The following is a 57,350-nucleotide window of genomic DNA, read 5'->3' on the forward strand; positions in this document are numbered from 1 at the left end:
AGGGACAGATGAAAGGACGTCATATCGAGATTCCGTCGCCGGACGGCGGCGCGTTTCGCGCCTACCTGAGCACGCCGGCCGGCGGCACGGGGCCGGGCATCGTGCTGTGTCACGAGATCTTCGGCGCGAACGCGACGATGCGGGAGGCCGCCGACTACTACGCGGAGGAAGGCTATACGGTGCTCGTGCCCGACCTGTTCTGGCGCCAGGCGCCGGGGATCGAACTCGGTCATGCGGCGGCCGATGTCGAGCGCGCGATGGCCCTTTATCGCGAATACGACGAGAACAAGGGCGTCGAGGACATCGGCGCCGCGCTGGACGTGCTCAAGCAACTGCCGGAATGCACGGGCGCAGCCGGCGTGCTCGGCTACTGCCTCGGCGGCAAGCTCGCCTATCTCGCCGCGTGCCGGCTGCCGGGCGTGGCCGCGGCGGTCAGCTACTACGGCGTGGGGATCGAGCAGGCGCTCGACGAGGCGTCGCACCTGCAAGGTCGCCTCGTGCTGCAGATCGCGGGGGAGGACCGCTTCTGCCCGCCCGATGCGCAGCAGCGCATTGCCGCAGCGCTGTCCGGTCGCGACGGCGTCGAAGTGTATGTGTATCCGGGCGTCGATCACGCGTTCGCGCGTGTCGGCGGCGATCATTTCGACAAGGCTGCCGCGGTCATGGCCCACCAGCGTGCGATCGCCGCGTTCCGTGCCGCGCTCGGCCCGCACTACGACCTGTCCACACTGTGGGAGGCGCATCTCGAACACGAATTCGCCACGCGCAACGTCGATGCGACGATGGCCACGATGGTCGCCGAGCCGTACGTCAACCATGTTCCGACGCTGACGGGCGGCGTCGGCTACGACGAGCTCAAGCGCTTCTACACGCATCACTTCGTGCATGCGAATCCGCCGGACACGACGATCACCCCGATCTCGCGCACGATCGGCGCAAGCCAGATCGTCGACGAGCTGCTGTTCTGCTTCACGCACACCACCGAGATCGACTGGATGCTGCCGGGCGTCGCGCCGACCGGCAAGCGCGTCGAGATTCCCCTCGTCGCGATCGTCAAGTTTCGCGGCGACAAGCTCTATCACGAGCACATCTACTGGGATCAGGCGAGCGTGCTTGTGCAGATCGGCCTGCTCGACGCAGCCGGCCTGCCGGTCGCGGGCGTCGAAACGGCCCGCAAGCTGCTCGACGAAACCGTGCCGTCGAACGGCCTGATGCGCCGCTGGCAGGACAGCGAGCCGTCGCCAGGTGTGCATTGACGCGCCCCTTCCCTCACCCAACGATTCACGGAGACACCCCATGACTGCCCTTGCTGGCAAAGTCGCGATCGTCACCGGCGGCGCCACGCTGATCGGCGCCGCGGTCGCGCAGGACCTGAGCCGCGCCGGTGCGTGCGTCGCAATCCTCGATCTCGATGCGGACAACGGCGCGCGCGTCGCCGATTCGCTCGGCGAACGGGCGATGTTCGTCGCGCTCGACATCACCGACGATCGCGCGATCGAGCGCGCGATCTCGGCCATCGTCGAGCGGTTCGGCGCGATCGACGTGCTCGTCAACCTCGCGTGCAGCTACGTCGACAACGGCATCCAGGCGACCCGCAACGACTGGCTCGCCGCGATGGACGTCAACGTCGTGTCCGCGGCGATGCTCGCGAAGGCCGTGCATCCGCACATGGCCAGGCGCGGCGGCGGCGCGATCGTCAACTTCAGCTCGATCTCGGCCCAGTGCGCGCAAACCGGCCGCTGGCTCTATCCGACGTCCAAGGCGGCGATTCGCCAGCTCACGCGCAGCATGGCGATGGATCTCGCGCCCGAGCGCATTCGCGTCAACTCGGTGTCGCCGGGGTGGACGTGGTCGCGCGTGATGGACGAGATGACGCACGGCGACCGCGCCAAGACCGATCGCGTCGCCGCGCCGTTCCACCTGCTCGGCCGCGTCGGCGATCCGTCCGAGGTCGCGCAGGTCGTGACGTTCCTGTGCAGCGATGCGGCGAGCTTCGTGACGGGCGCCGACTACGCGGTGGATGGCGGCTATTCCGCGATGGGCCCCGAACAGGCGGTGCCGGCCATTCCGCGTCTCGCGGAGTGACCGCTGCCCGCCGCCGTTTTCCGCAACCCTTCTTCCGGCCGGCATCCGGCCAACCAAGGACAACCCCATGAGACGCATCGCCATCGTCGGCGCCGGCCAGTCCGGCCTTCAACTCGCCTTCGCCCTGCTCGACCAGGGCTACCACGTCACGCTCGCGACCAATCGCGACGCCGACGAGATCCGCACCGGCAAGGTCATGTCGAGCCAGTGCATGTTCCATACGTCATTGCAGATCGAGCGCGACCTCGGCCTGAACACCTGGGAGGAAGCGTGCCCGTCCGTCGAAGGGATCGGCATCGCGGTGCCGCATCCGGACGGCAACGGCCGCAAGGTGATCGACTGGTCGTCGCGGCTGACCCGCTACGCGCAGTCGGTCGACCAGCGCGTGAAAATGGCCGACTGGCTCGACGGCGTGCGGCGCCGTGGCGCGGACGTGCGCATCGGCGACATCGGCGTGCCCGAACTCGAGGAGCTGGCGCGCAGCCACGACCTCGTGCTGCTCGCGGCCGGCAAGGGCGAGATCGTCAACCTGCTCGGCCGCGATGACGCGCGCAGCGCGTTCGACCGCCCGCAACGCGCGCTGGCCCTCACCTACGTAAAGGGGATGACGCCGAGCCAGCCGTATTCGCGCGTGCGCTTCAACCTGCTGCCCGGCATCGGCGAGTATTTCGTGTTCCCCGCGCTGACCACGACGGGTCCGTGCGAAATCATGGTGTTCGAAGGTATTCCGGGCGGCCCGCTCGACTGCTGGGCCGACGTGAAGACGCCCGAGCAGCATCTGGACCGGAGCCTGTCGTTCCTGCAGCACTACGTGCCGTGGGAATTCGAGCGCTGTCGCGACGTCGAGCTCACCGATCCGAACGGCACGCTGGCCGGACGCTTCGCGCCGACGGTGCGCAAGCCGTTCTTCCGGCTGCCGTCGGGCCGCACGGTGTTCGGGATGGCCGATGCGGTGGTCGTCAACGATCCGATCACCGGCCAGGGCTCGAACAACGCCGCGAAATGCGCGAACGCGTACTTCGACGCGATCGTCGCGCGCGATGCCGCGCCGTTCGGCGAAGACTGGATGCAGCAGACGTTCGAAGGCTACTGGGCCTATGCGCAGCATGTCGTGCGCTGGACCAACTCGCTGCTCACCCCGCCGCCGCCGCACATCCTCGAACTGCTCGGCGCAGCCGGCCAGTTGCCGTCGCTCGCCGCGGCGATCGTCGACGGCTTCGACGATCCGCGCCGGTTCTCGCCGTGGTGGTTCGAGCCGTCGGCCTGCGCGGCGATGATCCGCGAACACAGCGCGCGTGCGGAGTGACCGGCATGGAAACGACCGTACCCGATCGCCCGGCCCTCGACCCGATGCAGCTGCGCGCCGCGTTCGGGCAATTCCCGACCGGCGTCACCGTGATCACCACGTGCGCGGCCGACGGACGCAAGGTCGGCCTCACCGCCAATTCGTTCTCGTCGCTGTCGCTCGATCCGCCGCTCGTGCTGTGGAGCCTTCGCAAGGTCGCGCCGAGCCGGCCGGATTTCATCGCGGCTACCCACTTCGCGATCAACATCCTCGCGCACGACCAGATCGACCTGTCGCGCCGCTTCGCGACGCCCAGCGCCGACAAGTTCGACGGCGTGCTTCACGCAGATTCGGAAACCGGCGGCGTGCCCTGCCTCGACGGCGCAAGCGCGCGCTTCGTATGCCGCAACGTCGGCCATTACGAAGGCGGCGATCACCTGCTCTTCATCGGGCAGATCGAACAGTTCGACGCGTTCGGCAAGGCGCCGCTCGTGTTCCATGCCGGCCAGTATCGTGCGATCGCCGATCATCCCGATCTTTTGCGCACCATTTGATTAGTTATACAAATAAATATCCAGGAGGTGGTGAACATGACATTCGGCTCTCGCCTGCGCGTCGTCGCAGGTCTCACGATCGCCGGCTTGGCCGCAAGCGCACCGGCCAATGCAGCCGACCTGCCGGCGGTCAACCTCGGCATGACCAGCTTCCTCGACGGCATGCCGCCGGCCGGCTCCGGCTGGTACGGCACGCAATATCTGCAGTATTACACGGCCGGCCGCGTCAACGATAACGCGGGCAGCAAGGTCGGGTTACCTAAGCAGGACATCGACCTGTTCGCGGGGCTGAGCCAGCTCGTCTATCAGTCGCCGCTGACGTTCGCGGGCATGCATCCCGGCCTCGACGTGATCCTGCCGTGGATCGCGTCCGCACGGACCGACGACGGCATCGGCAACGTCGCGTTGAATGCGCGTGCGGGCTTCGGCGACCTGCTGATCGGCCCGTTCATCCAGTTCGACCCGGTGATGGGTGCGCAAGGCCCGCGCTTCGCACAGCGCGTGGAATTCCAGTTCATCGCGCCGACCGGCGCGTACGATCCGTCGCGTGCGATCAACCCCGGCAGTCATTTCTGGTCGTTCGATCCGTACTGGGCGGCGACGTTGTGGCTCACGCCGAAATGGACCGTGTCGTGGCGGCTGCACTATCTGTGGAACACGACCAACCATCAGCCGGCCACGTCGCTCGGCCCGGACGTGACGTCGACGCATGCCGGCCAGGCGATCCACGCGAACTTCGCGACCGAGTATGAGGTGCGCCCCGGCCTGCGGCTGGGGATCAACGGCTACTGGCTGCGCCAGACCACCGACCTGAAGGAAAACGGGCAGGACGTGCCCGGCACGCGGGAGGCCGTGTTCGCGATCGGTCCGGGCGCAATGGTCAGCTTCTCGCCGCGGGATCACCTGATGTTCAACGCATATTTCGAGACCTATGCGCGAAACCGGCCGCAGGGCACGCGGATGGTACTGCGGTATGTGCATCACTTTCAGTGAGGATGCCGATCGATTGCCGGCCATCGCCCGTATCGCATCCGTCACGCACGCCGTTTTCGATCAAGCGGTGCGATCCGCCTCGTCGATCCGCAGCAGCCGGCCGGCGTTCGCGATCACGATGAACGTGCCGACGTTATGCAGGATCGCCGCCCACACCGCGCCGAGCACGCCGGTCGCGGCCAGCGCGATCACCGCGAGCGTCCACGCGAGGCCGATCGCCGCATTGGCCGTCGCCGTGCGCCGGCACTGCCGGCCCAGGCGGATGCAGGTCGGAATCCGCCGCAGGTCGTCGCCCAGCAGCACGACGTCGGCCGACGCGATCGCGATGTCGACGCCGCGCTCGCCCATCGCAATGCTGGTCGAGCCGGCCTTGATCGCCAGCACGTCGTTCAGCCCGTCGCCGACGACGAGCGGATGCAGGCCCGCGCCGATCTCGCGCATCACGTAGTCGAGCTTGTCGTGCGGCAGCGCCTGCGCGACCACCGTCTCGATGCCCGTCTCGGCCGCAACCTTGCTGGCAACGCGTTCGAGGTCGCCCGTCAGCAGCGTCTGCCGCGCCAGGCCCAGCGTCCGCAGCTCGGCGAGCGCCTCGCGCGCGTCGGGCCGCAGCGTGTCGGCGAAGCCGAACCACGCGAGCAGCCGTCCCCCGAGCGCGAGGCCGACGAGCGGCCCGTCGAAACCGTCCGGCGCCGCCGGCAACCCGTCGACGTGGTCGGCCAGCAGCGCGGGCCGGCCCAGCACCGCCGTGCCGTCCGGTGTATCGGCGACCACACCGAGCCCGCGCAACTCCCGCGTGCGTTCGAACGGCGCAACGGCGGCGCCGCTGAGGCCAGACGCGGCCGCATCGCGAACGAGCGCGCGGCTCGCCGGGTGCGCGCTGCTTTCGCCGAGCCGCGCGGCCAGCGCACGCGCCTGCGCGCCGTCGACGCCGGGCTGCAGCCACACCTGCCGCACCTGCAATTCCCCGCGGGTAAGCGTGCCCGTCTTGTCGATCACGAGCGAATCGACCTCGGCGATCTTGTCGAGAAACGCGGCATTGCGAAACAGGATGCCGTGCCGCGCGCCGACCGCGATTCCCGCGATGGCCGTGGACGGCGCGGCGAGCACCAGCGCGCACGGACACGCGGCCACGATGACCGCGAGCATCGCCGACGCGTTCGCGGACGTGAACCAGACGATCGCCGCAATCAGCAGGACGAGCGCGAGATACGCCCCCATGTGCCGCTCGAGCACCTGCGTGACGGGCGGTTTCGCCTGCTCCGCGTGCTGCATCAGCGCGATGATCTTGCCGAGCGTCGAATCCTTGCCGGTATGGGTGACCTCGATGCGCAGCACGCCGTCGAGATTCAGCGCGCCGCCATAAACCACGCTGCCCGCTTCGACGTCGAGCGGGACGGATTCGCCGGTGATCGGCCCGTTGTCGACGCTCGACGCGCCCGCCGCCACGATGCCGTCGACCGGAATGCGCGCGCCGGCCACCACTTCGATGCGGTCGCCCGCACGCAACGCGTCATACTCGACTTCAACGACACTGCCGTCGGTGCCGATGCGCCGCACGCGGCCGGCCGTCAGCCGGCCGAGCGCGCGGATCGCTTCCTGCGAACCGAGCACGCTGCGCTCTTCGAGCGCATGGCCGAACGTCATCACGATCGGCAGCAGCGCGGCCGTCGTCATGTCGCCGGTCGCCCACGCGGCCAGCATCGCGAGCGCGATCAGGCGATCGGTCACGCCGTGCAGGCTCGGCGCGCGCAGGCTGTGCCACGCACTCGCGAACACCGGCCCCGCGACGATCAGCGACGCAAGCGCGGCGAGCAGTTGGGCGAGCGTGTCGCCGCCGGCCGACAGCAGGCGCCACGCGATCGACAGCACGAGCAGGCCGCCCGCGAGCAGCGCCAGCGCGATCTGCCGCGTGATCGTGCGGCGCTCGTCGGAGGACAGCGCGTAGGCCGTCGTGCCGGCGGGCACAGCGTCCGGCGGCGTGGCCGGTTCGGCGAGCGAATTCATCGGGCGTTTCCGGGCAGGATCAGATTCGAGGTGTCGTGCGGATCGATCGTCGTCACGCGCCCGGCTTTCGACAGCACGCGCTGCACGCGATCGCGATACAGCCGTGCCAGCAGCCCCGGATCGCCGTTCTCGCGCAGTGTCGCGTCGAGCTGCCGGATCTCCAGCGTGTCGGTCTGCGCGGTGGCGACGCGTTCGGCCGCATGTGCCTGCGCATCCTGGACGATCCGGTCGGCATCCTGCTGCGCGTCCTGGCGCCGCTGTTCGGTGGCGGTGCGTGCTTCGGCGATGGTCCGCTCGGCGACCTGCAGCGACGTCAGCACCGCGTTGAACGCGTCGGCGGCCGCCCCGGGAAACGCGGGCTGCACGTCGACGCGCGCGACTTCGACGCCAAGCCCCGCGTGCGCCGTGTCGAGTGCGCGCAGGTGCCGTGCGATCGTGTCGGCGAGATCGCCGCGCAAGCGTTCGCGACGCGCGGCCATCTGCCGGTCGGCGGCCAGCTGCTCGGGCCGCGCGACCAGGATCGCGTCGAGATCGCGGGTCGCCGCGACCTCGACGGCCGACGCGGACACGATCCGCTCGAGCGCCGCGTCGAGACGGTCCCGCTGCAGCACGTACGCGTACGGATCGCTGACCCGGTAATAGAGGACCGCGCTCAACGCTACCGCGCCGCCGTCACCCGTCAGCACGTAGCCTGAACCGGCAAGCGCGTCGGGCAGCCGCGCGACGCCCTGCGCGGACGGCGCGAGCGAGCGCGGATCGCGGTCGAGCGAGCGGATCCGCTGCTCGAGCACACGCGCGGCACCCGGCACGAGCAGGACCGACTCGAACGGCTGCGGCCAGGCGATCACGAGCCCCGCGTCCTGGGTACGCACGAGCGCGCCGAAGCGCATCACGACCGCGCGGCTGTCCGCCGGAATCCGCCGGATGTTCGAGCCGGCCCACGCGCATGCGGCGAGCACCGCGAGCGCGGCGACGAACCAGAACGACAGGCGCACCGCCTGCGCGCCCGGCCCGAGCGGCGGTGCGGACGAATCGCTCATCGCGCGGCCTTGTGCGCCTTGGGCGCCGGCGCGGCCTGCCCTGGCGTGTCGGCCGGGCCCTGCACGAGCACGCGGAACGGCGCGGCGTCCGTGCGCAGGATCAGGTTCGTATTGGTGCCGACCACCGCGTTCAGCGTGTCGAGCGAACGCAGCATCGTGTACAGGTGCGGGTTGCCCGCGTAGCTCTTGCCGTAGATGTCGGCCGCGTCCTTGCGCGATTGCGCTTCGATGCCGGCCGCTTTCACGTTCGCATCGGCCAGCGCGATGCGGGCGTCGCGCTCGGCGTCCGAGCGGATCTGCGCGGCCTCGCGATTGCCGTCCGCGGTACGCTGCGCCGCGACGGTCTCGCGTTCGGCGCTCATCCGGTCGACTGTCGCGGCGAGCGTGACGGCCGGCAGCGTGAGCCGTTCGAGCCCGACCTGGGCGACGCGCACGCCGTACGCCGCATAGAGCTGCGCGTCGATCTGCCGGCGCAGCGCCTCTTCGAATTCGCCGATCTTCACCTGCGCCGGATCGGTGTTCACGAGCGACGCGAGATCGTACCCGGCGGACGTCGTCTGCAGTGCGGACCCGACGAGCGAGCGAATCTGCCGCGCCGCTTCGTCCGGCTCGTTGCCGACCGCCCGCATGAAACGCCCGATGTCGCGCGCATCGGCCGGTACGCGCCACGCGACGTACGCTTCGACGATGATGCGCAGCCCGTCGCGGGTACCGACGTCCTGCAGGCCGCTCGACGTGGTGTGCAGGCGCAGGTCGACGGGCGTTACCGCATCGATCGGCGCAGGCAGGCGCCACGCGAGCCCGGGTTCGAGCAGCACGCGCACGGGCCGCCCGAAGCGCGTGATCACCGAGGCCTCGCCGGCACGCACCTGCACGAAGCTCGCGACAGCGAGCGCGACGAGCACGCACAGCAGCGCGACCGCGACGCGCAGGCGGAATGCGCCAGGCGGCTGCGGCGCGCCGCCGTGCGCGTGGTGATCGTGGCCATGGCCGTGGTGCGCATGGTCATGCGTGTGCGAATGAAACAGACTCACGATATCGCCCCGGGTGCGGCGTCGCCCGCGTGCGGTGCGGCGGCACGGCCTGCCGCCGTGTTGCGCCGCCCGTGCGGAAATCGCCGCGACATGTCAATGGATGCCGGCCAGATCGCCGGCAGGTGTATTGCGAAGATCGACGGTCGCCCGCGTGCCGTCTGCAAGCCGGTCGTCGATGATCGTCATGCGTGCGTTGCGCAAGCCGCGCTGCAGCCGGTCGAGGTAATACTCGAACGGAAACGCGGGGCCACCGAGCCGGTACGCGACCAGGTCGGCGTCGAAATCGATCTGCTGCACGCGCGCCGCCGACACCGTATCGCCGGCTTGTGCTTCGGCGTGCGCGACCCGTTCGAGCGCCTGCTGCTGCGCGTTGCCGAGCAGGCCGGCCGCGAAGCCGCGCGCCTGCGCGACGCTGCCCTGCGCGCGGATCTGCGCGGCCTGGACGTCGTGGAAGGCGGCAGCCGCACCGGTCGGCGGATGCACGCTCTCGATCACGACCGCGATCACGTCGACGCCGCTTTGCAGCTGGTCGAGCTGCTGCTGGATCGCGCGCTTCAACTGATCGGCCATCGCGGCCTGATTCGTTTCGAGCAGCGATTCGAGCGTATGCGACGCGAGGTAGTGCACGAGTTCGCGATTCGCGCTCGTGCGTACCGTGCTTTCCGGGTCGATCGTGCGATAGAGCGCGGCGCGCGCGTCGGCATCGGTCGGGCCGAGACGGTAGTCGACCCGCACGTCGGCGTTGACGATCTGGAAGTTCTGGCGGTCGCCGTTCGCGCCGGCGATCACCTGGGTGGTTTCCCACGGATGCGGCACATCCCACAGACGGTCGAGGCGTTCGGGTGTCGGGCCATCGGCGGGCACGGCCGGCGTATCGGCGCTGCCGTCGTTCGCGCTGCCCGCGATCGCGACCTGGTGCACCGCGCCGTTGTCGACGATGCGTGCGCGCCCGAACGGCCAGGGCAGGCCGACGTGCAGGCCCGGCTGCCAGACCGCGACCGGCGCGCCGAACCGTTCATAGACCGCGCGCTGCTCGGGGTTCAGCACGACGACGGCGGTGAGCAGCCACGCGCTGGCAACGGTAGCGGCAAGCGCGGCAGGCAGCAGCCGCACGAAGCTGCGCCAGCCCCAGCTCTGCCGCAGGTCGATGCCGTAACGATGGCGCAGTTCGGCGCCGAGCGACGCGAACGGCGACGGGCGACGGCTCAGCAGCCCGGCGATCGCGCTGGTCGGCACGACCGCGCCGCGCGGCAGCGCAAACCACGACAGCACGCCGCGCAGGGCGAGCTCGGCGGCAACGGCCGCGTTGAGCAGCGAGACCGCATGCACGAGCCAGTCCGCCGTGCGATGCCGGAACGCGAACCATGCGGCAGCCAGCGCACCCGCGAGCGCGGTGACGAGCGCGACGCGCAGCACCCGCATGAGCGACGCGGAAACCGCCGAGCCGCTTGCGGCCGCCGCATGATGGCGTTCGGCGACGAGGGTAAGAAAGGCGAGGACGATGCATGCCGCGCCGGCCGCGAGCGTGGGTTCGGGCGCAGCCATCGCGCGAACCAGCATGACGGGCGACGGCGGCTGCCACGCGAGCGCGGCCAGCGCGACGGAGAGCGCACCGCCGGCGGTAACGGCCCATGGCCGCCAGTCGATCGCGGCGGCGATCGCCGGCCACGGGTTGTCGTCATGCTCCGGTTCCTGCTTGCGGCTGAACGCATTGCGCAGCCAGTCGCCGATCAGCGTGGCGGCCGATCCTTCCGGGGGATGGCGGCGCACGCGTCCGGCGAGCAGCACACCGATCGCGACGACGAGCACGTTGCACCATGCGCTGGCAAGCGGCGCGCACCAGCGCAGGTCGGCGGGCAGGATGTCGACGACGCCCAGCGTGCCGAGCGCGGCGACCAGCAACGCGGCGGCCCCTGCGACCGGCGCGAGTGCGTCGCGGCCGGGCACGCTGCCCGGAATGTCGTCGTTGCCTTCCGCCTGTTGCCCCATCGGGGGTTCCTTACGTACGCGTTACAAGGTGCGCAGGAGTCCGTGCGGAATTCTGCGAGCGGCAATGTAGCGCGCCGGATGATGAAACTCAAGGTATCGATGCGATTCGCTCGATGGAAGAAACAGTCGTCGGGATCGAACCTTTCCGCTGCCTTGCGGGCCACGCACGCCGTCGACCTCGCGCGCCGCGCATCACCCCGGATCTACATCAGACGCCGGTACGTAGCCGACGCGATCTCCAGCACGCGGCCGGAATTCGGCAAGAACGCGATACGGACACGCTCGCCGTCGCGCAAGTTGTCAAAGGCGTCCTTGTCTATGTCAAAGCGTCGACGCGGGATTTCGCGATCGTGGTCGGCAATGAGCAGGTAGTAGTTCTGCACGCCGCCGACAGTCTGCACGTCGAGCCTGGCAACCGTGGTGTCGAGCACGAACTTCCGGTTGGCTTTCAGATCGAGCGAGACCTTGTGCTCGTACCACTTGCCGATCAGATACATGCCCAGGCTGGCCGTCACGATCGTCCCTGCAACCCACAGGAACGCCAGCAGCGGAATTTCCCTCCGCTCCGTGAGGAAGAAGAGGCCGACAAGCACGGCGGTAAACACGAGCGCCACCACGACGATCAGCCGGCCGCTGCCTTTCATTCCGCGCAAACGGGCGCGCTCGTCGGGCTCCAGCGGAGCGGTCGTCAAAGTCGGCATGGTTCTCCTGTCGCGTCTCGACCGGGAATGGCGCGTGCAACGCCGCGATTGCCGACCATGCTATAGCGCGGCGCCCATCCTGTCATCGCCGCGATTGCGTCCAGGATGACTGCGGGAAAACCGGCGGCGATCTCGGATCGGGGGATCCGATGTTCCGAAACCGTGCAGCCGCCTAGCTCGCCCCCAGATCCCGACCGTCGCGGTCGACTCGCAGGCACCGGCGAAAGTCGTCGAAGCCCTCACCGAAGAACCGGAAGAAAAGTGCGGTTGGACGGCCGTTCCTGTCCAGCAACTTGAAATGGCGTCCGACGCTGCGGCCGACGTACATCAGCGTACCGGCCGAGTATCTCGTGCCCGCGAATCCTCCAGCGATCAGGCGATGCTCGCGTGCAGCGGGCGTCGTATCGGCCAGGTTGCAATAGCCGGCCAGCCCTGCGTTGACCAGCAATACCTGCTCGCGTTCGTCACCGGGAATAAATTCGCGCTCACCGTAGCCCGCCGTGTACAGCCCCGTCTCGTCACCGGCTGCGATTTTCCTGATGTCCTCCAGAGAGCGATCGTACAGATTGAGCTCCCGCTCGCCGAACGGATAACAGTAGCTCACGAAATTATTCCTGAAACTTTTGTACCGGGACGCATGTTCCGGCCGGTCAAGCCATTGCCTGAACGCGTTTGCATCGTGAGTCTCCGGACCGGTTTCGCGGTATGCACGATAGGCACTCAGCGCCTCCTCGAACGGATGCCCCGTCGGCACCCAGTTTCCCCTCCGGACGAACACGGTTGGCTCACCCTTGGGGCGTCCGACATCGCCGTCACGGTCGCCGTCGGTCACGCTGCAGATGTCGTAACCGATCACGAAAAGTGCGGCTTCGAACGCGTGACAGCGCGCCGCGATCGGGCTCGCGTCGTTGCCATGAGGCTCGTCCGCAAACAATGTCGTCCGTTCGAGCACTGCGCGAATGATCCAGCCCGCGCGCACCTGCCAGCGCGCCCAGCATTCCGCCGGCACCCGGCGTGTATAAAACTGCGGTGCGGCCGAGAAACCCAAATCGCCCGGATCGCGGATCTGGTCGCCGCGCGCCTGCCCCGACGGAAAGCCGAGTGGATCGTGATGGACGCCTGATTGACCAGCGTCATGGCGAAACCGCTCGTAGAGCATCGCCAATGCCGCGCCAACCCGGCTGTCGTAGATCGGTGACCCGGTCGTATCCAGCAGCGCATGCACCTTGGTCAGCCCGGCGTCGAAACGCTCGATATTGCGCGCATGCAAATCGTTCGTCGTCTGCGAGCCATCCAGCACGAACAACGGCGCAAGCGACTGCAGGTACGCGCAGAATGCCCGGTTCCGAACCTTCGATTCAATAAACGGGATCGCGCCGAATACGCCCCCCCATCGCAATACTTCACGCGCTACCGCACCCGCACGGTCGTCGTCGCCACTGGCTACGGCTGCACGCAACAGGATGCTCAGTTGCCGAAGCGAGGCCCGCGTCGTCCGCCAATCGTGCGACTCGATCCTTCGCCCCGTGTCCGGATCGATCCACGCACTGTTCCAGCAGTAATTGGCAAGAACGTTTTCAATGCCGTCGACGCGCCTGTCCAGACCGTCCGGAACGAACTTGCTGCGGGCAAACCGCAGTTGCACGGGCAGCGTCGGCAGATGCTCGGCGAGCCACCTCACGAAGTCCGCTACCGGACGTTGCGCAACGAAGTCATGACGATCCATAGATTTCCATTTTTCTGATTGGCGCAACATCCGCGCCTTCACCACCCGTGACAGGCCTATCGAGACGGCCGCGAGATCTGTCGCTTGCGCGTCACGAGTGACGCGATTTGTTCATCGAACAACAGGCGGCAGATACCTTCGACCGTATGACGCGCATGAGCCTGCTCGGACTGCGGTAACGCGTCCACCACGTCGAACAGCTTCGCACGCTGCGCCTTCGCGGCAGCGATCGCCAGCGTCAGCGCGTGGACGGTCTGCTGACGATCCTCGAAATGCGACTGCTGTGCACCGCGCCGCGCCGCCTGCGCAAGCTGAGTCGCGCGCTCGAGCTCCAGCGCACGAACCAGCTCGACGAGATCGACGGCGACCGAGGAAAGATCGGCGATCACGGCCGCGGCACCGACGATGCCCCCGGGTCCGCGACGACCACCTCGACCATCTTCGTCAGCATCTCCAGCGCCTGCTGACGCGACTGCGGGTCAGATTCCGGAATGCCGGCCAGCACTTCGCGGATCAGCTTGACCGCCGTGTCGCCGCGAGTGACGATCGTGTCGCGCATGACCGACAGGCGCTCGACTTCGGCGCGGAACGCTTCGCGCACCTGACGGGTGCGGGCCTCGATCTGATCGACCTGTGCCTGCGAGTTCGCGCGGATTTTCGCGATCTCGGAGAGATTGGTCGCGATGGTCAGCATGTTTGTTGCCACCTGCGTGCCGCCGGCGATCAGCACGTCGACCTGCTGCTCGGTGAAGCCTCCGCGGCCGGTCGCCGGCGTGCCGGAACGTTCGGCAGGCACCGTTGCCGGCCGGCGGGCCGGCAGATCCATCGAATCATCGCTCATCATCTATTCCTTTCGTGTTCAGGGATTGACCGTCTGTGTCAATCGGGTACGCAAACTGGCCAGCTGCTGGCGCGTGCCCTGCACATCAGCCAGGCGGGCTTCGCGCTCGGGCGCTGCAACCGGATTGTTTTCAAATTCGCCGTACAGTTCGTCGACGATCGCCTCGTTGGACGCGCGCAGCGACGGCAGGTGTTGATCGCGCAGCACCCGATCGATATCGGCTCGCCAATTGCCGACGGCCTCGCGGCTCTGCTCGATCAGCTTGCGCTGCCAGACCTGCGCCTCGTAGACGAACGAGCCAATCTCGACGATCACCGTCACCGCGACGCTCAGACGCTCCATCAAGCGCTTGGTGAAAATACGGCCGATCTGGTCATAGACTTCGCGCCCGAACCGCTGGCCGAACAGCTCGCCGAGGCGCTTGAGCGCCATCTTCGCGAGGTTGCCCGCGCCCGCGGCAGCGCCGCCGACACCGCCGATCCCCTTCAGCATCGCGTTCACGGCGTTGCCGGCCAAGCGCTGCGCGATCGTGCGCGATACGTTCAGCGTGAAGCGCCGCACCGGATCGTCAGGCCGCAACGACACGGTCTTGTCGAGCTCGCCGATCGCGGTATTCGCGATTTCCTCGAGCCGCCGGTTCAGCGCAACCATCTCGACTTCCATGTGCGCCTCGAGCTGGCGACCGATCCGGCGCACCTCGAACGGCAGGCAATGGCTCGCAACCCATTCCGCGCAATCCGGGTAGCCAAGCCATTTGTCCGCACCCAGGATCTCGGCTTCGATCTGCTGCAGGGACGCGGTAACGAGGGTATCCAGCAAACGCGGCAGCGCAGTGTCGAGGCTCGCCATGGTCCGTTCGATTTCGCTCAGCGACTCGGCCCTTGCCGCGCGCGTGATGTCGAGCGCGCGCACGATCGCCTCGGCTTCGTCGGCATCGGCCGACAGCCCGGCTTCCTCGCGCTCGAGCACCGCGTCGGCATCGTCGAGCACGGCGAGCACGTTCTCCTGCAGCCGTTCATGCACGGTCTCGAGCACGGCGGAATCGAACGCGTGCCGGCGCACTTCGTCCCACAACCCGTCGGCCGCAAGTGGTGCCTGCGCGATCGGCACGCCGTTCGCCGACGCGACGAGCTGCAGCGTCAGCGGTCGCCGGAGTCCGTCTTCCGCCAGCCGCCTGATCTCGGCCACGCGCTTGTCGTCGGGGCCGCAGCCTTCCGGCACGCGGTTGATCGCCAGCACCAGCGGAATCGTGGTGTCGTGCGCAGTCGCAGCCGCGATTGCCTCGAGCAGATCCTGGTCGGACTGGCCGAAGCCGGTGCGGTAGCCCACGACGAAGACGATCACGTCGCTGTTCGGCAGGAAGTTCATCAGCACTTCTTCGTGCTCGCTCAGCACCGCGTTGTAACCCGGCGTATCGAACACGTGCAGGCCGACGTTTCCGGCTGCCTTGGGTCTCGTCCGGACCTGCAGACGCAACACATCGCCTTCGGGAGCCTCGCTCAGCGCACGGAACCGCTCGTACTCGATCGTTTCCTGAGTCGCGTCGCGATAAATCGCGAAAAAGCGCGATGCGGCCTCGTCGCGGCACGCGACATGGGTGACCACACCGGTCGTCGGACGCGCACTCGAGGGCAACAGATCCTGCCCGAGCAGCGCGTTGATCAGCGACGATTTACCGGTGCTGGTCTCGCCAACCACGGTCACATACGCCTGCGGCAACGTCAGACGGTTCAGCAGCAGCCGCGCGACGCTCGCCCGCGGGTCGTCGCCACAGTGTTCGAGCAGGTCGACGAGCTGGCCGGCCCCGTCGATCCAGTGGTGGGAGCGAGTCGTCATGCGCGTGCCTCCGTCAGCTTGCCGCGCAACGCATCGATCGCGTCGAGATCGGCGGTCAGACCGTCAGCCGCGCGCGATTTCTCGTCGGCCGACAGGTTCATCATCGACAGCGAACTCTGCCGTTCCTGCTCGAATGCGGCCGACTTCGCCGCGCGCCAGTGTTCGAGTACCGCATCGAGGTGGTCGACGAATTCGTCGGCGATCCGGTTGAGCGCGGCCGCCGTCTCCGACACGTACCGGTCGATGGCGGCAAACACTTCAGGCTCCACAGCGCGCGCCCGAAGCTCGGTTACCCCTTCCTTGGCCTTGCCGCCGAGCCATTGGCCCGCCATCGCACCCAGCAGGCCGCCGACGGCACCACCAATCAGCGCGCCGATCGGCCCGCCGCCCAGACTGCCGACCAGTGCGCCCGCTTCCACGGCCGCCCACACGCCGCCCGCGGCGGCACCGGCCCGGGCTGCCAGATTCTCGAAACGCGTGCCTTCCGCCTTGTCGACCGTGAAGGTGATATCCGGCATGTCGGCGGACCACGCGTCAAGCCCGTCGAGATCCATGCGCAAGCGCTCCTGCATCGCGAGCGCGTCTTCCTGCACCTGATTGAAGATGTCGTCGGTCGCGTCCGACTGCTCGTCCTTCAGCGCGCGCGACAGGCGCGGACCGTCGACAATGCCCGCACGCATCTTGGTACGCATGCGATTGCGCAGTTCCGCCCCCTTCTCGTCCGCCCATGCCCGCAACTGCTGGCGCACTGCCCGACGAAACGCGTCCGCATCGTCTCGCATGCGCACACCGCGCTCGTCGAGCGCCTGCAGGCGCTCCATATGCAGCCGCGCGTCGTCGGCCATGCGGGCCGCGTGCGCACTGCGATCGAGCTTCGTTTCGGCCAGCCGGCCGCCGACGACAGCGGCCATCCGGTCGAGATCCGCCCCGAGCGCCGTCGCGACGACATCGGCTACGCGCACCGCCCATTCGGCGCCGAAGCGACCAAGTTCGGCGCCCAGAGCGGCCAGCCCCGACGACTCGACGAGTCCGTCGTTCCGGCTCAGCGCACCGCGCAGCGCATCGAATCCGTTCACGACATGAATCGCGGGCGGCTCGTCAAACGGAATTCCGGCCTGCTCGGCAATCTGCCGCAACACTTTCGCGTTGTGCTCGCGGCCGGCCTGCGCCTCGTCGTTGGACTCGTCGTTCCAGCGGTTCTGCACGAAAATCGCCGTGCGCAGCGACGCCCACTGCAACCGGACAAAAACGGCTTCGGAACGGGTCAGAGGCGGAACCGTGCGCAGCATGAAGATCACGCCGACCGCTTCCGCGAGGTACCGCTGCGTGGTTTCCCGGTTGGCCTGCGTCAGGCTGCCGACGCCCGGCAGGTCGACCAGCACCAGCCCATGCCGGAACAGCTCGCGGTTCGACGTGAGCACGACGCGCGTCACCTGCTTGGCGTTACCGGGATTGTGCTCGTTGTGCACGACCGCGCGCAGCGCATCCTCGGTGCAAGGCAGCGTCTCGACGCGGCCATCTGCGAAGTGGACCTGCGCGTGCGGGCTCTGTTCGGCCGCCCAGGCAATTTCAACCGGCACGCAGGTGGTTTCGTCCGCATCGATCGGCAACACGGGCTCGTCGAATGCCAGTGCATTCAGCAACGTGCTCTTGCCGCTCCCCTGGATCCCGGCGATCGGCAGCACGAAGCGCTCGGCCGACAGCTGACCGCGGTACGCGCGCAAACGCTCGACGAGGCCCGGTGCGGCCGTGTTCGACTCCTGCGGATCGTAGCGTTCGCCGAGCGTCTGCCATTGCGGCGCGGCCAGCAAGTCGAGCATCACGGTGCGATTCGTCATCGTGCGTCCCCCGCGGCGCCGAACAGACGCTTCCACCAAGGCTTCGACAGGTGATCGACGCGCAGCAATACGGTTTGCAGCACATCCCGCTGGGCGGCCTGAGCCGTTTGCACGTCGAGCAACAGCGCGTGCGTACCGAGCAACGCATCGATGGCCGCACCCAGCTTCTGCGCGTGGTCGATCAGGGTGGCAAGCTGACGTTCATGACCGTCGGCGATCGCACGCAACGCGTCCGCTTTGGCGTTCGTCGTCTGCGCCTGCTGCTGCAGGTCGGCGATAGTCCGCATCTGCGCGGCCGCCGCCTTGTTCGCCTCGTCGCTGCGCGCGGCGAGGACGTCGACCGCACGCACCTGCTGATCGAGCACCGCCGTCAGCGCGCCGACACGGCTGTCGAGGGTCTGCGCGGAGCCGGTCAATCCGGCAAGCGTGTCGGTGACCGATGCGATTCGGGCCTGGAGTGCGACGAGTTGCGCGTCGATCTGACCGATCGACTTGATCGGGGCAGCCAGCGCGCCTCGTGTCGCATCGCGGATTTCAGTCTGCAGATCGTCCGTGAGCCGGCCGGCCCACGGGGGAGTCTGCGCGAGGTGCCCGCTGAGTTCGTCGAGTACCCGCCGAGTCTCGTCGTCGACGGTGATACGCGTGTGATTGATCATGGTTTTCCTTGGAACGGATATCAGGCCGCGACCGCTTTCCACGAGCGGATGATCGCGACGGCATCTTTTCGGTTGTATTCGGGAAGCCCGCCAATGAACTGCTGTTCCTCCGCAAAGGTTGCGAACGGCGTGTCCGGTACAAGCAGGCGATTCGCAAGCATCGAGTAGACGTCTTTCTCGTCGTTGACCAGCGCCCCTGCAAGCCGATAGCCTCGCTCCTCGCACAGCGTCTTCAGTTCGCGCAATGCTTCGGCAATCGAATCGGACTGCTCGAGCTCGCGGATCGATTGCACGACGGCGACAATCGGATGCTTGAGCGCCCCGTAGCGAATGCCGGAGCGATCCAGCGCGCTCTTCGTCGCGCCGATCTGCTGAATGTCCAGCATCAGGAAGATCACGCATGGCGACGTCAGGAAATCGTGCACCTTGTCGAGTGCGTCGGCGTCCGGCACGGCCACTGCGATCTGGTCAAAGCGGCCCCCGTCGAGGTACTGCGACGCGAAGCCCTCCACCCTGCCCGCATCGACCGTCAGCGCGTCGAACCAGAAGCGGTTCACGAAGTCGCCGAGGCTGTCCGCGTCGTAGCCGAGCATCAGCACGCGCCTGGCGTCGCGCGAACGCCTGGCCGTCGCGCCGGTCAGCACCTGATCCCGCACATCGGGGAAGCGCCGCCGCGAGATCAGTTTCGCGAGGCGCGCCATCGACACCGCGGCCGCCGGTACGTCGATGTCGTGCCATTCAGGCTCGACGACGGGCACGGTCATCGGCGCGACGTCGGCATCCGCACGCGGAGCACGGGGCGATCGGCACGGTTCGACCAGCAAAGCCTCGAGTTGCTGCGCGATGGCCTTGCGTTGCACGATCGCGCTGGCCGCCGACATCTTCGCGCGCACGCCGCGCTCCTGCGCCGCGATCTCGTCCTTGAATTGCTTGCAGATCTGCTTGATGCGCTTGACGGCCGCTTCGACGAACCCGTCGACGAAGTCGAGCTCCTTGCCGACCGCTTGCGCGACGGCCTTTCGGAACGCATCGATATTGCGTATTTCCGTCCAGTTCTCGGTTCGTTCGTTGTAGCCCCAGTTCTGATCGAAGAAATCGACCTTGCGCTTCAACCAGCCCCAGCTGCTCGATTGTTCGGTCTTCACCGTTCGCGAGCGTTCGGCGGTTTCGAACTGGAGCGTGCTCGCGGGCCGCGCCAGCTTCACGGCAAGGTCGATATCCTCCGTGCGCAGATTCAGTGTCTTGCAATCTTCCGCGATTCGCCTATTCAGGCGCTTGTTCAGTTCGCTGAGCGCTTTCACCGACTGCTTCTGCCATTTCTCGACGCTCGCCTTCAATGCATAGGCGGCGTCGATGCCGGTCGCGGTCAGCGTCGCGGCTTCGCTCCGTAGCGCATCGGCTTCGGCGGTGCGATCGGTCGACTCGCGCTCGGCCTCCTCGCACAACCACGCATAACGCGCGGCAAGCTCCTGGCCGAGCACGGACAGCCGCTCGGCCTCCTGGCGCTGGCGCTGGAGCACGGCAGCCTGATCGCCCGGCTTCAGCTCGCGTTCAATCAGCTTGCTCAGCAAGTCATCCAGTTGCCGGCGACGTCCCTCGGCAATCGCGGGCGCCAGCGCATCAAGCTGCCGCTGAATCAGCCCGACGCATTCGGGCACCCCGGAACGATCGTCCCATTGCTCGAGCGCCATCCTGGCCGAGACCTGGCAGATCGGCACGGACGGCAGGCCCGCCTTGCCCAGCACGCCTGCGACGCGCCGGCGATGCTCGGCGAGCACCTCGGTACGACTCTTCTGTTCGTCGCCTTTCGGTCCCAGCTTCGCGACCACGCTGTCGATCATGTTCTGCACGACGACGATCGGCTTGCCGAGTTCGTCCGCCATGCACACGTAATCGCGCATCTTCTCGTCGGAGTTGGCCTTGCAGGTGGTCACGAATACGACAACATCCACAGTCGGCAGCAGCACCTCCAGTGTCAGCCGCTCATGATCGTCGTGGCCGGCCGCATCGAGTCCCGGCGTGTCGATCAACGCAACGCCGCGCCGGAATCGGAAATCCGGCGAGCGCAGCCTGATCTCCGCGACGCCTTCGCGGTTGCCCGGATTGGTCTTTTCGTCAGCGTAGGATTTGAGCCGCTTTGCAATTGTGCTGCCGGTCAACAGCTTCGGCTTCACGCCAGGCGCGTCGAAATGGATCGTGCATTCGAGCTGTTCGCCCCATTCGCAAACGACCAGACTGTTGGAGCTCGGGCGTACCGCACGCGGCAACAGCTCCGCACCGAGCAGCGCATTGACGAGCGTCGACTTTCCGGAACTGGTGACGCCCATCAGACCGATTCGGAACACGTCGTTCCGCCAGATTCGCTCGCGGTCATTCAACCATCGATGTTCGTCGTCGAAGTAGTTGCCGACCGAGTCGTCGCTCGAGATGATGGTGCGGATCTGATCGATCAGCTTGCCGAGTTCAGCGTGTCCCGTCCGCGCGCGTTGCATGAAAATCCAGTGACGTGATGAAGTGAGCTTGCCGGCATCGTTCGCCCCCGGCCCGGCCTGCGCGCCGGGAGTAGACGGCCGCAACGGATCTAACGGCATTTGCGTGCCGATCTTTAGAGCGCGAACCGACGCCGGAACCTGCAGGCAACGAAAGATAAAGCGGGCTTTGGACAATTCATGTCCGAAGCCCGCGGTGCGATGGATGCGGTGTGCGTGGCGCGTGATGGGGGCGCGCCGCCCGGCGCGGGCAACCGCACACGGATACCCGCGCCAGGCAGCCGCGTGCCCCCGGCAAGCTGCGTCAGCCGCGGCGCTCGTGTCCGGTGTCGCGCGGCGCGAACCGGTCATCGTTCTGCGCCGTGCGCTGCATGACGCTGGACGGTTCGGCAGGGGATTCCGGCGGCGGTGTGAAATCCGGCGCAGCGCCGTTGATCTCTTCGATCCATGAGGCCAGTTCCGGGTGACGATCTGCCTGATTCGAGGAGACGACGATACCGTGCAACTGCGCGCGCAAATCGTCCCAGCGCTCATGCAGCACGCGCCAGTTCACTTCGTCGTAGGTGCCCTTGAATACGACCGGGCAAAACTCGATTCGCGGAACGTCGTGCGGTCGCGCGACGTGTCTCCCGGCTTCGATCAGCGATTCCCAAAGGCTGCCGAGGCGGTCGACGCGCCCGATCTGCTGCTCGACAACCGCGGGATTCCATTCCGGATGCAACAGCACCACGGTTCGGCATGCTCGGTGCAGGTTGAGCCCCTCGCGCCCGACCATCGACTGCGCGACGAGCACGCGCGGATAGACGTGTGCCCGATTGAAGGCAAGTTGCTGCATCCGGCGCGTCTCCGGCTTCGTGTCGCCGTGCATCAGACGGGCGAAGCCGCCCTCAGGACGGTTGAACTCTTCGTTCAGACGGTCTTCGATCGTCTTCCATGCCGCATCGAAATCGACGCCATCGAAATCCGCGTCGCCAGCGGCATCCATGTCGACCTGCTCGACGTCGCGATCGCTGGTCGCTTCGACCAACTCGACGAAGGCCGCCGCATAGGCCGACGGATCGCGCCGCTCAAGATCGTTGCCCCGCAGCGCGTGCATCGCGCGTGCGACGAGGGCGCGCGAATTCGCGTCGGCACTGCCGGCGCGTCGCATCCCGGCGGCCCGCTCGAATGCATCGAACAGATTCCTCGCCCAGGGATTCGACGTGTCGCCGGCCCAGCCCTGCTCGATCAGACTGAGCAAGTCGCCGCGATATTTTTCGCGCTCGCTCTCGAGCGCCCTGTAGTTCTGCTCGAGCGCGTGTTCGAGCGCACTGCGTTCAAGCAAGCCGGCGCGCTTCAATTGACGATGTGCCGCCTGCGCCGCGGGCCACTCGCGATCATGCAGCTTGCTCTGTGGCCACGGCTTGCCTGTGTCGAGGCATGTCAGCATCTCTCGCGCGTTGAGGAGATCAACGAGCGCCCGCAGCGGGCGCGTGAACCGGCCGAACACGAGCACCTTTTCGCCGCGCTGCGTGACGACCTCGATCGCGGCGACGGCAGCGAGGATCGCGGGATGGTCGTAAAGCGGGCCTTGCCCATCGCCAAACGGGCGTGTCGCGACGTCGATCCAAAATTGCGCGCGCTGTCGCGCCTTGTCGTCGGCGCCGGACAACTGATCCGCCCTTGCCGATTCGGCCGACGCCGTCTGATCGTGCTCCTCCTGCTTGCGATCGGCCTCGGCATCGTGCGTCGCACGATCCATCAGCGTCGCGATGCCGTGGCCGCTCCCCATCGTCAGCCGCAGACGCGTTGCCAGACGCGACCAGCCGGCGTCCGCCTGCCTGCCGACGAACGACAGGGACTCGGCCGCACATACCGCCTGTTTCCACCCGTCGTCGAGCTGGGCGGTATCGACGACGATCTCGCGTTCGCGCCGATACGCGTGACCCGGCTCGCCCGCCATTTGTGCGAACGCCTGCACGTAGCGGTCATTGCGCTTGTCGCGCCTCAGCACCCAGCGCGCGAGCGCATCGCGAAACGCCGATGCTGCCGCCTTGTATGCGTCGCGTGCCTCATCGTTGCCGATACATTGACGAACCCGCCTGACCGCCTGCGAATAGCGCTCGATCACGTTGCCCACCGCTTCGGTATCGGCGCCGATGCGTGCCAGCGTCTGCTTCCATTGACCGGAATCGAGTTCCACCGGCGTTGCTGTCAGCGCAATGCGTCGTGCGGACGGTGACTCGAGCACCACGTTGTCGAGCAGCTTCGACAAGCCACTGTCGTCGCCGCGGCTCTTGTGGGCCTCGTCGACGATGATCAGATCGAACGCGCCAAGGCCCGCTCCGACCGCACGCTGGAGGGCCGGGCGTAGCGTACCGCCGCTGCGGTACGCTGCCGCATCGTTCAGGCCCATACGGCGCCCGTCGGCCGGCATCATTTCGCCGACCAGCCCGGTCAGACGCTCCGCCATCGGTCCGTCCGGATCCATCGACGCCGCCTCGACGATGCCGGCCACCGCGCGGCGCAGGTATTCCGGTTCGCGATCGCCGCGCCGTGACGGCTGGCTACCGCGCCGGGGCTCACGCCAGCGTGCGCAGAGCGCTGGCAGCAGCCGCCAGCGCCATGCGTGCCGGTTCTCGCCGAGCGACCAGTTGGCGAATGCATGCGAGATCAGTACCGCGCGCTCGTCGAACCAGGGCTCACGCAGCGCGGGATCGTCGTTTTGCCACGCGCACAGGTATTGCCAGAGGCTGCGCAGCAGCAGCGGCGACTGCACCTTCCCGTCTCGCAATTCCGAACGCCATTGATAGCCGAGACCGGGCGGCACGAGGATCGCGACACGCCCGCCGCAATCAATCACAGCCCGCGCGACGGCAACCGCGATCCGTGTCTTGCCCATGCCGACTTCGTCCGCAATGATCAGGCCATTCTCGGGCAACCGGCGGGCAATCGCGCGCAGGCTCGCGCATTGTCCGTCGTTCAGTCGCCAGCCAGCCGCCCGCGCCGGCTCGTCGGTCGTAGCCTGTGCAGCTTCCGCGAGGCCCATCAGACGCGCACCGACCGCCTCCCACCCCTGGAATACGTTCTTCATCTCGTGCTCCCCAATGGCGGCTGCGTATCGACCGCCCAAGCCTGTTCAATTGTCGTCAGTGCCGTTTCATATCGCGCACCGGCAGCGCTGTCGCCGGTTTCCGCGAACACCGGTCGGAAGGGTGCCGCCCGCAACGGTGACAAGGGATTCAGCTTGAGTTCGGCAAAGGCCGCTACCCCGGTGCTGTCCGCGGCACGAACGAGCGTCTGCTCCAGCCTGCTGCACCACGCGGGCCAGTCTGCCGCGTCGATCGCCGTTTGCCGCTGCGCGATGTTCTCCACGAGTTCCATCATCTGGCGGATGGGATAAGTGCGCCCGTCGGCGGTCGCGACGCCTGGTGCAACGGTGAGTGCCGGATCGAAGCCTTCGCCGAAGCGATCCGGCACATCGTCGTCGGGCGCCATCGGAAAGCTGGCAAGCTGCCACCAGATTTCGTCGACGTCCAGCGACGTGAGGGGCGTCGCAGCAACCCGCCCGAACTCGTCGAGAACGGGTACGGTGGCGCTGCCCGAGCCAGCCGCATCGACCCAGCGAACCTCGACTTGCCGCGGGCGATCGCCCGGCCACACGAATGCATCGGCGCGCCTGACGCACGGTGCGCCAGCCGGATCGAGCACGCCCATATGCGACAACCCTTCCATCGGTTCGGACGGGCGCAATCTGGCCGGCTCGGACATATCGGCGTTGCACCAGGTCAACCATGCAACCGGCGCCGCCACACATTCGTCGGGACGCTCGGGCATGTCGTCACCCGGCGTGAGCGCCTGATCGGTCTCGATGGATACGCCGCGGTGCACCGGCAGCACGTTGCCGACGACCTGCTCCGGAGGCACGCCGCGCCGCGCCTCCCATTGCAATTGGTCTGCGGCAAACACGACCCCGGCTTCCAGGTTGCCGCCGCGCGTATTGGCGGACGACAGGAAACCCGGCTTCGTCAGGTTTCCCGAACCCAGATAGAGCCACGCGCTCGTGCAGGCATTGGAGTTGCCGCGCTCGTTCGCGGCAAACAGAAACTTTGCATGCAGCAACCGCCGCTCGCTCGCCGCCTTGCCGAACACGGCTTCCGGCGCGTGTGCACTTCGCACGGTCACGCCATGCTCCGCCAGTGCGGTGACCGAGCTTGCGACCGCCTGGCACGCATCGGGATTGACGAACACGTCGATCTGACAGTTCGCGGTGATTCGGCCGGCCCGCTGCAGCTCGGCGATGATCTTCAGAAGCGCGGGTGGCGCGCCGCCTGCCTTGTCCGACACCGACTCGAAGAAACCGGAGCCCATCGCGAGCCGATTGCACGCCGCCCCACCCGTCGCACGCTCCGCCAGCGCAGGCAGCTGCGTCAGCAACGGCTTGTCCCAGTTGTCGATGAAGCGAGGGCGTGCGCGACCGGCGGCCTGCTCGCACTGCGCAATCCACTGGCGCAATTGTCCGTCCGCGTGCGCCGATTCCCCCGGCAACGCACCGCCAATGGCCGAGAAGATGCGCGCATCGAAATGCGGCATGAGCCGCTCGATCATTCTCCACGCCGCACGCACGTCGGCACACGCCGTCTTCGTGTCGTCGTCACCCGAGGCCAGCGAGTCGCTGGCGACGTCGATGCTCCACACGAGATCCAGGCTGTCCTCGAGCGTCTGGCGCGTCCAGTTGCCGGTGGATACGATCAGGCGCACGCGCCAACGTGATGCATCCTCCTGATGACGAAAGCCGAGCAACGCCACTTTCGCGTGCAGCAGACGGAACGGAAGCGCCACGCCGCTTCGCATTGGCAGATGAATCAACCCCGGCACGTCGACCACCGTGACCAGCGGATTGCCCGGATCGAGCATCATGGCGAGCGCGACCCGTCCGCCTGCCGCTCGCCGCGCATGGGTCTGGCCTGTAAAGCGTTCCTGCGCATCGTCGAGAAACGCGGCATCGGCCGAATAGCCGCACAGCCACCCGAAGTGACCGAGATAAGCATCCGGCGCGTCGAAGAGTTGTGCCAGCGACGGCCGCTTGACGGCCTGTGCGTTCCCGCTCATGCGCCTGCCTCCGGGTTGCGGGGTTCGAGCCAGTGATCGAGCTGGCCGTGCAGATCGGCGTTCAGCAGGAACAGGTTCTGGATGCGATACGAGATGCCCGCGGGCCAGACGATCCCCGCGCGCACCGTCGGGGCCGCTTCGTCGGGCTCGACCAGCTCCGCCGCGGCGGTCGCGCCGGCCCGAAAGGCCGGGCCAGGGACGACCTGCCCATGCTTGAAGCGCAATACCCGCTCATCTCGCATCACCAGTGTCTCCAGGCGCTTCGTATGATCGGGATCGATACATTCGCGGCAAAACTGATTCGCGCCGATATCGCCATGTCCTTCGTCAAGAAACGCTTGCGCGGCCAGGGCCAGCGTATCGAGCCGCTCCGCAACGGCATCGGGAATGCGGGTGCCAAGCACGAAGCAAGGCCGGCTTCCGTTGGCCGCAATCGCGCTTTCCAGCGTGTCGAGCACGGCCAGCGCTTCGTCTCGGGCACGAAACAGCCGTGCCCCCGCACGCAAGTCGTTCCAGTGCGCGTCATCGATCGCGCCGGGCCGCCGGTCCCAACCGAGCGTGCGGTCCTCGTCGCCCCCCTCGCGCACCGTGTTCACCCACGCGAGCGCAGCCCGACGCCTCGCCTGCCGGGCATCCGTGTCGCCACCACCAACGCGTAACTGCTGCGCGACCAGCGCCAGCGCATCCGGCGTCATCGACTCAAGCGGCGACAACGCATCGGCCAGCTCATCCTTGTCCGTCAGACGCTCGCCGCGGCTCATCCAATGCACCAGATAATCCAGCACGCCCTGCGAGTAGTAGCACGGCTCGTAACGGCTGGCCTGTGCGTCGATCAGCGCATCGCCGGTCGACGTGCAGCGGAACGCATTGAACCGGCTCGCGCCGGTCTCGACGAGACCGAGCGACGGCAGCGCCTGAACGGTCGACATGCGCATCGGCTGGCTGACATAGAATCCCGGCTTGCGTACCCGCGCGAAAGTCAGGTTCTGCTGGCCGTTAAGCTTGCGAAACCCGCGCAGGCGCGCATCCTGCGCATGTCCGTTGCGGCGGAACCCGGACCAGCACGCAATCGCCTCGATCGCGTTTCCCGCTTCGATATTGGTTACCTTCAGCCGGCTCGCACGCGCTTGCTCCGCCGCGCGCACCCCGAGCGTGGCCATGAACAACTGCTTGGCGAACCACAGTCCACCCAGCCCCGGCACCGCCAGTTCGTTGAATGCTCGCACTGACGCGCCGAGATTCAGCGTCCGCGTCCGGCGTTCAACCGTCAGCGATTCGGGCCCCAACAGCCCCCACGACATCTGCATGAACGACACCCCAACGATGATTGAATCAATGGCAGCGGACGCACATGACATGGGCCGTCTCGCTCCCGGTATCGCCGACTATCCGATCCGCTCCATCAACATCCGGGCGGCACGGTCGGACATGACGACGATCAGCTTGACGGTTGCGCGCGTGGCGCCGACGAACAGCCGGCGCAGCGCGATCTCGTCGAATTTCTCGAAATCGACTTCGGTCAGGATCACGCACGGCGCACTTTGCCCCTTGAACCTGAACACCGATTCGAACCGCAACTCGCCGTCCCGGTAAACCGGCTCGCCGTGCGCATTGTATGAGCCGGTGAAGCTGCGCAATGTGTGCTTGCCGAGCCGGTCCAGCACGGTGAACAGCGACCTGTCTCGTCCGTGAAAACTGAGCAGCGCAATGTCCGACAGCGCGAAACCGGCGGCGAGCGCGGTGTCGATCGCCTGTCGCGTCGTCTGCGCGGCGTTCGCGTCGGCGTAGGTCATGAGGCCGACATCCGAGCCGTCGAATGGGCCGGCCGCTTCGAATCCCATCGGGGCGACTGCGAACGCGCCGACGAAGCGCACGATGTCCCGGGGACTGCGATAGTTCGACATTGCCCGCACTTCGACCCAGCCGGGCAGCTCAACGCCGTCCCGCAGATAGAGGTTCTGCATCGGATCCTCGAGCCACCACAACCGCCCGTCGCCACGGAGCAGCCGCTCGATCGGCGCCACCCATTCCTGCAGAAAGTCCTGCCCCTCGTCGACGATGATCGTGTCGAAACGCTCGGCGTCGCTCGGTGTCGAGTCCCACAGCACGCGTTCGAGCCGCTCGAACACGTCTCCGTCGGAAAAGTCGAGCGTTTCGCCGTGCCGGGCTGCGGTCTGCTGGCAGAGCATGTGATAGGTGAGCACCGTGGCATCGGCCGGTGCGATCCGCCGCAGATGATCGGCCAGCGGCCGGTTGAAGCACAGATAGAGCGCCCGCCGTCCTGCCTTCGACGTGTCTTCGAGCACGCGCAGCGCGAGCTGTGTCTTGCCGGAGCCGGCCGTGCCGATCACCCGCAGGCGGAATGGGCGGCATTCGATCGCACGCGCCCACGTCGCGAGGCCACCTGAAATTCGCGTGACGATGCGAGCCGCCTCGCCGATCGTCGCGCCCACGTCCGGGATCAGTGACAACTCGTCGGCCAGGAACGCATGAATCCGGTCGGCGCCGGGAAAGCGCGGCTCGTCGGCGGGAAGGATAGTCTGGATGATCGACGGTAGCGCGGCGCGGCGTTCCGAATCGACGATCCGTGCCGGGTTGACGCCGGCGATGTCCGGCTGTGCCACACGGTAGTCCGGACAGTACAGCAACTCCTCGAGCCGATACCGCATCGCCCCGAACGCCGCCTTGAAACGGCCGTGCATTCCGGCGATCGTCCTGGCCAACTGCGACGGCACGCTCTTTCGGGTTGTCCCGTACACTTTGGCCAGTCCGTCGGGGGTTTCTTCGAGCGCGCCGGATTTTTGTTCGATCACCAGCACACGGCCCGATGGCCCCACGATCACGAAATCGGCCTCGCCGAAAATGGCAAAACCCTTGTCGAGCTGGGTCCAGTGCACACCGTGGTAGACGGTGTAGCTGTCCGGCAAGCTGGCGCGTAACGTCTCGAGCGTCTCGATTTCGCGCCGTGCCGCGCCACGGACGGCAAGCGCGTCCCAGCCACTTGGAAAGATCAGTGCCATGAGTCGCCCGCTATTCGCCGTAGATCTGCGCGAGCGCACGTGCCTCGGCCGCCAGCTCGGCGCGCAGGCTCGCCGGACCCAGCACCTCGACGTTCGGTCCGAACGACCGGAGCCACCAGCGCAGCCGCTGGCTCAACATCGCGGTGCCCTGCACGAACAGCGCATCGCCAGCGCGACGCGTCGTCTGGTCGAGCGACAGCGGCGCCTCCAGCAGATGGTCACCGGCCTGGTTGACGAACTTGAGCGAAAGCGCCACCTCCTTGTCGACCATGAAGTCGAAGCGGCGCTGCTGCTTGACGTAGACCTCGAGCGAAAACGAGGCGGGATAGTCGAACGATTCAAGCATCGCCTCGGCGCGCCAGAGCCGGTCCATACGGTACAGCGTCGGTTCCGGCCGGCCTTCCGTGCCGCCCACCATGTAGACGAGACCACCGACTTCGACGATGCCGAGCGGCAGCACGACCTTCGACTTTTCGTTGTCCGCGTTGTGGCGCGGCCGGTAAACGATCCGCAATCTGCGCTCTTCGAACAGCGCGCGCGACACCGCCGCAAAAATCTTGCGATCGATTGCCGGATAGTGCAGCGAGAAGCCACCGCTCTCGACCGCGACCTTGGTGGTCCAGCGGGCATACTTGCGCTCTGATTCGCTGACCGGCCGTTGCAGCCGCGTTTCGGCGATCTGAAACAGCGCGGAAATCGAATCGGCAACGAGTCCCGGAATTTGCCGCGACGAAAAGCGCCGCAGCGTCTGCAGCGCGAGCGCCTCGTCGAAGCTCATGATCGAACCGGCCTTCGCCGCCATTCCACTCGCGCCGGCCTTGCGCCGCCATACCGATGCCGTACCGCGCCGGTCGGTCTCGACCAGGCCGCGTGCTTCCAGTTCGGCGAGACGACGCAGCACGGTCTTGATCGACGGAATGTCGGGCACGGTCTCCTGCATGCGCGAATACAGGTCTGGCGTGCTCACGTAATCCGCCTGAGTGCCGGCATCCGGCAACAGGCGCATGATGTCGCGATCGAGGTCTGGCATAGCGATCAATCCGGGCGTTGAAAATAGAACTTCACTGGTTAACGGCACCCGACCCGATTTCTTGAATGTCCTCCGCTGCGATCGGAGATCCGCCCGGAATTCGGAGATTCGGGCGAAGCCGTCAGCATGCCCGCGCGCCCCGAACCACGCTCGGGAAATCCGGCATGCCGGCGCCCAAGGGCGCGCTCAGTTGGCCTCAGTGGCCGCCCGCCGTGCGTCGGTACCCACCTTGTCGATGTATTTGACAAGCGCGGCCGTTGACAGCACACCGGCGGCGAACGCGATGGCAAACGCTGCAAGACTTTCGAGCGGTGACGGGTAATGGGTCATATTCAAACCTCGAATGAAGTTGTACGCGCATCGATTTGGTCCGGCGGCCCGCCATTGCGACGGAGCCGGGACCGAAGCGATGGCACTGGAGCGGCGCCGCTTTCAACGGAAAATCGTGTGCCGCGAAATCTCCCCGACCTTTTGTTCGGCGAGAACCTGCCGATCAGATCGACGAACTTCTCGCGGTCCACTCCGCTCGATTGCGAGTGGTGTATCCGGCTGCGTCGGTCATTCGGTTCGCAACATTAACCGCGCATCGGGACAAATGGCGTCCCGAGATTCGGCCGGCAACAGCAGCGATCCCCAAGAATTTTCGCGATCTCGTTCGGCAATGCGTGATCTGCATTTCTGCACGGAACGGGACACATTTTGACCCGATGGAGGCACACCATCGGCATCCCTTCACTTGCGCACCCAACCCATGACCCAACCCATCGGTAACCCGAACCTCGACAACGCATCGAATGCGCGCGCCGTGCACGGCGGCGGGACGGCACTTCGCATTGCGTTGCGGTTGTGGGGAATCGACGAACACGACGCACAAGCATGGCTCACCGGACTACGATCGAGACATATGCGACTGGATTGGCGGATCGCTCGCGATCGTGATGCCGCCGGCGCGGACATCGTCGTGCATGTCGTCAAACCGGCTGCGCGTCGGTCCGATGGATTCTGCTGGAACTGTATCGGCGCAAACGGTGCGTTGAACAGGTCGCTCGATCACGCTCGCACCGAGATCGCCCTGTTCGCGGGTGACGAACGCGAGCTTCCCCGGCACCGCTCGGGCCACTGGGCCATCGCAGGCACGCTCGACATCCGCTCGGCGCTCGACGCGCTCGCACGTTCACTGCATGCGTCGACCGCGCGTCTGCCCGACGGACAAAACGCCGTGCGGCAGGATCTGCTCGCGCTGATCGCTACGCGGCTCGATGCGATGGTTGTATCTCGTGATGAGAATCGATAGCCGCGACTGCGCACGGCGCGGTCGCGACCCGGATCGCGTCGAGCCTTATCTCATCGATATGGAATCCAAATCATTGTGAAAGACGTCGAGACGAATCAGCAGACGGTGAGCATCTTGCCCTGCATCAGGACACCATCTGTCCGAAGCGGCGTCGACAATATCCGCTTGCCAACGACAGGACACGATGCTTGCTGCCATTTAACTCGGATAATCGCCCCCTTACATGCCCGATCTGCAACTGCAGAGAGAAAAACGACATGCATGGCGAATCGCTTCGGCGCAACGACATGATGTCATTTCATTCGTCGATCGATAGCGTCGCAAACAAGGGTGGGCTGGATAAATCCGCCATCATCCGGGCGCCGCTGAATGAATGGCCGATGCCGACGAAAATTCGGCACGTTGCCGAATGGATGGCGTGCAACTTCGCCAACCCGGTGACGGTGCGACAGGCCGCCGGTCTCGTCGCAATGAGCGAGCGTACCCTGCTGCGCAATTTCACGCGGGTAATCGGCACGACGCCCATTGCCTATCTGACGCACGTCCGGCTTGCGCACGCGTGCATGATGCTCGAACGCACCGCGCTTCCGATCGACTCCATCGCGCGACGCTGCGGACTCGGCAGCGGCGATCACCTGGCACACCTGTTTCGCCGGCACTTCAACAGAACTGCGACTGATTATCGCCATGCCTGTGCGAACGCCGGCATGCCAGTCGCGTGTCGACGTGACACATGCAACGGGTTCGGGCTGCTCCCGTCCGATGGGACATCCGGGCGCTGACGTGAACGAAGCCCGCTCACCGGGGAGCGCGGCGCGACAGCCCGGGCTTTATCGATCCGTTTCGCGCTCGACCGCGTCGATTCCTCATCGCAGGTTTCGCGAAAGCAGTAGGGGGCCACCCGCGTGGGCGGTGGACTACGGCTTGTTCCATGGCCGACCATGGGTCCAGGATGCGTTGACGCCGCTATGGTCAACCTGTCTCGCGGCGCCGCCTGGGGAGGGAGCCTCCATGAAGCCTGTTGCCGTGCCGGCCGGCGGGGGTGGCCGCCCGGCACGCCAATCCTTTATCGACGTTTGCGTCGATCCCGGCATGACGCCGGCTCGCCGCTTACTGCGACATCCCGACGAACGTCGGCAGCAGCACGCGATAGACGTGAATCATCGCCGGCCCGAGCAGCACCAGCATCAGCGACGGAAAGATGCAGAAGATCAGCGGGAACAGCAGCTTCAGTGCGATCTTCGCGGCCCGCTCCTCCGCACGCATCCGGCGCCGCGTGCGCAGCATGTCCGACAGCACGCGCAGCGATTCGCTGATGCTCGTGCCGAAGCGATCGGCCTGGATCAGCATCGCGCAGAACGATTCGATGTCCTCTACGCCGGTGCGCAGCGCGAGGTTGCGCAGCGCCGTCTCCTTCGTGAAGCCGGAGCGCATCTCGAGCAGCAGCAGGTCGAGTTCGCTCGAGACCACCTCGCTGCTGAAGCGCAGCTCCTCGCTCACCTTCATCAGCGCCGCGTCGAGCCCCAGCCCCGCTTCGACGCACACCGTCAGCAGGTCGAGCGCGTCCGGGAAATCCTCGAAGATCTTCTGCTGGCGCACCTTGATCCGCTGCGACAGCACGATGTTCGGGATGTAGTAGCCGATCCCGGCGAGCACGACGAGGATGACCGACAGGAGTTCGCGCTGATCCCCGAGCCGGGTCGTGATCAGCACCAGCAGCGCCGCGCACGGCACCGCGAGCGCGAGCATCGTCTTCGCGGTGAAATACAGCGCGGCCGCGCTCTGGTTGCGCCAGCCGGCGTTCATGAGCCGGATGCGCAGCGGCGAATTCTCCCAGCCGTCCTTCGGCACCGACAGCCTGGAGATCGGGCTGGACAACTCCACCAGCTTCGCGACCCAGCGCGACGCCATGTCGTCGCCGTCGCCCGCGCCCGCACCGGCGCCACCGGCCTGCTGGATCCGGCGCTGGATATTGCGCGGCGCGAACAGCAGCATCCCGATCAGGGCGCCGCCAGCCACGAAGAGGAACAGGCCGCCCAGCATCACGGCGTGGACTACGCTCAGGTTTTGCATGACAGTCTCGCTACGGTTCGTTATTCAGCTCGCGCGTCAGACGCGAATCCGGACAATGCGGCGGATCCACAGCAGGCCGAAGAGCATCGTCACCAGCATCCCGCCGACCATCCTGATGCCGGCCGGATCTTCCCAGAGCACCGACAGGAACTCGCGGTTCAGCACCGCGATCGCCCCGGCCGTACCGAACGGCAGCAGCCCGAGAATCCATGCCGACAGCCGCCCTTCCGCCGACAGCACGCGCACCTTGTCGAACAGCTTGAAGCGCTCGCGGATCAGCGCGGAGATGCTGTCGAGCAGCTCGGCCAGGTTGCCGCCGGTCTCGCGCTGGATCAGCACGGCGATCACGAAATAGCGCAGGTCCTGCACCGGCACACGCGTCGCGAGATTCATCAGCGCGTCGTGCAGCGACACGCCGTAGTTGACCTCGTCGAACGTGATCCGGAACTCGCCGCCCATCGGATCGGGAAACTCCTCGCTCACCATCCCGAGCGTGCTCGTGAACGAATGACCGGAACGCAGCGCGCGCGAAATCATGTCGCAGATATCCGGCAACTGCCGTTCGAGCTTGCGCATGCGCCGCCTGCGGGCGCGCATCACGTACATCGTCGGCCAGCATCCGGTGAACAGCGCGATCGGCAGCGCGGCCAGCTGCGGCAGCGTGGCGAAGCTCAGCGCCAGCCACGCGATCGCCGGGAACACCGCGCTGAGCACGATCAGCTTCGGCAGCGTCCAGTCGAGGCCCGATTGCTGGATCACGAGATCGAGCGCCTGCACGCGTGGCACGCGCAGCAGCAACTGGTCGAACGGCTTCGACTCGTCGAGCATCCGCTTCTTCAGGATCGACAGCCGTTCCTGCTGGACGTTGCCGCCGGCCGACATCGCGCGAATGCGCGACTCGATCCGGCGCGCGGCGGTGCCGTGCCGCGCGTTCCACCATTGATAGGCGCCTTCGATCGTCAGCACGACCGCGACGAACGTGAGAATCACAAAGGCGTAAAAGATCGTGTTCATGAGGCCTCCCCGGCCGCAAGCGGCGCCATGTCGTCAGTTCGTCTCGTAACGCTGCGACGGGTCGTAGAGCGAATCCGGCAGGTTGATGCCGAACGCCTGCAGCCGCTCGACGAACTTCGGCCGCACGCCGGTCGCGCAGAAGTGGCCGCGTACCGAGCCGTCGCGGTCCACGCCCGTGCGTTTGAACGTGAAGATCTCCTGCATGTTGATGATGTCGCCTTCCATCCCGGTCAGTTCCTGGATACTGACGATCTTGCGCTTGCCGTCCGTCAGCCGCGCCGCCTGCACGACCACCGAGATCGCCGACGCGATCTGCTGGCGCATCGTCTTCGGCGGCAGCGTCAGGCCGGAGACGCTGATCATGTTCTCGAGCCGCGTCAGCGCGTCGCGCGGCGTGTTCGCGTGGATCGTCGCGAGCGAGCCTTCGTGGCCGGTGTTCATCGCGTTGAGCATGTCGAGCGCTTCCGCGCCGCGCACTTCGCCGAGGATGATCCGGTCCGGGCGCATCCGCAGCGCGTTGCGCACCAGCGTGCGCTGCGTGATCTCGCCCTTGCCCTCGATGTTCGGCGGGCGCGTTTCGAGCCGCAGCACATGCGGCTGCTGCAGTTGCAGCTCGGCGGCATCCTCGATCGTCACGATCCGCTCGTTGCGCGGAATGAAGCCGGACAGGATGTTGAGCAGCGTCGTCTTGCCGCTGCCGGTGCCGCCCGACACCAGCACGTTCACCTTCGCGCGCGACAGCGCGTCGAGCAGTTCGGCCATCGGCGGCGTCAGGCTGTGGTAGCGCACGAGGTCGTCCATCTTCAGCGGGTTGACCGCGAAGCGCCGGATCGACATCAGCGGCCCGTCGATCGCGGACGGCGGGATGATCGCGTTCACACGCGAGCCGTCCGGCAGGCGTGCATCGACCATCGGGCTCGATTCGTCGATGCGGCGCCCGACGCGCGACACGATCTTCTCGATCACCTTCATCAGGTGCGCATCGTCGTAGAACGTCACGTCGGTCAGTTCGAGCTGGCCGCTGCGCTCGACATAGACCTGCCGGTACGTGTTCACGAGGATGTCGGAAATGCCGGGGTCGCGCAGCAGCGCTTCGAGCGGACCGAAGCCGAACATCTCGTCGTACACGTCGATCGCGAGCTGCCGCCGCTCGATGTCGTTCGCGGGCATCCGCTCGTCGTCGAGGATGCGCGAGATCAGCGCGGAAATTTCCTGGCGGACCTGCTCCTGCGGCATCCGCGACAGGCGCTCCAGCTCGACGCGCTCGAGCACGGCCAGGTGAATTTCGCGGCGCAGCTTCTGGTACGCGTCGCGTACCGACGAATGCGCCGGGCCGGCCGGTTCGCTGCCCGCCGCCAGCGGCGGGGTCCGGTGCAACGACATCTGTTCGCGCAATGACATGATCGATTCCCCGAAATAATTACATGGACTTGAGCTTCGGCGTGGCCTTGCGGCCGAAGAACCTGGACATCAGCGGTTCGCTGCGCGCGGCACCGTGGCCCGTGCGCACTTCCCCTTCGACGAGCTGTTTCGCGTAACCCTGCAGCGCCCGCGCGACCGCCGTGCCGCGTGCGAGCCGCGACACGGGATGGCCCTGGTTGACCGCTTCGAGCACGGTGTCGGTGTCGTCGGGAATCGTGCAGGCGGCGTGCATGCCGAGCACTTCCTCGAGCGCGGTGCGGGTCCGGTCGCTCGCGCGCGTCGCGCGGTTCAGGACGAGCCGCATCTGGTCGGTCGAGTAGCCGAGCGACACGAGGATCTCCAGCAGCCGACGGCCGGCGCGCACGTGCGGCATCGCAGGCTGCATCACGAGCTGGATCTGGTCGCTGCGATCCAGCGCGACCATCGACAGCGGATTGATGCAGACACCGATGTCGAAGATCACGAAGTCGTAGCGCGGCGCGGCGACGCCGAGGATCCATTCGAGCGCGTCCTCGCGCATCTCGGCGGCCTTGACCGGGTCGCCGGCACCCGCGAGCACGTGGAAGTTCTCCGTCACGTGCGCGACGCTTGCGTCGAGGAACGCGCTGTCGAGCCGCTCGATCTGCGCGCACAGCTGCGGCAGCGTCGACGGCGGGGTTTCGTCGCTGACGAGAAAGGCGGCGTCGGCGAACTGCTGGTTCAGGTCGATCAGCAGCACGCGGCGCTTGAAGCCTTCCGCGATCTCGAATGCGACGTTGCTGGCCGCGAAACTCGTGCCGGCCCCGCCCTTGCACGACATGAACGACACGATCCGCGTATCGTCGGTGTCGCGCCGCGTGCTTTGCGCGCCTGCGCGTTCGAGCGCATTGCCGAGCGCCTGCAGGTCGAGCGGCCACTGCAGCACGTCGCGCGCGCCCGCGCGCATCGCGTCGAGCAGCACGTGCGGCGATGCGTCCGCCGTCACGAGGATGCAGGTCAGCCCGGCGTGAACCCGACAGATCCGCTCGATCGCCGACAGCTCGGACGCGTCGAGCGACGTACCATCGACCAGCAGGATGTCGAACGCGTCGAGCCCGTCGGTGCGGTGTTCGATCTGCGACGGGCGGCCGGTCGCACGGGTCGCGCGATAGCGTCCGCAGTCGGCCACGAGGCGCGCGATCTGCGTGAGCCGCGCGGTATCGTCGGAAGCTACGAGGATGTTGATCATTTCGTGTGCCTCGCCTGTTCGATCAATTGCAGTTGGCACCGCCGGTCGCGGAAGTCAGGCTTTCGCGCGGCAGCGTCGTCGTGAACGGCGGCATCGTCACCGACACGTTCACGAACGGGATCATCGTCTTGACCGTGACGTTCGTGACGCTGACGGTCACGAAGGTGCACGTGCTCACGGTGCAGTTCGCCGGCGTGTAGCTCACCGACACGTTCGCGCTCGACAGCAGCGGCAGCAGCGCCGTCACGCGCTTCGCGACGCCGGCGGCATTCACGTCGCAGACCACCGCCGTGCGCGCGCCGAGGCGCACGGCCTCGCTCGCGGTATTCCAGTAGAACAGCACGCGGCCGAATTCGAAGATGCCGATCAGCAGCATGACCAGGATCGAGGCGATCAGCCCGAACTCGACGAGCGCCGAGCCGCGCTGGGCGCGCCGGCGTGACTGCGGGACATGGCGCGCGTTCATGACACTTGCCTCATCACGGTGACGATGTTGCCGAACGTGATCGACGTGAGCCCCGGGTACACGGGAATCGGCTGGTACTTGTAGCCCTTGATCTTCACCTCGACGACGTTGATGGCGCCCGACGCCGTACCGCTCGCCGTGTTGTTGTTCGCGTCGTAAGTCGGCAGGTTCGCGAACTGCGACGGGTCGGACGTGTCGCTGCAGCCGGTCGTGTGCTGCGCGTCGCAGATGGTCACCATCGAGGTCGTGAGCCCCGGCACCAGCTCGGTGCCGGACGCGCCGCACGTCGTGTTGCCGTAGACGACGAGGCACTGCGCCGCCGACACCGGGTACGCGGCGTCGGTCGGCAGCCAGATCGACAGGTAGCGCGCCGCGTCGCGCGTCGCCTTGGTCAGCGTCTCGTACTGGTAGATCGCGCGGCCGAACTCGGCCACGCCGGTCGCAAGCAGGATCATCGGCATCAGCACGATCGCGAATTCCACGGCGACGACGCCACGGGTGCGCGAACGGCGAATCAGGCGCTTGTTCATGATCGTCTCTCCGTTATTGAACGCTATTGAACGAGCATCGGAACCTGGGTCCCGGATGCGCTGCCGTCGCCGGGCAGCCCGTGTGTCGCACACGGGTTGTTGCCGGACACCGACGAGCCGAGGTATTCGAGGTGCGCGAGGACCCCGCCCTTGCCGGGGCTGAACGGCACGGGATCGAGCATCAGCACGCAATCCCATTGCGTGACGTGCACCTTGCCGCTGTTCCCGTTCAGCGTCGAACAGTCGCCTTCAGGGGCGAGCGCGACGCGGCGGTCGCCGCCGTAGGTCTGGTAATTGCTCGCCGTCGCGGTGCCGTTGGTCGCGATCCCGCTGCCTGCCGGCGGCGTGCCGTCGCCCTGGTAGGACGTGAAGTTCGTGCGGTCGATCACGAACTGCGTGTATGCGTCGCCCTTGATGCCGGCCGTTCCGGGCGGCCCGTAGTTCGGGCCGACATACGCGTAGCCGGTGAAGTCGGGCTGGCCGCTCGAGCCGTTCGCGCCGTTCGTATAGATGCCGAAGCGGGTATTCCAGGCGCGCAGCGATGCCGACTTCAGGCCCGTGGTGCTGAGGTCCGGCGGGCTCGTGATGTTGCAGGTGTTGCCCGACAACTCGCTGGACAGGGTGCTGTCGCTCGTCGAGCCGTCGAGTGCCGCCCAGCCGAAGTTGCCTGGCCCGTAGGTCGACGACGAACCGGAGGGCGACGTGATCCAGTCGCCGACGTTGTAGGACGGCGACCCGGTCGTGCGGCACACGAACACCGGGATCGCGCAGGTCGTCTGGCCGCCGCCCACCGTCGCGATCGCGCTGGCCGACACGGTCGCCGCATTCGCGAGCTTGGTGCCCGGCAGCACGTTCAGCACTTCCATGAACCAGTGCGAGATGTTGCTCAGCGACGCCGTGCACTGGACGTACTTCATGTTCGCCGGCGTCGTGACCGAGTTCTTCGTCAGGAACGCATCGGTCAGCGAATCGCTGAACGTCACGTTCGTGTTCGTCAGCATCTGCACCGACTTGTTCTGGAAGAACACGAAATTCAGGTGGCCGGCGGCGATGCCGTCGGCCTCGGCCACGGTCAGGCTGATGGCCCCGGTCAGGTCACGCGCAGCCGACAGCGCGCACGCATCGGCGCTGTTCTGCAGTTCGCTGCGCGTGACGTACAGCTTGCCGAGATCCAGCGCGAGACCGACGAACCCGATCATCACCGCCAGTGCGAGACCGACGATGATCGCGACGGCACCGCGCTGGCGATGCAGGCTGCGACGCATGACTTTCGGATAGCGGGCTGCGCTGTTCATGGCTTTCTCCCTGAGCATGCCGTCGTTACTGGGTGGCCTTGCCGATGCCGATCACGAATGCATTGGTGGGCGGATCGATCTGCTTGAACGACTTGTCGTAGTTGTCGAGCGCCGAGGTGGCCGCGCCGCCGTCGACCACCGTCGTCGCTGCCGCGTGATCGGCGGCATGCGGATCGATGATCTGGGCCTGCGTCACGGCGCGGACCGATTCGCCGAAGCGGGTGTCCCACACCGGGGTCGACGACATGCAGCCGGCAAGCGCGAAGGCGAGCGGTGCGGCGAGCGCCGCGCGGCGCACGAATACGAGGTAGGCGGATTTCATGAATGTCCCCTTGGATGGCATCAACGATCGGTGGACTCGGATTCCGAGCGGGCGATCTGCGCGTGGGCAGCCGCCGGGATCCGGTTCGTCGGCCGCGCCGGCGCAGCCGGCTGGGCCGGTGCGGCCGGGCCGGCCGCAGCGAGGCGCGCAGCGGCGGCTTCGATGCGCGCGACGCGGGCCGCATTGGCCGCGCCGGGTTGCGGCACGGTGGCCGCCACCGGCGCTGGCGTCTTCTGCGGCTCGGCCGGTACCGGCGGCTGCGCATCCGCGCCCTGCGGCACGCGCGGTGCGGGCAGCGCGGCGGCGGCTCCTGCCGGGGCCTCCGATTGCGGCGCCGGTGCGGGCGCTTGAGCCGGTGCCTGCGGGGCAGCTGCCGCGCCGTTCGCCGGTTGTGCGCCGGGCTTGCGGACGCCACCGCGGCCTTCCATGTTGCCCGTCGCATACACGTCGGCTTCGTTCGGCTTCGAGAAGCTGTCGGTCGGCAGCGGCACGTCGGCGGTCTGCAGCGGCTTCACCAGGTGCGGCGTGATCAGGAAGATCAGCTCCGTGCGATCCTGCTGGAACGACGTGCTGCGGAACAGCGCGCCGAGCACCGGCACTTCGCCCACACCGGGGATCGCCTTCAGCGCGCCGGTCACGTTGTCCTTGATCAGCCCGCCGATCGCGAACGATTCGCCGTCGCTCATCTGCACCGTCGTCGATGCGCGCCGCGTCGTGATCAGCGGCAGGATCGACGTGCCGCCGATGTTGGTCGAGCTCAGCGTGACGCCCGTGGCCGACAGTTCGGACACTTCCGGCGCCACCTTCAGGCTGATCCGGCCGTTCGCGAGCACCGTCGGCGTGAACTTCAGCGCGACGCCGAATTCCTCTTCCTGCAGCGTGATCGACGACGTGCCGTTGCCGCTGCTCTGCGGGATCGGGATGAAGATCTTGCCGCCGGCGAGGAACGTCGCTTCCTGGCCGCTGATCGTCACGAGATTCGGCTCCGCGAGGATCTTGACCAGGTTGTCGGTGTTCTGCGCGTCGGCCGCGAGGTTGAACGGCTTGTTGTTCGCCTTGCTGAACGCGACGCCGCTGGCAACGCCCGCGAGCAGGTTGCTGACCAGCGCACCGCTCCACGAACCGAACCCGCCCTGGATGTTGAGCGCGCTGCCCATCTGGTTCATCAGCGTCTTCGACACCTCGGCCACCTTCACCTCGAGCATCACCTGCTGCGGCGACGTGACGGCCAGCATGTTCAGCACGCCACCACCGCTCGGCTTGCCGCCCGCGGCCGGGTCGCCGGCGCTGTCGCCGTACGCATGCGCGATCTGCACGGCCTGCTGCGCGGCCTGCGAGCTCGACACGGTGCCCGACAGCACGATCGTGCCGGCCGCGGTCGTCACGCGGATGTCGCGCTCGTTCGGCATCAGCTGCTGCAGCGACGCCTGCAGGCCGCCGGCATCCGCGCCGACCGCCACGTCGATCACGCGGCACGCACCGCTCCTGCCCTGCACGATCATGTTGGTCGTGCCGACCGACAGCCCGAGGATGTACAGCGTCTGCGGCGACACCATCGTGGCCTGCGCGACGGCCGGATTGCCGATCGTCCGATTGCGGACCGGCTCCGGCATCGGCACCAGCAGCGACTTGCCGAGCGGCACGCTGACGCTGGTCGATTCACGCACCGCGCCGACGCAGTTCGGCCCGCGCAGCGGCCCGGACGACGCGGCCGGTGCGGCGGCCGCCACCGGCGCCATGCTGATCGTCATCTGCACCGGCCCCTTGCCGATGGCGGCCGGCGCGCTGGCGCCGCCCTTCGTCAGCGCGCCGGCTTCGATGCCTTCCTGGGCCAGTGCGCCATAAACGGTCAGCCATCCGGAACAAAGGATTGCGGCCATCATCGTGCCCCGTGCCACGCGTGTACGCAGCGGGCCGGTATCCGTGCATTGCGGTTTGATCTTCATTTCGTCTGATCCCCCGAGAGACCGGCGCTGCGCCGGTTATCGACTTCCAGGGCCACCGCGCGTTGCCGGCGGCCGTTTATGTGACTGTCTTGATCTGTTTCAGAAGCACTCGACGCTGCCCCTCACGCCCGTCAGTACGCCGACGCAATCGCGCCGCACTTCCGGCGCCGCATGCGATGCGACGTGCACGCGCACCGTACGCACACGCACGGGTGCCGGCGGCGCTTCCGGTGCGGGCTCCTTGCCGAGCAGCGTCACCTTGGTCGCGCCGTCGGTGTTCAGCGTCTTCTGGTCGACCTGGTTGCGCAGCACGAGCGACAGCGTGCCGACACTGCGCGCGAGGTCGAGCCGTTCGGCCTGGTCGGGCGTGACTTCCAGCGTCACCGCGTTGACCACCTTCGGCGCCGTATCGTCGCGGCTGACCTGCTGCGCGACGGCGAGCACGAGGATGTGCTCGAGCACGATCTTCGAGATGCTCTGCCCGTCGGTCTTGCCCTGCTGCTCCTGCGTGTTGACGATCACGTCGACGTAGTTGCCCGGCAGCGCGAAGCCCGCGACACCGACCACGTCGTTCACACGCACCGTGATCGCGCGGCTGCCGTCGGCGATCACCGCGGACAGCCCGCCCTTCGTGCCGACCGGCGCGAGCTTCGACTCGATCACCGGCTCGTCGCGCGACAGGCTGGCGCGTACCACGCGCCCTTCGAGCGCCTTGGTATCGGTGAACGCGCCGGTCGGCACGCTGCCCGACGGCCAGCTCACGATGCGGATCTGGTTCGGCCCGAGCGGTTCGCCCAGGTTCAGGTCGGTGGCCGCCACCGCAACCGGCGTGACCGAGCTCGTGGATGTCTGCATCAGCCAGTGGGACGCGAACACGACCGCGGCAAGACCCGCGACCATCGCGACGACCAGCATCAGGATCGCTCGACTGTTTTTCATGGCAATGCTCCTCGACGAATCGTGAAAGAAACGGCTCAACCGGTGATGTAGGTGCGCCCGCCGCGCTCGACGGGCGGCGGATGGCCGCCGTCCCGTTCAGGTACCGCACCGAAATAGCTGGCCCAGGCGTCGTACAGCCCGTCGTGCGTCACCTCGGGCGGATCGCCGCGATACCGCGCGCCGGCGGCGACGAGGCGCAGCAGGTCGGCCGGGAAGCAAGCGAGAAACGCCTTGCCGGTCGGCAGATGCAGGTGGTGCAGCAGGTAGTCGAACGCATCGTTTGCCGCGACGAGGCCCTGCGATGCGCAGGCCGCGTCGAACACCGCGCGGTAGTTGTCGATCGACATCGCGCCGACGTGAATCTTCGAGCCGAGGCGGCGCAGGAATGCGTCGTCGCAGAACTGTTCCGGCGCCAGGTTGCTCGAGAACACCGGCCAGACGTCGAACGGCAGCACGAAGCGGTTGCCGGATTCGAGTGTCATGAAATCGACGCCGCGATCGAGCGGGCGCAGCCAGCGATTGAGCAGGTCGCGCGGCTCGACGCGCTGGCGGCCGAGATCGTCGACGACGTACATGCCCATGTTCGCCTTCATGTGCGGCGGCGCCTGGTAGAAGCCCGCGACTTCGTCGCGGCGCAGGTCGAGCTCGTCGAGCGTCAGTTCGCCGCCGGACATCACGACCGGCCGCTCGCACAGGCGCCAGCGGCGATCGACCGACTGGCCGCCCGGTTGCGATGCCGCGTCGACATGCACGAGCGGGTCGTAGATCTGGATCACTTCGCCGGCCGCGCAGATCGCGTGCGGCACCGGCACGAATCCGCGCATCAGCGAGCCGAGCCGCTCGGCGAGGAAGGTCTTGCCGCTGCCGGCCGGGCCGTAGATCAGCAGCGGACGGCCCGCGTTGAGCGCCGCGGCCGCCGAGTCGAGCACCGACGTGTCGATCACGATGCCTTCGAATGCGGCCCACACGTCGTTCTGGCCGATCTGCAGCTTGCGCACCGAATGAGCCGCCACGCACTCGAGATACGCGTCGAGCGTTACCGGCGCGGGCCCGCTGTAACCGCTGCGCGCCCGTTCCTCGAGCGCCAGCACGCGGCCCGCGTCGGTCAGGCGGAACGTCACGTCGAGATCGGTCGCGCCGCGATGGGTGAGTTCGACGAGGTGCTCGCGCACCAGGAACGCAAAGACGTCGTCGAGCACCGCGAGCGGCAGGCAATGCCGCTCGACCAGGTCGCCGTACGACGGGCGGCCGAGCATCAGCGTCGACTTCAGCACAAGGCCGGCAACGAAGGTCTTGCTCAATCCCGTTTCGTCGAGCGAGCGCGGCGCCGCCGGCAACTGCGCGCCCAGCTTCGTATGCGCCTCCCGCGACGGCAACGGATCGGGCAGATGAGCCACCTGCGCGTCGCGTCTCGGTTCGGTATGGTTCGTGTTCATGGTCGTTCCATCCTCGTTGCGGGTGCGTCGCGCTAGGCGTGCGACGCGAACAGCATGGCCAGCGTGCCGGCCGCGATCGCTACCCCATACGGCAGCGAGCCCACCGACGCGATTTCCGCGGGGCCGTCGGCGGCCTCCCCACGCGTTCCTCGCGAGTGCCGCGCAAGCAGCGCGCGGACGTTCGCCCACATCTGGCGCATCCGGCCGCGCAGCAGCACGACCGCGAGCGCACCGATCCCGCCGGCCAGGAACGTGGCCAGCACGATGTAACACGTCATTTCCGCGCCGACCCACGCACCGATCGCGAGCATCAGCTTCACGTCGCCGGCCGCCATGCCGCGCAACAGATAGAACGGCAGCAGCAGCGCGAAGCCGGTCGCGGCACCGGCAAGCCAGCCGAGCGCGCCTGCCAGGACGCCGTGCAGCAGGCACTGGGCGGCCAGCGCGCCCGCAAGGCCGATCGCGACGAGGCGGTTCGGGATGCGGCGGGCCGCGATGTCCGTGCCGGCCGCGGATACCGCGAGCAGCGTCACGCACAACGGAATCGGGTAAGGCGGCGCAACGGGCAACATGGCGAACCTCGCTGAGCGAAAAGAAGGATCAGGAAACCATTGCCAGCGCAGTGGCCACGGCGGCCGTGACGGCCGTTGCGATCACCGCGTACGTATTGGCAAGCGAGCCTTTCGGCGTGACGATGTTCCCCAGCATCACGACGACGAACGTCGCCGCGAGGCAGGCAGACTCGATCGACGGCACACGCTGCCCTGCGTCGATCCTGGGGTTTGCGACACGCACCCTGGTTTGCATGATGGTCTCCGGTTCCCGGTCATCAGATGCGTGGGAGCGGCTCGATCGCTGCACCGGCCGAACCGTCCGCACGCTCTGCTTTTCAACGGCCTCACACGGCCGCGGTCAGGTCGGCCGCGATCGTGGTGAACACGGTCTTCAGTTGCGTGCCGACCGCCGTGACTGCCACGATGATGCCGACCGCGATCAGTGCTGCGATCAGGCCGTATTCGATGGCGGTCACGCCATCTTCGTCGCGAACGAAACGGGCGGCTTGTTGAATGAACTTGGACATGATGATCTCCTTACGTTTTGACTTTCAAAAAACCTCGCGTGCCGGCTGGTCGGATGACCGTGCATCGATACGTCGAGGCAAGGTGTTGATGCCGTGTGGTGCCGACGAAGGATTCGACTGTTCCGTTCGTCGTACCGTCCATCAGAGTGCTGTTACCGCTGAGTCCAGACTCGAGGCGATCGTGCTGAACACGGTCGACAGGTCCGTACCGATCGCCGTCAGCGCGGCGACGATGCCGAGCGCGATCAGCGCGGCGATCAGGCCGTACTCGATGGCCGTCACGCCGTCCTGATCCAAAACGAACCAGGCGATCTTTTCGATGACTCTTGACATAAGTAATCTCCTTTCGGACTGCTATGAAATACCCTTCGTCTGTCACGACGTCGGGACGGGCACCACCGGCACTACGCGAAAAATCGGAACGCGACGCTCAGCCGCGGGAACGGGGATGCACACCCCTGTCCACGCGAACGGGTATCAGTGAGGCAGAGTGCGAGAGAGGCGTGTACGGTGCGACCGGCCGGATGAACCGGGCAATCCGATCGACCGGAACGGCACGACTGCCGTTCGACGCGTGGAATCCAGTTGAACGGGAGACAAACTCCCGGATAAGCTGCAATGTTTGTTTAACGCGGTTTGCGAACCGTGATGTGCTGTGGTCTTTCATTTTTATTCCCCATTTGCTGCCATGCCGATTTCTTATTGCCCGGACGATGCCGGGTCTCAAGGGTCATTCGACGAAAGTTCGTGCGGTTAATCGACCTGGAGCTGCGTTTTCCCCGACGCGCTCCGGCCTTCCTTTCCGCAGGTGATTCCGAAGCTGGTTCCGTCTGTCTTTTGCCGGAACCGCCCGGTCGTCACCTCGTCGACTGCCGTGCCAACGCTTACGCAAAGAGCAGGCCACCTCGAGCGAAATCGAGGCGCATCAAGGGTTCCCGGGATGCCCGCGTTGTCCGGCCCGGGGCCCGGCGCCGGAAATGTTTCAAAATTGATATATGTTTGCCTGCAAGCGCTGTAAGCCGGAATGCCCGCCGCCGCGCTGCACCAAGGATCAAAAATTTTTACTCAGGACTTTCCCGAACACGCGTGGCGACCTGCGTCTCATGCGATCGGCGGGATGCGGAGCCGGTCAAAACGGCCGGATGTTTCAAAGCAGAAACACAAAATCCGGCCGCGTCGATTTCTCATACCTGAAAATGCGGTTTTCACGTGTGCCACCGGCCAATCCAAATCCCGGCTTTCAGTGGGCGATTTGCATCACACGATTTTTTCTTCAACAATGAATTCACCGGACAACGCCATTTCAGTGCGATTCGATCCGCAGGCACGACACAACATGAAACGGCTGCGACAGACCAGGCAGCCTCTACACACAGACGGGGAATCATGTACACAGCCAATCGTGGGGCGCGCGTTCGCGCAATACGCTGTGCTCAATGGCTGACAGCCGACCGGATCATTCCGTACAGCTGCATCATGCTGATGCTCTTCGTCGCGTTGGTGGTCGTGTGGGGTGTCGTGACCGATGGCTTTACCGCCAGCGACACCGCCCGGCCCGGTATCGACTTCTCGGTCTTCTGGACCGCATCGCATCTCGTGTTGCAAGGCCACGCCGCATCGGCCTACGACGCTTCATCATTCCTGCTGGCCGAGTCCGCGCACTTCGGTGCGTATCTGCAGCATCGGCCGCTTCCCTGGCTCTATCCGCCGACGATGTTGCTGTTCATCGCGCCGGTTGCCCTTGTGCCTTTCCTGCCCGCTTACTTCCTCTTTTCCGCGGGCAGTCTTTTATGCTACGCGCTCGCCATCTCGCGGTTGTCGGGATTGCGCGCGCATCTTCCCGTGCCGCGCGCCGCGGCGCTCGTCGTGATCGCGTATTCGGCCGTGTGCATGTCCGCACTGTTCGGCCAGAACAGCATCCTGACCGCCGGCCTCGCCGCACTCGCGCTGCATCTGCTCGGCAAGCGCCCGATCGCAGCCGGCGTGCTGATCGGGTTGCTCGCGATCAAGCCGCAACTGGCCGTGGTGTTCCCGTTCGCGCTGATCGCGGCGCGCGCGTGGCGCACGTTCGCGGCGGCGGCGATCAGCGCGACGCTGTTCGCGGCGGCCGGGATCGCGCTGACCGGTGTCGGCGCGCTGCATGGGCTGGCGGACGCCGTGTCGACGGTGCGCGAGCAGCACTTCATGCTGCCGTCCTACTGGCTCGCATCGCCGACGCCGTTCGCCGCGCTGCGGCTCGCGGGCATCTCGGTGCCGGTCGCGTTGGCCGCGCAGGCCGCGGTCGCGCTGCTCGCGATCGCGGCGACCGTCGACGTCTGGCGCCGCACGCCCGACATGCGCTTGCGCGCCTCTGCGCTCGCCGTCGCCACGTTGCTGACTACGCCCTATCTGTGGCACTACGAACTGACCTGGCTCGGTATCGCGATCTTCTGCCTGATCGCCCATGGCTTCGATGAAGGCTGGCTGCCCGGCGACCAGGGCGTGATCGTGCTCGCCTGGCTGCTGCCGATCTTCGAAATGCTGAACCGGTTGATGAAGCTGCCGCAGATCGGCCCGATCGTGCTGCTTGCCGTGCTGTTCGTCGTCGTTCGCCGCACCGCACAGCGCTCGCCCCGGAACGCGCGATGAAAACGCCTCTTTCCGTTCGCCACGGCCATCCTGCGATGGATGCGCACCCGGAACTCCCGATCGCCGGCCCACGCCGTTATCCTCACTGGCTCAATCGCGATCGCGTGCGCCTCTATGCCGGCGGCGTGTTGCTGGCCGAGCTGCTGTTCATCGGCATCTACATTGCCCGGATGTACTTGCAGCCCGCCGCGTCGCTGGTCCCGCTGTCGCAGGATTTCTCCGCGATCTGGAGCGCGGCATGGCTCGCCGCGCACGGACGCGCCGCCGACGTCTGGCATTTCAACGCGTTGTTCGCGATCCAGCAACTTGCCGTCCCGGGCATGAATCTCGAGGACGGCGTGCTCCTGTGGCTCTATCCGCCCAGTATGCTGTTGCTGGTCCTGCCGCTCGGCTGGCTGCCGTACACGCTGGCCGTCGTGCTCTGGCTCGGCGTCACGTATGCACTGTTCGCGGTTGTCATTCAGGCGACCGTGCAGCGCGGCAGCGCATGGCTGTGCGCGCTGGCCTTCCCCGCCGCATTCGTTACCCTCGTCGTCGGGCAAACCAGCCTGTTCACCGCGACGATCGGCGGCCTCGGCCTGCTGCTCCTGAATCGCCGCCCCGTCTGGGCCGGGATCTGCTTCGGCATACTGATGATGAAGCCGCAGGTGGCCGTCCTGTTCCCGCTCGCGCTACTGTGTGCCGGCCAGTGGCGTGCGCTGGCCGCGTGGGCCGCGACGATTGCCGCCTGCGTCGCGCTCACCACGCTCGCGTTCGGCACCGATTCGTGGATCGCGTTCGCACACGGGATGCACGATGTCTACCAGGTCGTCAGCGCCGGCCATGCGAAGCTCGCGCGGATGCCGACCCTGTTCGCGCTGGCCGCGATGGCCGGCCTGCCCGCCTACGTCGCCAGCGGCCTTCAGCTGCTGTCGGCGGCGATCGCGGCGATCGCCGTCGTCTATGCGTGGCGCGGTACCTGCGCGTACGCACTGCGTGCCGCGACGCTCGCCTGCGCGTGCCTGCTCGTCAGCCCCTATCTGTACGACTACGACCTGACCTGGTACGGCATCGTGATTGCGTGGTACGCGCGCTATGCGTGGACGCGCGGCTGGCGGCGCTTCGACCGGGAATGGCTGGCGCTGCTGTGGCTGGTGCCGCTCGCTGGCCTCGCGGTCATGCCGCACCTGTCGTTCCAGTTCATGCCGCTCGTCACGCTGGCGTCGCTCGCGCTGCTCGTCAGCCGGATCGCCCGGGAACGACGCGACGTGCCGTCGATGCCGGATGCAAGCGACCACTCGACCGACACCGCGTTCACCCATCAGGCCAGAACACACCACCGCCCGGCGTACGGAATGCGCCGCACCGGCCGACCGACCATCGGCGTACATCGGTGAAACGACATCACAAGGGGAATCATCATGCGGGGATCACTCTATACACCGCTCGTATCGCTGGTCGTGCCGTTCTATAACGAAGGCGAGGCCGTCGAGCGCTTCTTCGACGTCGTGATTCCGCTGATGACGTCCATCGACGCGATCCGGTTCGAGATCGTCTGCGTGAACGACGGCAGCCGCGACGACACGCTCGAACGACTGATCCGGATCAGCACCGGCGAACGGCGCGTGCGCGTGATCGACCTCACCCGCAACTTCGGCAAGGAAGCGGCGCTCACGGCCGGCCTCGACGAAGCCCTCGGCGACGCGGTGATCCCGCTCGACGCCGACCTGCAGGATCCGCCGAGCCTGATTCCGGTGATGATCGAACACTGGCGCAGCGGTGCGGAAGTCGTCGCCGCGAAGCGCAGCAACCGCGCGTGCGATTCGTTCGCAAAGCGCACGGCGGCCGCGATCTACTATCGCGTGCACAACCTGCTGTCGGACGTGAAGCTGCCGGAAAACGTCGGCGATTTCCGGCTGATGGACCGCAAGGTCGTGAACGCGCTGCGCAACCTGCCCGAGCGGCATCGCTTCATGAAAGGGCTGTTTGCGTGGGTCGGCTACCGGACCGTGATCGTCGAATACCAGCGCGATGCGCGCAGCGCCGGGCACTCGAAGTTCTCCGGCTGGAAGCTGTGGAATTTCGCGCTGGAAGGCATCACCAGCTTCAGCACCGTGCCGCTGCGCAGCTGGACCTACATCGGTGTCGGCATCGCCGCGCTCGCGTTCCTGTACGGCGCGTTCATCATCTTGCGTACGCTGCTGTTCGGCAATCCGGTGCTCGGCTACGCGTCGCTGATCTCGGTCACGCTGTTCATCGGCGGCATCGAGCTCATCGGGATCGGTGTCGTCGGCGAATACGTCGGGCGGATCTACGACGAGTCGAAGCAACGGCCCGTCTACCTGATCCGCCGCCGCTACCAGGCGCACGGCAAGGTGATCGAACTTCCGGTTGCACGCGATGCGCGCCGCCAGATCGCACGCCGGCGCGTGCAGCCGACCCGCGCGCGGGTCGGCGAACACTGACGCGCGCCGACGGCCATGATCGGCCTGCTCCATGCCGAGCGCACGCGCCTCGTGCGCTTCGGCGTGTCCGGCCTCTGCTCGACTGCGATCCACACACTGGTGGCGACGGCGCTGTTCGCTCGGCTCGATGCGACGCTGGTGACGGCGAACGCGATCGCCTTCCTCTGCGCCACCGCGTTCTCGTATCTCGCGAACACGCTGTGGAGCTTCTCGTCGACGGTGCGCACGCGCAACATGGTGCGCTTTCTCGCGGTCACGCTGGCCGGCTTCGTCGAAACCATGCTGCTCGCGCGTGCGGCCGAAGCGCTCGACGTGTCCCGCGGGATGAGCATCGTCGCGATCGCGCTGCTGGTTCCGCCGACGACGTTCGTGCTGCACCGGCTCTGGACCTATCGGTAAACGATCCCTCGCCCTCCCTGCCGCTCCCGCTCCCTGCCGCTCCCTGCCGCTCCCGCTCCCGCTCCCGCTCCCGCTCCCGCTCCCGAAAATAATCGGCCATTCAATTAACAGGTTCAATGCCGCTATATTTATGTAGCGCATCGATTCGATTGATTCCGATTTTAAAATTACCGCCCGAAATAATATTAAATACCCTGTTTACTCTTACAGCTTTCAGAATTAACCGAACGGGATAACCTGCTTTCGCCATCTCGCCGGCACGTGCCTCTAACGGCACGAAGCCTTGCAGGACAAGGCGATGGCCGCTGCGCAAAGAAATTCGCGCAACAATAAATCCCATTCCTTCAAACGGGAGCTTCTATGTCACGCGTGACCGATGTGCTCGTCTCTTTCGATACCGAAACCATTCTCAAAAAATATCCGAATCCCAGCAAGAATCCGAATAGCCCGACGTTGATCGACTGGAAGCACGTGTACATGGTCACCAACCAGGACAACGTGGTGTCGGGGCAAGCCGGCGGCGAACTCGACCTGAAGGCGCAGGTCGGCGACCTGATCCGCTGGCGTGAAACGAGCCTGTCGCTGGGCTTCGAGAACCAGGTGGTGTTCTACAAGTTCATCGGCAACGTCGGCAACGAACTGATCTCGACGCCGACGCCGCGGGTCGCGGAAGCCTCGATCCCGGTGCCGAACACCAGCAAGCCGGAAGTGCCGACCTGCCAGAAGGTCGCGAACTACTACTGGTCGTCGGAATGCCTGAAGGTCGGCCGCGTGACCTACCACTTCCAGTTCCAGATCATCGATCGCAACTGCCAGAGCCAGGGCTGCTTCTCCTGGGATCCGTTCATCTCGATCCATAACTGATCGCGGCAGGCGGGTGGTCGCGCGGCGGCTGCCCGCATCATCCACTTGTTGCGGAGGAAGCGTTCATGCCTGGTCTTCGTTGCGATGTGCTCGTGATCGTCGATGCCGTCACGCTGCTGTCGTCCTACCCGGAGGCGAGCCGGGATCCCGACGCCCCGACCGTGATCGACGGCCGGCACCTCTATGTGGTGAGCCCCGGCGACGCCGCGCAGCTCGGCCACAACGACAGCCGGCTCTTTACCGGCCTGTCGCCGGGCGACCAGCTGCACCTGCGCGAAACCGCGTTGGCGCTGCGCGCCGAGGTGAGCGTGCTGTTCGTCCGGTTCGCGTTGAAGGATGCGGGCATCGTCGCGCCGATCGAACCCGAAGTGCGCGATGCGGCCGCGCCGGTGCCGGATGCCGACGACCTGCTTCATCCGCCGTGCCGGCCGATGAAGGACCACTACTGGCGCAGCGATGTGCTGGCCGCGGGCGCCACCACGTGTACGGCCGATTTCGCCGTGCTCGACCGCGACGGTACCGTATCGGGTTATTTCCGCTGGGAAACGTCGATCGAGATCGGCGCCGGCCAGCCGGATACGAAACAGCCCGGTTTCAAGCCGTCGTCGGATCGTAACGGCAACTTCACGCTGCCGCCGAACACCGCGTTCAAGGCGCTCTTCTACGCGAATGCCGCCGACCGGCAGGACCTCAAACTCTTCATCGACGATGCGCTCGAACCGGCCGCATCGTTCATCGGCAACAGCGAGGACGGCGTCAGGCTGTTCACGCTGAACTCGAAAGGCGGCAAGATCCGGATCGACGCGTCCGCCAACGGCAGGAAATCCGCGACCGATGCGCGCCTCGCGCCGCTGTCCGCGGGCGACACGGTGTGGCTCGGCTGGCTCGGCGCCGAGGACGGCGCGGATACCGACTACAACGACGGGGTCGTGATCCTGCAGTGGCCGATCACCTGAGCGTCGCGGCGATCGGCACCCAGGCGGTTCAGGTGCGCGGCAGCCCCGGCGGGTGGCTTGCGATCGGTCGATCGCTTCGGCGCCCGGATTCCCGCGGCCATGCAACCCGGGTAGCGGCCGTTCGCGGTCGGCGCATTGATGGCGAACGGCAGCGGATCGGCGCCGCGCTCGCGGCGCGCTAGCGCGCGAGCAGCGCACCCGCCTGCCGGCCGAGCACCGCGCGCAACGCGTCGAGCTCGGGCAACGCGGGCGCGTCTTCGGGCGTGACGAGATAGGTCGTCACGCTGTCGAGATCGTCGAAGGTGTGCGCGCGCAGCTCCTTGCGCGCCACGTGCTCGGTCGTGATCCGCTTCGGCAGGATCGCAATGCCCATGCCGGCTGCCACGCAGCCGAGGATCGCGCCGAACGTGCCGAACGACACCACCGACTCGATCGCGACGCCGCGCACCTTCAGCCAGTGCTCCGCGACCGCGCGATACGGGCAACCTTCGTGAAACGCGAGCAACCGCACCGCGTTGTCGGCCAGTACCTGCCGCCGCGTGACGGCGGCCGCGCTCACCAGCACCATCTCCTCGGCGAACGCCGGCTCGTAGCGCAACCCGGGCCGGACGACCGCGCGCGCCGTGAGCGCTGCGTCGATCCGGCCGCGCAGCAGCGCGTCGGCCAGCTCCGGCTCGCTGCCGATCTGCACCGCCAGGCCAAGCGCCGGATCGCGCTCCTTCAACGCGGCGGCGAGCGCCGGCAGCCGCGTGGCCGCCGTGCTTTCCATCGAACCGAGCCGGAAGCTGCGCGCGACCGGCGTTTCGCGCACCACCTGCGTCGCTTCGTCGACGAGACGCAGGATGCGGTCGCAATACGGAATCAGCCGGCGCCCGGCGTCGTTCAGCACCAGCCGCTTGCCGTGCCGGTCGAACAGCGGCGCGCCGAGCGACTCTTCGAGCTGGCGCAGGCGCGCGGTGACGTTCGACTGTGTGCAGCCGAGCCGGTCGGCCGCGCGCAGCGCGCTGCCTTCCTGAACGACAGCCCGGAAAGTTTCGAGCAGAGGGATGTTCATATCACTTTCTCTTGTTACCGATTCAGTTTATATCATTTTACTTCGCCAATCATCCGGATTAGCCTAGCGGATATCCAGTGCCGGCCCCTTTCGAGGAAACCGCATGCCATTCGCTGTCTGCCCCGGCTTCACCCCTGTTCATCACCGGCCCGAGGCGCTCCCGTGCGCGCGCTGATTGCCGCGCTGGTGCGGCGCGGCCCGACCGTGCTCGCGTGCGGCGTCGGCCTCGGGCTGCTGGTGCCGCCGCTCGCGGACCTCGCGCGGCCGCTGATGCCCGTCACCGTGTTCCTGTTCGTGCTCGGCACGCTGCTGCGCGTCGAACCCAGCGCGGTGCGTGCGGTCGCGCGGCGGCCGGCCGTGTCGCTGCTGCTGCCCGCCGCGACGATGATCGCGTGCCCGGTCGCGCTCGGCCTCGCCGCGCGGCTCGCCGGCTTGCCATACGACTGGGTCGTCGCGCTGGTGATCGCGTACTGCGCGCCGCCGTCGAGCGGCACGTCGACGATCGCGCGGATGCTGTCGCTCGACGCCAGCGTCGCGCTCGTCGCGACCCTCGCGTCGATGGTGTTCGTCCCGCTCACCGCGCCGCTGCTGACGGCCTGGTTCAGCCACGATGCGGCCGTGTCGATCTCGCCGTTGAATCTCGCACTGCGGCTCGCGCTGCTGATCGGCAGCGCCGAAGGTATTGCGCTGCTCGTGCGGCGGTTCGCGGGTTCCCGGCTCGACCGCCATGCGACGTCGATCGATGCGACCGTCGTCGCCGCGCTGCTGGTGTTCGCGCTCGGCACGATGGCCGGCATGCAGCAATCGATCATCGACGCGCCGCACCGCGCGTTGACCGCGATCGCACTCGCGTTCGCCGTCAATGCGGGCTTCCAGATCATCGCGTACGGGCTCACGCCCGGCGACGTGCGCACGCGGCTCAACGTCGCGCTGATCGTCGCCAATCGCAACGTCGGCCTGATGTGGGCCGCGCTCGGGCTTGCCGCGACGCCGACCATGGCGCTCGTGTTCACGTGCGCGCAGTTACCGATCTACACGCTGCCGCGCGTTGTCCAGCATCTGCTGCCACGCCTCGAAGCGCAGCGCCTGCGCCGGCGTGCACGCTAGCCTGCATGCGCCGCCCGATTTCCCGTTCCCTACCCGCCTGCACTTACCATGACGACCCTGCTCTCCGCCGTTTATCCGCGCACGCTGCGCACGTTGACCGACCGGTTCACACCCGGCACCGCAACCCGTATCGAGGCCTGGCTCTTCGAGGACGAAGCGGCGCGCCGCGATGCCGAGCGCACGCTGGCCGCCCGCGGTATCGACGCGGTGTTGCGCAGCGCGTACAAGCCGCTGGTGCATTTCTTCCTCGAGGAATTCGAGCCGCCGCGCGCCGGCCGGATCGTGATCCGCACGCCGGCAGGTGCACATCAGCGGTTCCGGCTCGAAGCGTATCCGCTCGCCGGCTGGCTCGCGCCGCTTGAATTCGCGTTCGAGCCCGGCGACGATCCCGAGCACCATGTCGTCGAGGCCGGCGGGGCGACGCACCGCGTCTTCACGCCGAATGACGCGACCGCATCGCCGTGCGGCTGGCTGCGCGTGTGGAACGGCAGCACCCTGATCGAGGACGCGCCGCTCGTCACCGAATTCGAGGCGGCCGCCGCCGCAACGCTGGACGCGCTGCGTGCGCATCCGTGGCCCGACCACGCACCGTTCTTCGACATCCTGAGGATCGCGATCGCCACGTCGGGCATCGAACGTACGCTGCCGTACGGCGAGGAACTCGTCAGTACGCTCGACGCGTGGCACGAGGATGCGTACTACGGCGCCGCCGAATTCTTCCATGCGTTCGCGGGCCGCGACGCGTCCGACCGGACGCTGCAATCCGGGCAGATCGTGCCCGAGATCACGCGTACGCAGGGCGATACGACGCTTCGGATCACGCTTGAAACGCATGTGCGCGCGGCGACGGCGGACGCCTCGGCCACCCCGGGTGAAGCACTTGCGTCGCCGGACGTGCTCGCGGCGGTTGACCAGCCGCTGTCGCCGCCCGACGTCGCGCGCGCGCTCGGCGCGCTGCCGGGAGAACGGTTCGCCGCCACGTCGCATCAGGGCCGCGGCGTGAACGGCATTCATGTGCGTGGCGCCTTACCCGGGCTCGTCATCACCGCCGGCCAGCATGCCAACGAGACATCGGGCGTCGTTGGCGCGCTGCGGGCCGCCCATGCGCTGAACCGGCGCCCGGACGCGCACTATGCGCTCGTGCCGCTCGAAAATCCGGACGGCGCCGCGCTGCATCATCACCTGCGCGCCACGCACCCGACGCACCTGTCCCATGCCGCGCGCTTTACCGCGCTCGGCGACGACCTCGAAGCCCGCACGCAACCGCCGTTCGGCGAAAAAGCCGCCCGGCTCGACGCGATCGAGCGCACCGGCGCGCGGCTGCACCTGAGCCTGCATGGCTACCCCGCGCACGACTGGACGCGGCCGCGCAGCGGCTACATCCCGCGCGGCAGCGAACTCTGGTCGATTCCGAAGGGCTTCTTCCTGATCCTGCGTCATCATGCGGGCCACGACGGGCGGCCGTTCCTCGACGCATTGACCCGCGCGTTAGCGCAATCGGATGAACTCGTGGCATTCAACGAGCGGCAAATCCACACGTGGCACGCGCACGCGGGCGATCTGCCGTTTCCGCGTATCAATGGCATTCCGTGCGATGTGGTCGAGGATCACCGGTCGACCGTGCCGTTCACGCTCGTCACCGAGTTTCCCGACGAAACGATCCGGGGTGACGCGTTCCGGCTCGCGCACACGACGCAGGCGCGTGCAGTCGAACTGGCGGCCGAGTTCTACTGGGCCGGCCTGCTCGGTTGAAGCGCACGTACGAGCCTTCATCACAGCGGGGACCCGGGGCGGCATAGCGGAATCGGCCCGCCCATCCGCCGAATGCCTCACGGAAATGGGCAAAAACCGCGTGCGGTGCTCGGCCAAGCCACGCCGCCCAACTGTGCCGCGGCCTGTTCACGAACGGCGAGTTGCCCGTCAACTCGTGCTTCGCATGCAAGGTAGCGGCCCGGCACCGTCACACACTGCGCCCGAGCAACTGCCCCGGCCAACCGTCCACGTCGAAGGTCGAAATTCGCTCATACCCGCAGGACTCGTAGAAATGCACCAGCGCGCCAGTCCCGCCGCCATAGCAGTCCACCCGCAAGCGTCCCACCCCGGCAGCCCGAGCACGCTCATCCGCAAAGGCCATCAGGCGCCGGCCGACACCCCGTGCCCGCTCGTCGCGCGACGCAACCAGCACTCTCACGTAGATTTCCGGCTCGGTTGCGGGCGGCACGTAGGGCATGGACTCGCCCAGGATCAATGCGCCCAGGATCCGGCCATCCTGATCCTCGGCCACCCACGCGTCGGGCAGCGCACAGGCTTCGGTCACGAGCGCAATCCGCTTGGGCTGCGTCGACCAGGGCTCGCGGCCCCATTGCCCGTCGTTGCCGATGTCGACGAACCACGCGATCACTTCATCGAAGATTTTCAGCACGGCCGGGGCATCCAGCGCGCTGGCCCGTCGGATCACCCGCTCGTCCGTTCCTGTCACCGTCACGTTCAACACTCCTTCGCCGGATTCGACGACCGGCGCACGATTGAATGTAAAGCCGGCCCGCCGAAAGACGCGCGATGGAAGGCCGGCGATCAAGCCTGCTACGGTACTGAAATTCCACCCGGTTGAGCAAGGTGTGACGGCCCGCGATTCGACATGACGGGTTGTCGTCGTAAGAA

Annotated in this window: 51 protein-coding genes; 15 read left to right on the forward strand and 36 right to left on the reverse strand. The window is 66.9% G+C overall.

Annotated features, from left to right (window positions below; genetic code table 11):
• Positions 1-8: 8 nt before the first annotated feature.
• The 5 genes from HAV18_RS18030 to HAV18_RS18050 all read left to right on the forward strand — a co-directional run bounded on the left by HAV18_RS18030 (position 9) and on the right by HAV18_RS18050 (position 4,917).
• Positions 9-1,256: a dienelactone hydrolase family protein gene (locus HAV18_RS18030; protein ID WP_166958153.1), complete on the forward strand. Its 1,248-nt coding sequence runs from the start codon at positions 9-11 to the stop codon at positions 1,254-1,256.
• Between the two features lie 40 nt (positions 1,257-1,296).
• Positions 1,297-2,085, forward strand: coding sequence for an SDR family oxidoreductase (locus tag HAV18_RS18035; RefSeq protein ID WP_166958155.1), 789 nt, complete (start codon positions 1,297-1,299; stop codon positions 2,083-2,085).
• Positions 2,086-2,152: 67 nt separating this feature from the next.
• Entirely contained in the window at positions 2,153-3,391 is a 1,239-nt protein-coding gene (locus tag HAV18_RS18040) for a styrene monooxygenase/indole monooxygenase family protein (protein WP_166958157.1), read from the forward strand.
• Between the two features lie 5 nt (positions 3,392-3,396).
• Positions 3,397-3,924, forward strand: a complete 528-nt coding sequence (locus HAV18_RS18045) for a flavin reductase family protein (protein WP_166958159.1) — start codon at positions 3,397-3,399, stop codon at positions 3,922-3,924.
• 36 nt (positions 3,925-3,960) lie between these two features.
• Entirely contained in the window at positions 3,961-4,917 is a 957-nt protein-coding gene (locus HAV18_RS18050; RefSeq protein ID WP_166958161.1) for a transporter, read from the forward strand.
• A gap of 60 nt (positions 4,918-4,977) precedes the next feature.
• Here HAV18_RS18050 and HAV18_RS18055 read toward each other — a convergent pair whose 3' ends face one another.
• The 18 genes from HAV18_RS18055 to HAV18_RS18140 all read right to left on the reverse strand — a co-directional run bounded on the left by HAV18_RS18055 (position 4,978) and on the right by HAV18_RS18140 (position 30,542).
• Positions 4,978-6,921: a cation-translocating P-type ATPase gene (locus HAV18_RS18055; RefSeq protein ID WP_208102014.1), complete on the reverse strand. Its 1,944-nt coding sequence runs from the start codon at positions 6,919-6,921 to the stop codon at positions 4,978-4,980.
• On the reverse strand, positions 6,918-7,961 hold the full coding sequence (gene hflK / locus HAV18_RS18060; RefSeq protein WP_166958163.1) for a protease modulator HflK: 1,044 nt from the start codon (positions 7,959-7,961) through the stop codon (positions 6,918-6,920). The genes HAV18_RS18055 and hflK (HAV18_RS18060) overlap by 4 nt, the downstream gene beginning before the upstream one ends.
• Positions 7,958-8,995, reverse strand: a complete 1,038-nt coding sequence (gene hflC, locus HAV18_RS18065; RefSeq protein ID WP_166958165.1) for a protease modulator HflC — start codon at positions 8,993-8,995, stop codon at positions 7,958-7,960. The genes hflK (HAV18_RS18060) and hflC overlap by 4 nt, the downstream gene beginning before the upstream one ends.
• Positions 8,996-9,088: 93 nt before the next feature.
• On the reverse strand, positions 9,089-10,984 hold the full coding sequence (gene hflK, locus HAV18_RS18070) for a protease modulator HflK (protein WP_166958167.1): 1,896 nt from the start codon (positions 10,982-10,984) through the stop codon (positions 9,089-9,091).
• A gap of 203 nt (positions 10,985-11,187) precedes the next feature.
• Complete coding sequence (locus HAV18_RS18075) at positions 11,188-11,685, reverse strand: hypothetical protein (RefSeq protein WP_166958169.1); 498 nt, start codon at positions 11,683-11,685, stop codon at positions 11,188-11,190.
• 172 nt (positions 11,686-11,857) lie between these two features.
• Positions 11,858-13,411, reverse strand: coding sequence for a hypothetical protein (locus tag HAV18_RS18080; protein WP_208102015.1), 1,554 nt, complete (start codon positions 13,409-13,411; stop codon positions 11,858-11,860).
• 56 nt (positions 13,412-13,467) lie between these two features.
• Positions 13,468-13,800 (reverse strand): hypothetical protein, encoded by a 333-nt coding sequence (locus tag HAV18_RS18085; protein WP_166958171.1) that lies wholly within the window; start codon positions 13,798-13,800, stop codon positions 13,468-13,470.
• The gene (locus HAV18_RS18090) at positions 13,797-14,237 is read right to left on the reverse strand and encodes a hypothetical protein (protein ID WP_166958173.1); all 441 of its coding nucleotides are present in this window, start codon (positions 14,235-14,237) and stop codon (positions 13,797-13,799) included. Before HAV18_RS18090 ends, HAV18_RS18085 begins: the two co-directional genes overlap by 4 nt.
• Before the next feature lie 33 nt (positions 14,238-14,270).
• Positions 14,271-16,088 carry a dynamin family protein gene (locus HAV18_RS18095; protein ID WP_166958175.1) on the reverse strand — a complete coding sequence of 606 codons (1,818 nt, stop codon included), beginning with the start codon at positions 16,086-16,088 and terminating at the stop codon, positions 14,271-14,273.
• Positions 16,085-17,926, reverse strand: a complete 1,842-nt coding sequence (locus HAV18_RS18100) for a dynamin family protein (RefSeq protein ID WP_166958177.1) — start codon at positions 17,924-17,926, stop codon at positions 16,085-16,087. The genes HAV18_RS18095 and HAV18_RS18100 overlap by 4 nt, the downstream gene beginning before the upstream one ends.
• Entirely contained in the window at positions 17,923-18,582 is a 660-nt protein-coding gene (locus HAV18_RS18105; protein WP_166958179.1) for a hypothetical protein, read from the reverse strand. The genes HAV18_RS18100 and HAV18_RS18105 overlap by 4 nt, the downstream gene beginning before the upstream one ends.
• 20 nt (positions 18,583-18,602) lie before the next feature.
• Positions 18,603-21,074, reverse strand: a complete 2,472-nt coding sequence (locus HAV18_RS18110; RefSeq protein ID WP_166958181.1) for a dynamin family protein — start codon at positions 21,072-21,074, stop codon at positions 18,603-18,605.
• A 301-nt stretch (positions 21,075-21,375) separates the two neighbouring features.
• Positions 21,376-23,568 (reverse strand): C-terminal helicase domain-containing protein, encoded by a 2,193-nt coding sequence (locus HAV18_RS18115; protein ID WP_166958182.1) that lies wholly within the window; start codon positions 23,566-23,568, stop codon positions 21,376-21,378.
• 572 nt (positions 23,569-24,140) lie between these two features.
• On the reverse strand, positions 24,141-25,970 hold the full coding sequence (locus tag HAV18_RS18120; protein ID WP_166958184.1) for a hypothetical protein: 1,830 nt from the start codon (positions 25,968-25,970) through the stop codon (positions 24,141-24,143).
• A gap of 188 nt (positions 25,971-26,158) precedes the next feature.
• Positions 26,159-27,520, reverse strand: a complete 1,362-nt coding sequence (locus tag HAV18_RS18125; RefSeq protein ID WP_166958185.1) for a hypothetical protein — start codon at positions 27,518-27,520, stop codon at positions 26,159-26,161.
• 27 nt (positions 27,521-27,547) lie between these two features.
• A complete protein-coding gene (locus HAV18_RS18130) occupies positions 27,548-29,182 on the reverse strand; it encodes an ATP-binding domain-containing protein (protein WP_166958186.1) in 1,635 nt (544 codons plus the stop codon).
• A gap of 10 nt (positions 29,183-29,192) precedes the next feature.
• Entirely contained in the window at positions 29,193-30,212 is a 1,020-nt protein-coding gene (locus HAV18_RS18135) for a YafY family protein (RefSeq protein ID WP_166958188.1), read from the reverse strand.
• Between the two features lie 186 nt (positions 30,213-30,398).
• Entirely contained in the window at positions 30,399-30,542 is a 144-nt protein-coding gene (locus HAV18_RS18140) for a hypothetical protein (protein WP_166958190.1), read from the reverse strand.
• A gap of 421 nt (positions 30,543-30,963) precedes the next feature.
• Here HAV18_RS18140 and HAV18_RS18145 point away from each other — a divergent pair, with 421 nt between their 5' ends.
• Together HAV18_RS18145 and HAV18_RS18150 are read left to right on the forward strand one after the other, a co-directional pair.
• On the forward strand, positions 30,964-31,506 hold the full coding sequence (locus HAV18_RS18145; RefSeq protein ID WP_166958192.1) for a hypothetical protein: 543 nt from the start codon (positions 30,964-30,966) through the stop codon (positions 31,504-31,506).
• A 257-nt stretch (positions 31,507-31,763) separates the two neighbouring features.
• Positions 31,764-32,288 (forward strand): helix-turn-helix domain-containing protein, encoded by a 525-nt coding sequence (locus HAV18_RS18150; protein WP_243771694.1) that lies wholly within the window; start codon positions 31,764-31,766, stop codon positions 32,286-32,288.
• A gap of 328 nt (positions 32,289-32,616) precedes the next feature.
• Here HAV18_RS18150 and HAV18_RS18155 read toward each other — a convergent pair whose 3' ends face one another.
• The 15 genes from HAV18_RS18155 to HAV18_RS18225 form a co-directional block, all read right to left on the reverse strand.
• Positions 32,617-33,579 carry a type II secretion system F family protein gene (locus HAV18_RS18155; protein WP_166958194.1) on the reverse strand — a complete coding sequence of 321 codons (963 nt, stop codon included), beginning with the start codon at positions 33,577-33,579 and terminating at the stop codon, positions 32,617-32,619.
• A gap of 36 nt (positions 33,580-33,615) precedes the next feature.
• Entirely contained in the window at positions 33,616-34,593 is a 978-nt protein-coding gene (locus tag HAV18_RS18160) for a type II secretion system F family protein (protein WP_166958196.1), read from the reverse strand.
• 33 nt (positions 34,594-34,626) lie between these two features.
• Positions 34,627-35,994, reverse strand: coding sequence for a CpaF family protein (locus HAV18_RS18165; RefSeq protein WP_166958198.1), 1,368 nt, complete (start codon positions 35,992-35,994; stop codon positions 34,627-34,629).
• A gap of 19 nt (positions 35,995-36,013) precedes the next feature.
• Positions 36,014-37,222 (reverse strand): AAA family ATPase, encoded by a 1,209-nt coding sequence (locus HAV18_RS18170; protein ID WP_166958200.1) that lies wholly within the window; start codon positions 37,220-37,222, stop codon positions 36,014-36,016.
• A gap of 22 nt (positions 37,223-37,244) precedes the next feature.
• Positions 37,245-37,688, reverse strand: a complete 444-nt coding sequence (locus tag HAV18_RS18175; RefSeq protein WP_166958202.1) for a TadE/TadG family type IV pilus assembly protein — start codon at positions 37,686-37,688, stop codon at positions 37,245-37,247.
• Positions 37,685-38,218 (reverse strand): TadE/TadG family type IV pilus assembly protein, encoded by a 534-nt coding sequence (locus HAV18_RS18180; protein WP_166958204.1) that lies wholly within the window; start codon positions 38,216-38,218, stop codon positions 37,685-37,687. Before HAV18_RS18180 ends, HAV18_RS18175 begins: the two co-directional genes overlap by 4 nt.
• A gap of 23 nt (positions 38,219-38,241) precedes the next feature.
• The gene (locus tag HAV18_RS18185; RefSeq protein ID WP_166958206.1) at positions 38,242-39,513 is read right to left on the reverse strand and encodes a pilus assembly protein TadG-related protein; all 1,272 of its coding nucleotides are present in this window, start codon (positions 39,511-39,513) and stop codon (positions 38,242-38,244) included.
• A gap of 25 nt (positions 39,514-39,538) precedes the next feature.
• Positions 39,539-39,835 carry a hypothetical protein gene (locus HAV18_RS18190; protein ID WP_166958208.1) on the reverse strand — a complete coding sequence of 99 codons (297 nt, stop codon included), beginning with the start codon at positions 39,833-39,835 and terminating at the stop codon, positions 39,539-39,541.
• Between the two features lie 20 nt (positions 39,836-39,855).
• Positions 39,856-41,781, reverse strand: coding sequence for a type II and III secretion system protein family protein (locus HAV18_RS18195; RefSeq protein WP_166958210.1), 1,926 nt, complete (start codon positions 41,779-41,781; stop codon positions 39,856-39,858).
• Positions 41,782-41,880: 99 nt separating this feature from the next.
• Positions 41,881-42,720, reverse strand: a complete 840-nt coding sequence (cpaB, locus tag HAV18_RS18200) for a Flp pilus assembly protein CpaB (RefSeq protein ID WP_166958212.1) — start codon at positions 42,718-42,720, stop codon at positions 41,881-41,883.
• Positions 42,721-42,755: 35 nt separating this feature from the next.
• Positions 42,756-44,156, reverse strand: a complete 1,401-nt coding sequence (locus HAV18_RS18205; protein WP_166958214.1) for an ATP-binding protein — start codon at positions 44,154-44,156, stop codon at positions 42,756-42,758.
• 32 nt (positions 44,157-44,188) lie between these two features.
• Complete coding sequence (locus HAV18_RS18210) at positions 44,189-44,728, reverse strand: prepilin peptidase (RefSeq protein ID WP_166958216.1); 540 nt, start codon at positions 44,726-44,728, stop codon at positions 44,189-44,191.
• 28 nt (positions 44,729-44,756) lie between these two features.
• Complete coding sequence (locus HAV18_RS18215; RefSeq protein WP_166958218.1) at positions 44,757-44,963, reverse strand: Flp family type IVb pilin; 207 nt, start codon at positions 44,961-44,963, stop codon at positions 44,757-44,759.
• 91 nt (positions 44,964-45,054) lie between these two features.
• Positions 45,055-45,237: a Flp family type IVb pilin gene (locus tag HAV18_RS18220; protein ID WP_089444318.1), complete on the reverse strand. Its 183-nt coding sequence runs from the start codon at positions 45,235-45,237 to the stop codon at positions 45,055-45,057.
• A 141-nt stretch (positions 45,238-45,378) separates the two neighbouring features.
• Entirely contained in the window at positions 45,379-45,570 is a 192-nt protein-coding gene (locus tag HAV18_RS18225) for a Flp family type IVb pilin (RefSeq protein ID WP_166958220.1), read from the reverse strand.
• A 1,053-nt stretch (positions 45,571-46,623) separates the two neighbouring features.
• Here HAV18_RS18225 and HAV18_RS18230 point away from each other — a divergent pair.
• Genes HAV18_RS18230 through HAV18_RS18245 form a run of 4 tightly spaced genes read left to right on the forward strand, consistent with a single transcriptional unit; the run spans position 46,624 to position 50,708 of the window.
• Entirely contained in the window at positions 46,624-47,865 is a 1,242-nt protein-coding gene (locus HAV18_RS18230) for a glycosyltransferase family 87 protein (protein WP_166958222.1), read from the forward strand.
• A complete protein-coding gene (locus HAV18_RS18235; RefSeq protein ID WP_166958224.1) occupies positions 47,862-49,241 on the forward strand; it encodes a glycosyltransferase family 87 protein in 1,380 nt (459 codons plus the stop codon). The genes HAV18_RS18230 and HAV18_RS18235 overlap by 4 nt, the downstream gene beginning before the upstream one ends.
• A gap of 24 nt (positions 49,242-49,265) precedes the next feature.
• On the forward strand, positions 49,266-50,309 hold the full coding sequence (locus HAV18_RS18240; protein WP_166958226.1) for a glycosyltransferase family 2 protein: 1,044 nt from the start codon (positions 49,266-49,268) through the stop codon (positions 50,307-50,309).
• Positions 50,310-50,324: 15 nt separating this feature from the next.
• Entirely contained in the window at positions 50,325-50,708 is a 384-nt protein-coding gene (locus tag HAV18_RS18245; protein ID WP_166958228.1) for a GtrA family protein, read from the forward strand.
• 100 nt (positions 50,709-50,808) lie between these two features.
• Here the strand turns inward: HAV18_RS18245 and HAV18_RS18250 are convergent, their stop codons facing one another.
• Positions 50,809-51,048, reverse strand: a complete 240-nt coding sequence (locus HAV18_RS18250) for a hypothetical protein (RefSeq protein WP_166958230.1) — start codon at positions 51,046-51,048, stop codon at positions 50,809-50,811.
• Positions 51,049-51,068: 20 nt separating this feature from the next.
• Here HAV18_RS18250 and HAV18_RS18255 point away from each other — a divergent pair, with 20 nt between their 5' ends.
• Together HAV18_RS18255 and HAV18_RS39980 are read left to right on the forward strand one after the other, a co-directional pair.
• Positions 51,069-51,572, forward strand: a complete 504-nt coding sequence (locus HAV18_RS18255) for an inclusion body family protein (RefSeq protein WP_027792733.1) — start codon at positions 51,069-51,071, stop codon at positions 51,570-51,572.
• Positions 51,573-51,637: 65 nt separating this feature from the next.
• Positions 51,638-52,528, forward strand: a complete 891-nt coding sequence (locus tag HAV18_RS39980) for an AidA/PixA family protein (protein WP_166958232.1) — start codon at positions 51,638-51,640, stop codon at positions 52,526-52,528.
• 178 nt (positions 52,529-52,706) lie between these two features.
• Here HAV18_RS39980 and HAV18_RS18265 read toward each other — a convergent pair whose 3' ends face one another.
• A complete protein-coding gene (locus HAV18_RS18265; RefSeq protein WP_166958234.1) occupies positions 52,707-53,582 on the reverse strand; it encodes a LysR substrate-binding domain-containing protein in 876 nt (291 codons plus the stop codon).
• 162 nt (positions 53,583-53,744) lie between these two features.
• Here HAV18_RS18265 and HAV18_RS18270 point away from each other — a divergent pair, with 162 nt between their 5' ends.
• The gene (locus HAV18_RS18270) at positions 53,745-54,689 is read left to right on the forward strand and encodes a hypothetical protein (RefSeq protein WP_166958236.1); all 945 of its coding nucleotides are present in this window, start codon (positions 53,745-53,747) and stop codon (positions 54,687-54,689) included.
• 48 nt (positions 54,690-54,737) lie between these two features.
• Positions 54,738-56,441, forward strand: a complete 1,704-nt coding sequence (locus HAV18_RS18275; RefSeq protein ID WP_166958238.1) for a hypothetical protein — start codon at positions 54,738-54,740, stop codon at positions 56,439-56,441.
• A gap of 208 nt (positions 56,442-56,649) precedes the next feature.
• Here HAV18_RS18275 and HAV18_RS18280 read toward each other — a convergent pair whose 3' ends face one another.
• Positions 56,650-57,174 carry a GNAT family N-acetyltransferase gene (locus HAV18_RS18280; protein WP_166958240.1) on the reverse strand — a complete coding sequence of 175 codons (525 nt, stop codon included), beginning with the start codon at positions 57,172-57,174 and terminating at the stop codon, positions 56,650-56,652.
• Positions 57,175-57,350 lie beyond the last annotated feature (176 nt).

This window comes from Burkholderia sp. D-99 (assembly GCF_011605345.1).
Lineage (GTDB): Bacteria > Pseudomonadota > Gammaproteobacteria > Burkholderiales > Burkholderiaceae > Burkholderia.

What these genes read in the sequence shown, in the direction of transcription:
- HAV18_RS18105 (WP_166958179.1), bottom strand. Translation starts at nt 18,582, where the DNA reads ATGATCAATCACACGCGTATCACCGTCGACGACGAGACTCGGCGGGTA.
- HAV18_RS18080 (WP_208102015.1), bottom strand. Translation starts at nt 13,411, where the DNA reads ATGGATCGTCATGACTTCGTTGCGCAACGTCCGGTAGCGGACTTCGTG.
- HAV18_RS18190 (WP_166958208.1), bottom strand. Translation starts at nt 39,835, where the DNA reads ATGAAATCCGCCTACCTCGTATTCGTGCGCCGCGCGGCGCTCGCCGCA.
- HAV18_RS18215 (WP_166958218.1), bottom strand. Translation starts at nt 44,963, where the DNA reads ATGCAAACCAGGGTGCGTGTCGCAAACCCCAGGATCGACGCAGGGCAG.
- HAV18_RS18250 (WP_166958230.1), bottom strand. Translation starts at nt 51,048, where the DNA reads ATGGGATTTATTGTTGCGCGAATTTCTTTGCGCAGCGGCCATCGCCTT.
- hflK (WP_166958167.1), bottom strand. Translation starts at nt 10,984, where the DNA reads ATGGGGCAACAGGCGGAAGGCAACGACGACATTCCGGGCAGCGTGCCC.
- HAV18_RS18265 (WP_166958234.1), bottom strand. Translation starts at nt 53,582, where the DNA reads ATGAACATCCCTCTGCTCGAAACTTTCCGGGCTGTCGTTCAGGAAGGC.
- HAV18_RS18040 (WP_166958157.1), top strand. Translation starts at nt 2,153, where the DNA reads ATGAGACGCATCGCCATCGTCGGCGCCGGCCAGTCCGGCCTTCAACTC.
- HAV18_RS18120 (WP_166958184.1), bottom strand. Translation starts at nt 25,970, where the DNA reads ATGATGCTCGATCCGGGCAATCCGCTGGTCACGGTGGTCGACGTGCCG.
- HAV18_RS18180 (WP_166958204.1), bottom strand. Translation starts at nt 38,218, where the DNA reads ATGAACAAGCGCCTGATTCGCCGTTCGCGCACCCGTGGCGTCGTCGCC.
- HAV18_RS18130 (WP_166958186.1), bottom strand. Translation starts at nt 29,182, where the DNA reads ATGGCACTGATCTTTCCAAGTGGCTGGGACGCGCTTGCCGTCCGTGGC.
- HAV18_RS18030 (WP_166958153.1), top strand. Translation starts at nt 9, where the DNA reads ATGAAAGGACGTCATATCGAGATTCCGTCGCCGGACGGCGGCGCGTTT.
- HAV18_RS18110 (WP_166958181.1), bottom strand. Translation starts at nt 21,074, where the DNA reads ATGCAACGCGCGCGGACGGGACACGCTGAACTCGGCAAGCTGATCGAT.
- HAV18_RS39980 (WP_166958232.1), top strand. Translation starts at nt 51,638, where the DNA reads ATGCCTGGTCTTCGTTGCGATGTGCTCGTGATCGTCGATGCCGTCACG.
- HAV18_RS18145 (WP_166958192.1), top strand. Translation starts at nt 30,964, where the DNA reads ATGACCCAACCCATCGGTAACCCGAACCTCGACAACGCATCGAATGCG.
- HAV18_RS18100 (WP_166958177.1), bottom strand. Translation starts at nt 17,926, where the DNA reads ATGACGAATCGCACCGTGATGCTCGACTTGCTGGCCGCGCCGCAATGG.
- HAV18_RS18170 (WP_166958200.1), bottom strand. Translation starts at nt 37,222, where the DNA reads ATGATCAACATCCTCGTAGCTTCCGACGATACCGCGCGGCTCACGCAG.
- HAV18_RS18090 (WP_166958173.1), bottom strand. Translation starts at nt 14,237, where the DNA reads ATGGATCTGCCGGCCCGCCGGCCGGCAACGGTGCCTGCCGAACGTTCC.
- HAV18_RS18230 (WP_166958222.1), top strand. Translation starts at nt 46,624, where the DNA reads ATGTACACAGCCAATCGTGGGGCGCGCGTTCGCGCAATACGCTGTGCT.
- HAV18_RS18140 (WP_166958190.1), bottom strand. Translation starts at nt 30,542, where the DNA reads ATGACCCATTACCCGTCACCGCTCGAAAGTCTTGCAGCGTTTGCCATC.
- HAV18_RS18175 (WP_166958202.1), bottom strand. Translation starts at nt 37,688, where the DNA reads ATGAACGCGCGCCATGTCCCGCAGTCACGCCGGCGCGCCCAGCGCGGC.
- HAV18_RS18205 (WP_166958214.1), bottom strand. Translation starts at nt 44,156, where the DNA reads ATGAACACGAACCATACCGAACCGAGACGCGACGCGCAGGTGGCTCAT.
- HAV18_RS18195 (WP_166958210.1), bottom strand. Translation starts at nt 41,781, where the DNA reads ATGAAGATCAAACCGCAATGCACGGATACCGGCCCGCTGCGTACACGC.
- HAV18_RS18225 (WP_166958220.1), bottom strand. Translation starts at nt 45,570, where the DNA reads ATGTCAAGAGTCATCGAAAAGATCGCCTGGTTCGTTTTGGATCAGGAC.
- hflK (WP_166958163.1), bottom strand. Translation starts at nt 7,961, where the DNA reads ATGAGCGATTCGTCCGCACCGCCGCTCGGGCCGGGCGCGCAGGCGGTG.
- cpaB (WP_166958212.1), bottom strand. Translation starts at nt 42,720, where the DNA reads ATGAAAAACAGTCGAGCGATCCTGATGCTGGTCGTCGCGATGGTCGCG.
- HAV18_RS18055 (WP_208102014.1), bottom strand. Translation starts at nt 6,921, where the DNA reads ATGAATTCGCTCGCCGAACCGGCCACGCCGCCGGACGCTGTGCCCGCC.
- HAV18_RS18245 (WP_166958228.1), top strand. Translation starts at nt 50,325, where the DNA reads ATGATCGGCCTGCTCCATGCCGAGCGCACGCGCCTCGTGCGCTTCGGC.
- HAV18_RS18275 (WP_166958238.1), top strand. Translation starts at nt 54,738, where the DNA reads ATGACGACCCTGCTCTCCGCCGTTTATCCGCGCACGCTGCGCACGTTG.
- HAV18_RS18095 (WP_166958175.1), bottom strand. Translation starts at nt 16,088, where the DNA reads ATGACGACTCGCTCCCACCACTGGATCGACGGGGCCGGCCAGCTCGTC.
- HAV18_RS18240 (WP_166958226.1), top strand. Translation starts at nt 49,266, where the DNA reads ATGCGGGGATCACTCTATACACCGCTCGTATCGCTGGTCGTGCCGTTC.
- HAV18_RS18050 (WP_166958161.1), top strand. Translation starts at nt 3,961, where the DNA reads ATGACATTCGGCTCTCGCCTGCGCGTCGTCGCAGGTCTCACGATCGCC.
- HAV18_RS18185 (WP_166958206.1), bottom strand. Translation starts at nt 39,513, where the DNA reads ATGAACAGCGCAGCCCGCTATCCGAAAGTCATGCGTCGCAGCCTGCAT.
- HAV18_RS18255 (WP_027792733.1), top strand. Translation starts at nt 51,069, where the DNA reads ATGTCACGCGTGACCGATGTGCTCGTCTCTTTCGATACCGAAACCATT.
- HAV18_RS18160 (WP_166958196.1), bottom strand. Translation starts at nt 34,593, where the DNA reads ATGAACACGATCTTTTACGCCTTTGTGATTCTCACGTTCGTCGCGGTC.
- HAV18_RS18035 (WP_166958155.1), top strand. Translation starts at nt 1,297, where the DNA reads ATGACTGCCCTTGCTGGCAAAGTCGCGATCGTCACCGGCGGCGCCACG.
- HAV18_RS18235 (WP_166958224.1), top strand. Translation starts at nt 47,862, where the DNA reads ATGAAAACGCCTCTTTCCGTTCGCCACGGCCATCCTGCGATGGATGCG.
- HAV18_RS18125 (WP_166958185.1), bottom strand. Translation starts at nt 27,520, where the DNA reads ATGTCATGTGCGTCCGCTGCCATTGATTCAATCATCGTTGGGGTGTCG.
- HAV18_RS18220 (WP_089444318.1), bottom strand. Translation starts at nt 45,237, where the DNA reads ATGTCCAAGTTCATTCAACAAGCCGCCCGTTTCGTTCGCGACGAAGAT.
- HAV18_RS18045 (WP_166958159.1), top strand. Translation starts at nt 3,397, where the DNA reads ATGGAAACGACCGTACCCGATCGCCCGGCCCTCGACCCGATGCAGCTG.
- HAV18_RS18150 (WP_243771694.1), top strand. Translation starts at nt 31,764, where the DNA reads ATGCATGGCGAATCGCTTCGGCGCAACGACATGATGTCATTTCATTCG.
- HAV18_RS18155 (WP_166958194.1), bottom strand. Translation starts at nt 33,579, where the DNA reads ATGCAAAACCTGAGCGTAGTCCACGCCGTGATGCTGGGCGGCCTGTTC.
- HAV18_RS18210 (WP_166958216.1), bottom strand. Translation starts at nt 44,728, where the DNA reads ATGTTGCCCGTTGCGCCGCCTTACCCGATTCCGTTGTGCGTGACGCTG.
- HAV18_RS18165 (WP_166958198.1), bottom strand. Translation starts at nt 35,994, where the DNA reads ATGTCATTGCGCGAACAGATGTCGTTGCACCGGACCCCGCCGCTGGCG.
- HAV18_RS18075 (WP_166958169.1), bottom strand. Translation starts at nt 11,685, where the DNA reads ATGCCGACTTTGACGACCGCTCCGCTGGAGCCCGACGAGCGCGCCCGT.
- HAV18_RS18135 (WP_166958188.1), bottom strand. Translation starts at nt 30,212, where the DNA reads ATGCCAGACCTCGATCGCGACATCATGCGCCTGTTGCCGGATGCCGGC.